This window comes from Arthrobacter sp. Bi26 (assembly GCF_918697925.1).
GTDB lineage: Bacteria > Actinomycetota > Actinomycetes > Actinomycetales > Micrococcaceae > Arthrobacter.
On record NZ_CAKKMF010000027.1, the window covers coordinates 1 to 53,706 of the forward strand.

Here is a 53,706-nt window from a genome sequence, read left to right on the forward strand (position 1 = left end):
CGAGGATCAACAGGCTCAACTCCACTCATCCACCAATCAGATCGGCAGAAGTGTCACCACCAAGAACCTCGGAACTGTCACCATTGACCTGACAAAGAACTGTCACCTATGTCCTGCGACATAACACTTCGGATCGGGTCGTACTGGGGCCGGACCGGATCGGATCCCTTATGTTTCCGGGACTTCCCAGTGTTGGCAAGGGTTGGAATGCAGTTCGAGTCCCACCTCGGGCACGGCATTCCCCCTCGTCAGAGGGGGTTTTTGCTTTAACGGGTGTACATTGACCCTTGTTGGGTCCCTCTGACGCTTGTCGCGGCCTGTGGCCTGGCCGCCGCGGTGGCCTGTGAAGTTGTGTGGGGTGACGGGTTCAAGTCCCTGGCTGGTGGGCCTTCCGCGCGCTGTGACTGGGGTTATGCGGTTCCTCGTTCCGGTTTTGTCGGTGTGGGCAGTGGTGGCCTACACCTATTCATGGACCGGGGGAGCGGGGACTACATGACTGTGACGATTGCGCTGTAGGAAGCACCGGGAGGCTGATCATAGGAACACCCGCGTACGCCGTGCGGCGCTGTTGTCCTAGCAAAGGGGGTGTGTACAGTCTCCACACTGTCGTCTGCTTTATTCGAGGACGTGACGAATTGAGTCCGATGTCAGGTTGGGCCATAAACCCTTCGATCGTGGTGCCCGTGAAGTGGTTCTTGGAGCGCAACGAGACTGGGATGCGGTGTGATCTGCGGCGATAAACGGAGGCGTTTCAGCGCTGCTGCATGTCGCTCTCGGTGCCCCGCCGCGGGTATGAGGCAGTCAGGCCGGCTCTCGGCTGCTGCCCGGTTGTCTCGTATCCCTAGGGATACGAGACGGGGGACGAGATCATGCCCTCGCTCCGTGGCTGGTGCATTCTTGCCCTGCGACCTTAATCGACGGTCAGTCGCCTTCGTTCACCTCGTCCGACGCGTCTGGCTATGCGCGGGCACTTCCCGTCTTCGCGGTGCGGGCGGCAATGGCGAGGGTGAAGGCTGTTGCGAGCCCGAGTATCGTCCAGGCGTAAATTTCCCAGCCGGGGAGGTTAGTTGTGGCAAGCCAGCGGATGGCGTAGTTGGTGGTCGCGCCCACGGGGAACGTAAACACCCAGAACGCTGGTGAGAAAGGCAGCTTGCGATATTGGGGGAGGAGCATGACCTGCATTAGCGCCATGATTGCCAGCACGCCGGTGAGCCCGAGTTGCACGGTCCCTACGGGTCCCGGGTGTGACACCATCCAGGCGATGTTGGCCGTTGCAGGTGCAGCCAGGTATGCGGACAGTCCAGTCTTGGCTGCTGGTGCCAGCGCGCCTCCGGTCATGAGCCGGACGGTGACGACGGTGCCCACGACAAGCCAAAAGAATACGCCGACGCCAAACGCAGCCATGGCCGCATCATGGACGTGGAGGCTTGCAAATCCGATGCTCGCAACGAAGGACCCGGCAACGACAGGCAGCAGGTAGCCGGGATGGATGGACTGCATCGATACCCCGCCTGTCACCCAGTGGGCGAGAAGTTGTGCGGCGACGATGGCCAGGGCGGCGATGGACGCCACACACAGCCAGGCACCCCAGGGCGGCAAATACTGGCTGTAGTGGGAGGAAAGCAGGATCCCGACGAGTGGAATAAAGGATGCGAAAGGCCCTGCCACCTCGTGCTTGAGGTCAGAACGGAATGTTCCTTTCCGCCGAAGGCCCCGGAACACGTACAGGACGGTCAGGACCAGCCACAGGGCGGTGGCTGCTCCGTAGAGAGTTTCCTCCGGCCATACCGGGGATCCGAGGGTGCCCCTTGCGGCGGACCAGGCGCCGCCCAGGCCGGCAAGCCCCAACGGTACGCCGAACCGGCTCAACTTATGCATCCCTGGCTCGGCGTGCGGAAGCAGAACAGGTTTCTGCGCCACAGGCGCCTGGGCAACAGTGGTGGCACTATGTGTCATGGTGCCAGCGCCTCCGGTTGGTGGGGAAAGACGAGGAGTGTGCTTGTGGCGGTGGCGAGGAGTTCACCTTCGGTGGTGCTGAGGCGGCCTTCTGTGAAGATGAGCCGCGAACCAGCTTTCACCACTGACCCCTCTGCTCGAAGGGCGCCCTTCCGGAGCGTGACGGGCCGCAGGTACTTCACCGCCAGGTCGATGGAGGTGTAGCCGAGACCTGCTGCCAAGGTGGTGTGTGCTGCGCAGCCGAGGGCCGTGTCAAGGAGTGTGCATGTTAGGCCGCCGTGCACCATTCCAAGGGGGTTGTAGTGGGCTTCTCCCGGCCGACACTCGAATTCGACGTGGCCATGTGTAGCTTCGACGAGATCGAATTTCATCAGGGATGCGATCGGCGGCGGCGCTATGCTGCCGTTACGGAGGCCGGAAAAGTAGTCCATACCCGACAGTAGTGGCAGCTGTTGGAGAGCTACTGCCGGGTCCATCCAGGTGAAGGTCTCCGAGCGCTCTGCGGAGGTGTTGCTTGTCATGAATGTATCTCTCTGAGTTCTTAGGAGGTCTTCAGGCTTTGCCGCGGTCATGCCGGCCGTTGGCTGCCAGCGCCGGGTAAAGATCGGAGATCGCACCAGAGAGGCCAAGCTTCACGCCGGCAGTGATGTCATCCACGATGACCTTGTAATCTCCCTTAGGTGGCGGGCTGTCGCATACACCTTGGCCGTGCCCCTGGCGAGGGCCTGTTCCGCGAGTTCGGGGCCGAGCCCTCCATTCGCACCCGTGACAAGGGCGACGGCACCAGACAGCAGTGGCATGAATTCTCCTGATCTCGGCAGGGCGCCCACGCGGTTGCTGCAGCCTTCGAAAATCAGGTTAGCTCAGTCGGTTTGAATTTCCAACTAACTTGTATGCTTATAGAACGCACTGAAAGCAGGTAAGTCATGACACCAACCGATACGGCCAGGGATGCGCCCAGGGCATGCTTCATCGCAGCAGGGCTCGAGGTGCTGGGAGAGCGGTGGGCGCTGCTGGCCCTTCGGGAGATGTCCCTGGGCGTTCATCGATTCGACCAGATAGCCCGTAACACAGGCGCCTCCCGCGACATACTGACAAGCCGGCTGCGGACGCTCGAAAGCCATGGCGTTATTGAGCGCGTCCAATATTCCGAACACCCCCCGCGCCATGAGTACCACCTCACAATTTCCGGGGCCGAGATTGCTCCCATTCTCATCTCACTCGCAGCGTGGAGCAGTACCTGGATGCGCGACGAGACCCCCCGCGCCTCTTACCGGCACAGTTGCGGGGCCGACCTGAAACCGGTGCTGACCTGCGCGGAATGCGGCGAGGAATTCAGACTGGGCAGTCTGATGCTGGGACCGCTTGTGTCTACGGCCGACGCGATACCGGTGGACAAGCAACGACAAATTTGAAGGGCGACGACGGAACACCCCGCGGTCGTCTCCTGTAGCGGCAAACCATGGAATATCGATAAGACGTACATCAGGAGCAGATAGATGTCCGGGAATCCGGCAGAGACACTGCAAATAGTTGACTTTGAAGACCCCAGAGCAACCCGTCTGCGGGATCTGCTAACAGACGAGCTCCTCGCCCGGTACGCTACCGAAGAAGAACCTCATCTTTCCGAAGCAGCGCAGACAGCGCTCTCCGTACCACCGCAAGATTTCATCGCCAGCGTCCTGGTACTTAATACCGTAGGTGAAGCCATAGGGCACGGCGCTCTCCGCCGGTTAGATGGGGAGTGGGAGGTCAAACGGGTCATTACAGACCCTGCAGCCCGAGGTATGGGCGCTGCGACCGTACTCATGGCTGAACTCGAGAGGATTGCCGCCGGTGCCGGCGCCCGTCGCGTTATCCTGCAAACCGGGGGCAAGCAGCCGGAAGCTGAAGCCTTTTACCGGAAACTTGGATACCGGCAGATACCAACTTATCCTCCCTACGAGGACGCCATCCCGACGTCGATCTGCTTTGCAAAACAGCTTCAGCCTATGAAGGACCGGCTCCCGTCCGTTCTCGGCCAGGAATAGAGGTCCGGCCGTCGGCAGAAAAGGTCCAACTCTGACATGAGCTTTTCGTCTCGCTCGAACCACGATAGTGGACCTTTCGTAAGCTACGGCGGCGGGGCAACGGCGCAACTACGGCGCCGGCAGGAGAGTGCTTCACCCCAACTTGGCGTGACGCATGTACTGGTAGACGGTTTCCCTGGGCAATAAGACGAATCCACTCAGCCCGGAGCGCCTTGGCTCAGGCAGCTTCGGGCATCCCAATGCACTGACAGGGTACCTCCGACCTTGAAGGCCAATTTGGAGATACAGGACGCGATTACGCTCTGATGCCGGTATGGAATGCCGAAAATAGCTAGACCGTCGCCTTGAGGGGGACGGGCACCAGTGTCTGGAGTTCCTCGAGCGTGCAGCCGAAGGTCTCCCGCACCTGGACGCCGTCGGGTCCGGTGAGGAAGACGGCCTTGTCCGTGTAGACGCGGGTCACGCAGCCGATCCCGGTGAGCGGGTAAGTGCAGGTCTCCACGAGTTTGGACGCGCCGTCGCGGGTCAGGAGCGTCATCATGACGAAGACGTCCTTGGCGCCGGTGGCGAGGTCCATGGCGCCGCCGACGGCGGGGATCGCGTCCGGGGCGCCGGTGTGCCAGTTGGCGAGGTCGCCGGTGGCGGAAACCTGGAAGGCGCCCAGGACGCAGATGTCCAGGTGTCCGCCGCGCATGATGGCGAAGGAGTCCGCGTGGTGGAAGTAGGACGCCCCCGGCAATTCGGTGACGGGGATCTTGCCGGCGTTGATGAGGTCGCCGTCGATCTGGTCTCCGGTGGCCTCCGGGCCCATGCCGAGCATGCCGTTTTCGGTGTGGAGCGTGATGTTCTGCTCCGGCTCGAGGTAGTTCGAGACCAGGGTGGGCTGGCCGATTCCGAGGTTCACGAACGATCCGGGGGCGATGTCGCGGGCCACGAGGCGGGCGAGATCGTCACGGCCCAGCGGCTTGCCGGACGTCTGGAGATCAGCCTGGTTGCCGGGCCGGACACTCGCGTGGTCATTGGTTGGGATGCTCATCTCAGGCCACCTTCACGATGCTGTTGACGTAGATGCCGGGGGTCACGATGTTTTCCGGGTCCAGGCCGCCGGTGGGGACGATCCCGGACACCTGGGCGATGGTGTGTTTCGCGGCGGCGGCCATGATGGGGCCGAAGTTCCGCGCGGTTTTACGGTAGACCAGATTGCCCCGGCCGTCCGCCGTGAGGGCCTTGATCAGGGCGACGTCGGCGTGGATGGGGGTCTCGAACACCTGCCACTTGCCGTCCAGGAAGCGGGTTTCCTTGCCTTCGGCGAGCATGGTGCCGTAACCGGTGGGTGTGAAGAAACCGCCGATCCCGGCGCCGGCGGCCCGGATCCGCTCGGCGAGATTTCCCTGCGGGACCAGTTCGAGCTCAACCTCGCCGGCGCGGTACTTCGCGTCGAAATGCCAGGAATCGGACTGCCGCGGGAAGGAGCAGATCATCTTCTTCACCCGGCCTTCCTTGATCAGCAGGGCCAGGCCCTGGTCGCCCTGGCCGGCGTTGTTGTTCACCACGGTCAGGCCGGTGGCGCCGCACTCCAGCAGCGCGTCGATCAGCTCGAACGGCTGCCCGGCGTTGCCGAACCCGCCGATCATCACGGTGGAGCCGTCCTTGATGCCGGCGACTGCCTCGCCGACGGTGTCGATGAAATTCAGCATCTCTCTTAGCCCTGTCCTCTATGCCGCATCGCGGGAAGTTACGTTTTCGAGCACGACGGCGAGGCCCTGGCCGACGCCGATGCAGATCGCGGCGACGCCCCAGCGCTGCCCGGAGGCCTGCAGGGACCGGGCCAGGGTGCCGAGGATCCGCCCGCCGGAGGCGCCGAGCGGGTGGCCCATGGCGATCGCGCCGCCGTGCCGGTTCACGATTTCCGGGTCGATGCCCCAGGCGGTGATGCAGGCCAGGGACTGCGCAGCGAACGCCTCGTTCAGTTCGACGGCGCCGACCTGGTCCCAGCCGATGCCGGCCTTGGCGAGGGCCTTGTTCGCGGCCTCGACCGGGGCGTAGCCGAAGTACTGCGGGTCGTTGCCGTGCGCGCCGCGCCCGGCGATCCGGGCCAGCGGCTCCATCCCGAGCAGCCGGCGGCGTTCTCAGAGCCGATCCAGGCGGCAGAGGCGCCGTCGTTTAGCGGGGAAGAGTTACCGGCTGTGACGGTGCCGTTCCCGGTGCGGAACACGGTCTTGAGCCCGGCGAGCTTCTCCGCCGAGGACCCGGGACGGATCCCCTTGTCGCGGACCAGGTCCGTGCCCGGGACCGGGACGACGAGGTTGTCGTAGAAGCCCTCGTCCCACGCCGCGGCGGACAGGTTATGAGAATCCGCGGCGAACTCGTCCTGCTGCTCACGGGTCACGCCATACTTCTCCCGGAGCCGTTCGGTGGCCTCGCCCAGGGAGATGGTCCAGTCCTTCGGCATGGCCCGGTTCACCAGCCGCCAGCCCAGCGTGGTGGAGGCCAGGGTCAGGTCCCCAGCCGGGTACGGCTTTTCGGTCTTGGGCAGCACCCACGGGGCGCGGGACATGGACTCGGCGCCCCCGACCAGCACCAGGTCGGCGTCGCCCGCGTTGATTTGGCGCGAGGCAATGATCGCCGCGTCCAGGGAGGACCCGCAAAGCCGGTTGACCGTGGTACCGGGAATGGACACCGGAAGGCCCGCGAGCAGGGTTCCCATCCGGGCGACGTTGCGGTTTTCCTCGCCGGCGCCGTTGGCGTTGCCGAACACCACCTCATCGATCCGCTCGGGGTCCAGCGCGGGGGCGCGTTTCACGGATTCGCGGATCACGTGCGCTGCAAGGTCATCCGGGCGGACGGCGGCGAGGCCTGAGCCCAACTTGCCGAAGGGGGTACGCACGGCGTCGTAAACAAAAGCCTGGTTCATGGTTCTTCCTTCGTTGGCGCGAGCAGGGGTTGCGGGGTCTAGGCTGCCGCGGGCTTGCGGGGAGTCGGCTGGTACGCAAGGAACTTCCAGCTCTCGCCCTCTTTTATCCATACCGAGAGTGCACTGTTGGCAAGCGTTTTGTGGGTTCCGTTGACAGTGAGGTCCGCGTTCATCTGTCCCAGTACGAGTGCGGTGTCCCCAATCAGGACGATGTCTTCGATGGGATGGTCGATCCGGTGGTACCTGTAGAAGCCCTTGCGAAGCTTTTCCAGGTAGCTGCTCAGCGTGTCACGGTCACCCAGCGAATGGGTGTACACCAGGCGCTGGTGGCATAGGCCCTCGAAGGCGTCGTAATCACCGTCGACTACGGCTTGGTAGCGCTTTGCTTCCAAGGTTTCGATCTTGTATTTCTCGGCTGCAGTGGCGTTATCCACGGAGCACTCTCCTTGCTTAAAGTGTTGGGGGCTATCGGCCGCCACGAGTCTGATTTCGCCCAGATGTCCCTGCCCAACGCTGCGTCTTCACGACGTTGAGCCGGGCCTTCGTTAGGGAATGCCAAACCTGAGCTGATGATTCTTGGCCCAGCCTCATTCCAAGGTAATTGACAGCAGGGTGGCCGTCAACTGATAGTTGACACAATCCGCGCGGTCTGATTGCGCGACAGAGCCTGCGCCCAGCCTTCTCTTACCGCATATTCAACAGAGGGACGGCCTTAATTCGCAAGAGAACGCGCTTTCTAAGGACCCCTCCATGGTGCGTTGACCGGCGACTTGAGGTTTACAGGAATGGTGCACATGTAATCTTTTACTTGACACCTGTGTGTTGAATCACTTAACGTCGTCCTCGAACCAATCAAACGGAATGAGGTCAACGTGGTCCTTAGTACCGAGGTCCTGCTTTCTGTGAGCAGGATCAGCAAAAGCTTCGGCGGGGCGAAGGCGCTGAACGACGTTTCGGTGGACTTCCGGGCGGGTGAAGTGCACGCGCTGCTGGGAGAAAACGGCGCCGGAAAGAGCACCCTGGTCAAAGTGATAGCCGGTGTAGTTACAGCTGATACCGGCGAGGTGACATTCCCGGGAGGCGCCGGATCATCCGATGTAGCCATGGTGTTCCAGGAACTCTCAGTGATCCCCGAGCTGTCCGTCCGGGACAATATGGCTCTCAGCATGCGCCGGACCTCAGGTCTTCTGGTGCGCAGGGAAAAACTGCAGGAGCGGATGCAGTCCGCGCTGGCTTCTGCGGGTCTTGAAGACCTGGATCTGGACATGCCCGTGGAGGCATTGCCGCTGGCAAAACGCCAACTGCTTGAGATTGCCCGCGGGCTCGTCGCCGATGCCCGCACCCTGATCCTGGATGAGCCCACCGCCACTCTGTCGGACATTGAAATCTCACGGGTCCATGAGGTCGTGAGGTCGCTTGTGGCAGGCGGACGGTCAATCGTCTACATCACGCACCGGATGGGCGAAGTCTTCCGGCTGGCTGACCGGATCACCATCATGCGTTCCGGCAGCGTGGTGGCCAGCGGCCCGACGGCCGATTTCACCATGGATTCGGTTGTTACGCACATGCTGGGCGAAGATCACACAGCGGGGGAGGCGATCCACGTCAAGGAAGACTTTGCTCCGGAAAGCCGCCGGAAGCTGGACATCCGAGGACTGGCCTCCGGACACCGCTTCTCGGACGTCTCTTTCACCGCGCAGGCCGGGGAGGTCACCGCGCTCTTTGGCCAGATAGGCTCCGGAGCTGATGACGTTGTTCGAGCCCTGGTCGGCCTCATCCCCGTGACCGCGGGGGACATTCAACTGAACGAGATTCAGCTGTCAGCCCTGACCCGACCCAAATCCCAGAAACACGGCATTGCCTACGTTTCCGCGGACCGCGTCCTGGAGGGTGTCTTCCTCAGCGGCAGTGTCGCCCAGAACGTCAGCTCGGGCGCACTGGCCGGCGTGAGCCGACTGGGCACCATCAGGGCAGAGCTGGAAACGGACCTCGCCCGTTCCATTGCCTCAAATGTGGCCTTCGACCCGTCACGCATCCGGGTTCCCGTCGGATCCCTCAGCGGCGGCAACCAGCAGAAGATCGCAATCGGCAGGGCCCTTGCCACTCAACCCGATGTTCTGGTCCTGAACGAGCCGACCCGTGGCGTAGATATCGGTGCCCGCGCGGAAATCTATCGTGCACTCCGGCAGCTCTCCGCGAACAACGTCATCGTCATCGTTTATTCGAGCGACATCGTCGAGCTTCGCGAACTGGCCGACCGGGTCATCACCATGTTCCGCGGCCGCCCGGTCAGCAGCAACCGGACAACCGATGTCACGGACTCCCAGATCCTCACCGAAATCCTTCACGGAGCCAAAGCATGAACACCAAAATCGCGGCACGGTCGACGTTACAAAAACCGTCATTACCAGCCACACCCGTTGCTGAAACCATCAAACGGATCACGACGGACAGTTCAGCCATCATCGCCGTGACCACCGTCCTGCTGTTCATCCTGGCTTGCATCTTCGTCAACGAGTTCGCCACGGTCACCAACCTGCGTGCGCTGTTCCTCTCAGTTGCCCTGGTGGGAATTGCCGCCGTCGGCCTGAGCATTATCACCATCGTCGGCAGGCTATTTGCTCTGTCCGTCAGTGCGATGGTCGCGGTGTCCACCATCGTCTTCGCCTCCCTCCTCCACACCGGTCCATGGACCGCCATGGCGGCCGCCGTCCTGTTCGGGGCTCTCGCCGGTGCAGTGCAGGGGTTCTTCGTCGGGCGCCTGGGCACTGACCCCATCGTCACTACCATCGCAGCCGCAGCGATCCTCATTGGCTTTGCGCAGATCGTGACCGGTGGGCGCAATGTGCAGGGCGCAGGCGACGCCAGCGTCTTCGGGCTAACCATCTTCGGCGTCGTACCCGTCCAGGTGCTTGCCTTCTTCGTGCTTACAGTGCTCGCCTGGTGGACGCACCGCTACACCGTGCTGGGCCGGCGGGTAACCCTCGTGGGCCTGAACGAAAAAGCAGCCCTTGTCTCAGGAATGCGCGCCTGGCCGGTAATCCTGTTTGCCTTTATCGGCTCGGGCGCCATGGCAGGTCTTGCCGGCGGGCTGCTGTCCTCTGAATCGGGACAAGGAAACCTCCAGCTGGGCGGCACCTTCGGCTTCGATGCCATCACGGCTGTCGTTGTAGGCGGCGTCAGCGTCAAAGGCGGAACAGGGAATCCCGTCGGCGCTGCAACCGGGGCCGTCCTCGTCGGCCTGCTCGGCAACGCACTGGTCCTGCTCGGGCTCAGCTACGAAGTCCAGCTCATCTTCAAGGGCGTCCTCGTCCTGCTGGCCGTGGTAGCAACCGGCATCGCATCCAACCGTCAATCAGGAAGAAGGCGCTGATCCCGTGGTTAGAATCTATTGGCACTTCCGGACACTTCTGGCATGGTCGCTGGCCGTCCTCGCATTCATCGCCTTCGCACTGACCAACCCGGCCTTCCTCCACGCCGGCAACCTCTACTCGCTTCTGCAGTCCTTCGCCGTCCTGGCTCTGGTCGCAACCGGTCTCTCGATCGTCATGATCGCCGGCGAATTCGACCTCTCCATCGCCGGGACCATCCCTTTGGCCGGGCTCATCGCGGTCAAGGTAGGTGAAACCGCCGGGATACACCTCGGTGTGGCTGCCGCCGTCGCCGTCGCCGCCGCCGTGGGGGTCCTCAACGGCTGGCTCACCGCCCACTACGCCGTACCGTCTCTGGCTGTCACCGTCGGGACCTTGGTGCTGACTATTGGACTGGGTTTCGCCGTTGCGGGCGGCAAGATCGTCACCCTCACCGACTTTGAACCGGGGCTCTGGCTGGACCAGGCCATCGCCGAGATCGTCTCACCCCGTGCACTGCTGTACGTGGTTCTCGTCGTGGCCGCGGGATGGCTCATGGCCAAGACGTGGTCGGGTGTGAAAATCCGCGCCGTCGGAAGTGACCGCCAGCGCTCCGCAGCGTCCGGCCTTCCGGTGACCCGTGTCCTGATCCTGGCGTTCGTTATCTCCGGTCTGTTCGCCGGCGTGGCAGGCGCCCTTCAGGGACTGACCCTGGCTTCAGGGGCGCCTGGATCAGATGAAGCGACCCTCCTGCAGGCCGTCACCGCAGCAATTATCGGCGGAGTTGCGCTGACCGGCGGCAAGGGCAGCATCCCGGGCGTCGCCGCCGGAGCCATGCTGCTGGCCGTGGTCGGCAACGGCCTCAGCCTGCAAGGCACCTCAACCGCCATCATCCAGCTCATCAACGGCGGAATTCTCCTCCTCATCGTTGTCATTGACCGCCCGCTGAACCGCATCGTGAACAAGTCGGTCGAGAAGAGCATGTCCACCTCCCAACACCGCGTACCAACCAACCGCTAAGGATCACCATGAAAACCACCTCAATGAAGAGACTGGCTGTCGCCCTTTCCCTCACCTCTGCACTATTCCTGGCAGCTTGTGGATCAACGCCAGCAGCAGCCCCGAACGCCGGTGGCGGTTCAACCGACGTCAAAGGCAAGAAGGTGACCTTGTTGACCGTCGCCCAGAGCTGTGACTACTGCGCCAAGCACACCGAAGAATTCAAGAAGGTCGCCGAAGCCGCAGGCGTCCAGGTGACGGTCGTCGTCAACGATTTCAACGCCGCTGAACAGGCTCAGCAGGTCACCCAGGCCATCAGCACGCGCCCTGACGCCGTTGTATTGTGGCCCGCCGATGCGACCGCCATCATGCCGTCCCTGCAGCGGCTCAAGCAGTCCAAAATCCCGGTGGTCGTGACCAACTCGCACCCGCAGTCCGACGATGACAGCCTCTGGAACACCTTCACCGGGCCCGATGACTATGCCAACGGCCAGGAGGCGGCCAAGGCCATGATCGCGGGCTTTAAAGAGAAAGGCTTCGGCGACTCGGGCTCGGTCGTTATCGTCGAAGGTGTACCCGGAACCCCGCCGGCCATCAACCGCACCAAAGGCTTCAAGGACGAACTGGCAAAGTTGGCCCCTGGAATCACCATCGCCGGTTCACAGCCGGGCAACTGGGACCAGACCCAGGCCACATCCGCAGCTGCCAGCCTCATTACCCAGTTCGGGAACAAGAATCTGCGCGGCATCTACGCCCAAGCAGACAACATGCTCGCCGGCGCCATCGTCGCCGCTGACCGGGCCGGCCTGAAATCCACGGACTTGGCCATGGTCGGTTCAAACTGCTCCACCGAGGGTTACACCGGCATTGAAAAGGGAGTCCAGTACGCCTCGGTTCTGCAAAGCCCCATCGAGGATGGCGAGTTCGCAGCCGAGGCTGTCATTGATGTCCTCGAAGGCAAGAGTGTGGAGAAGAACAACTATCTGACTCCCAAGACGATCACCAAAGCCAACCTTGCTGACTGTGCTGCAGCAGTAGGCAAGTAACGGAGGAATTTATGACTGACTGGACACTCACTCTTCCCGACCATGTCATCGTTACGGGCACAGCCAGTGGGTTGGGTCTGGAATGCGCGAAGGCACTGCTGTCAGCGGGAAGCCACGTCTTCGGTGTGGACCTCGGAGGCAGCCCCGCAGAGCTGACGGACCAACCCCGGTACCAGCACATCGTCGGCAACGTCGCAGAAGAGGCGACCTGGCAGGAAGTAGCCAAAACGGCCACTGCAGGCGCCAACGGATCACTGGGGCTGATCGCCGCAGCAGCGATCCTTGGTGTCGGCACGCTCGAGGAAGAAACGCTGGAGTCGTGGAAGCGGACCTGGGAGGTGAACGTCCTCGGCAACGTCATCGCCCTCAAAACGCTGATGCCGCACCTGCAGAAAGCGGAGCACGCTTCCGTGGTCGTGGTGACCAGCGTCGATGCCCACTTCGCGGAGCAGCAGCTGGCGTCCTATGCGTCGTCCAAGGCCGCCCTCACCGGAGCCGTCCGAACCATTGCTTTGGACTACGCCCGTACGGGCATCCAATTCAACCTGCTGGCACCGGGGCCCATGCGGGCGGGACTTTTCGAACGCCACCTGGCCTCGGCCAGCGACCCGGAGAAATTCCTGGCCACCCGTGAGGCGCGGCAGCCCCTCGGGCGCATCACCGGCGCGGACGAAGTCGCCAATTCGGCACTTTTCCTGCTCTCCAAGGAGTCCTCGGCCGTCTTCGGCACCACCGTTGTAGCTGACGGGGGCCTGACCACCGGTTTTGATTTCCGGACGGGCTCCGAAGGCTCTTCCGCCCATCAGAACTAAAGCACCACAGGAACACCGAACCACCGAAAGGTACAACTCATGGAACTGGAACTGACCGGCAAGAAAGCCGTCATCACCGGCGCGGCCTTGGGCATCGGCCGTGCCACCGCCCTTCTGCTGACCGCCGAAGGAGCGACGGTCGCAGCCCTGGACATCGACAAGTCGGCCCTGACCGAACTTGAGGAACTGGCCGCTGACCACCCTGGCCGGATCGTCCCCGCCGTCGTTGACTTCACCCAGGGCGAAGCTACGAACAACGCTGTTGCCGAGGCCATCGACCAGCTCGGCGGCCTGGACCTTCTCATCAACAACGTCGGCTCTGGCGCAGTCCGGACCTTCGAGCAGATCACCGACGAGGACTGGGCGCGGACGATGGAGCTGAACTTCATGAGCTACGTGCGCGCCATCCGCGCCGCATTGCCCGCCCTGCGCGAGTCAGCGGCTCCATGCATCGTCAACAACGCATCCGACCTCGCCCGGCAACCTGAAGCCCAGCCTGCCGACTACTCCGCCAGCAAGGCAGCTGTCCTGGCCCTGACGAAGTCCATCGCCCGCGCAGAGGGCCCGAAGATCCGGGTCAACGCCGTGGCACCGGGACCCATCTGGACACCGTTTTGGACCAAGCCGGGCGGTTTTGCTGATACGTTCGCAACCCTGCACGGGATGGAACGCCAGGCAGCCGTCGAACATGAAATGAAGCTCCGCCAGCTGCCCCTGGAACGGCTCGGCACTCCGGAGGAAGTAGCGCGCGTCATCGCGTTGCTCTGCAGCCCGGTGACCAGCTTCGTCACCGGTTCCGTCTGGGGCGTGGATGGCGGCAGCATCCGTGGACTCATCTAACTTTCAGCCCGCCCTGGATCGGAAGGAGCCCCACGTGCCCGACCCCCATTCTTCAGACGAACAGGAGATCCTGTCCCTCGAAGACCGCCGCTACGAGGCGGTACTCAGGTCTGACTTCGACGCCTTCGCCGAACTTTGCCATCAGGACCTGGTATATGCGCATTCAAACGGGGAACGCGATGACCTGAGCGGCTACATCGACAAGTGCCGGCAGGGTGTTTACGTCTATCACCGGATCGATCATCCGGTGGAGCAGGTCAAAATAGTAGGCGATGTAGCCTTGGTCATGGGAGAAATGCTCGCCGATCTGACCATCCGGGGCACGCGTACCGCATTGGACAACACCGCCTTGGCCGTGTGGATCCGCGTGGGTTCATCCTGGAAGCTGCTGGCCTACCAGCCCACCCCCAAGCCTGGGCAGGCTGCCCTCGGTCAGGAAGGCTCAACCGCCTCCGCGGGCTCAGCTGTCTAAAGTAACCAGGCCCGCAAAGCCAAAAGAGTGCCGGCGACAACCCGTCGCCGGCACTCTTTTGGCGTCTACCGCGTCCACGTCTTGGCAGGCGGCCCAATGCTGCGAGGAGCGTGTCCGCTTGTATTCCCCCGGTTGACACCTGCAAACCAACGCTTCCGCACTGAAGGCACGACACGTCCATCCCATGAAGGGGAGGAATGCTAAGAGTGGGAGTGTTCCATCGTCGCGGAGTCCTCACCGCTTGATCCCTGACCGGCCCTGGCCAGGTCGAGGGGATGGGCGAAGCCTTGACGGCCGACCACGGCCCAGATGGCGACACAGTCTTCACCGGAGGTGTTGCTGAGACGGTGCGGCACATTTGAATCGAAATTCATGCTGTCTCCAGGCCCGAGAACATCGCTATCAAAAGCGACCTGGACGTTAAGTTGGCCGGAAAGGATATGGATGTACTCCCATCCGGGGTGGCGCATCAGTGCGTCCGCGGCGCAGGACTCGCTCCCGGGCCCGTACGTGACCCGCAGGAACTCAACCAAAGGGTCGGCCCGTTCCGTGAGCCGCTCCCAGCGGACGCCTCCCATGTTGATCTCTGGACGGTCCCCTGCCCTCTGGATTCCCGGGATTGCCGTGCCTGCAGACGGGGCGAAGACGGGAAGGCCGCTGACAGTTGAATCAACGGTCGCGCCGTTTTCTTCCGGGGCGGGAGCCGAGTGCTCACCACTCATGAGCGTGTCCAAGGAGAGCCCAAGCTCCGAAACGATGGTGTACAGGGTTCCGATGGAAGGGACGGCACGGCCCAGCTCGACCTGTGACATAAAGCTCGCGGAGATACCGACCCTCCGGGCGAGCTCCCTGAGGGAGATCTTCGCCTTCATCCTGGCAGCCCTGAGCTGACTGCCCAGCTGGGCACGATCCTCCTGGGTAACCGGTGCAGTGGCTTGAATGCTCATCGTCGGCCTTTCCGGCGATCCAATCCGGCAAAAGAGAGGACCGCTGTTATGTATGTCCACCAACGGACCGGGGAACCAGCCATAAGTGTACAGTTCGCGTACACACCACTTTAGCTCCTCTACCGCAAAATTGCCCAGACTTCACAGTTATTACGCCTAACTACGGCGGAAAATCTCGGAACCGTCCGAATCAACCGAATGTAAAGTGCCATGTGCTGTATTACTTGACAGTGTGCGGTGTATCACTTTACATTGGAAGGGTGATGCAGCCGCGAGAGCTGACAAGGGCGGGGGATCTCCCGGCCCGTCGGCGCACCGGCCACAGCTTCCGGAGCTCCGGACTCGAAGTCGAGGACCGGGCGGCGCCGAAGCAAGAATTCCACTTGTGTATGTCTACCTTCTAATTAGGAGCAATTGATGGTGCAGGATCGCAAAGGCGCCTCCGCATTCAAACTGAGCCGCCGTCACGTTGGTGTCGCCGTGCTCGCCGGCGCCACGATGGCGCTCTCCGCCTGCGGCGGGAGTGCGTCATCGGGAAGTGGCGACGCACCCACCGTCGGCTTCTCCGCCGGTGTCCTCGACAACCCCTTTACGGCAGGCCTGGTGGACTCCGTCGTTAGCGAGGCCAATTCGAACGGCCTGAAGATGCTACCCGCCTCCAACGCCGAGGGTGACCCGGCCAAGCAGGTGACCGATATCAACACCCTGATCTCCCAGGATGTAAAAGGCCTGGTGACCATACCCCGGGACAGCGATGCCATCATCCCGGCCATCCAGGCTGCGAACGCCGCAAACATCCCCGTCGTTACCGTGGACACCGCAGCCAATGGCGGCAAGATCTACATGAACATCAGGGCGGACAATGTTGCCATGGGCACCAGCGTCTGTGAACAGATCGGCAAGCTGACCGGCGGCAAGGGCACGGTCCTGGAACTGCACGGCGCGCTGTCAACCACCTCCGGGTTTGACCGGAACAAGGGCTTCGATGAGTGCATGTCCTCCAAGTTCCCGGATGTAAATATCATCCGCAAGGACACCAACTGGGAATCTGCCAAGGCGGTGGAAAACGCCCAGACAGTTCTCAGCACATCGAAGATCGACGCCGTCTTCCTGGCCAGCGACTCCGTGATGCTCTCCGGCGTGCAGACCGTGATGGAGGGTCAGGGCAAGTGGGCCCCCACCGGTCAGCCCGGACACGTCCCCTTGGTGACCATCGACGGTTCCAAGGGATCCTTGGATGCTGTCCGGTCCGGACACGTTGACGCCGTCGTTTCCCAGCCGGTAGATCTCTACGGAAAGTACGCCGTCCAGTACCTCAAGGACGCCATCGCCGGAAAGGAATACAAGGTCGGTCCGTCCGAGCACGGCAGCGAAATCGTCGACTACAAGGGCAATCTCGCGGACATGCTTCCCTCTCCGGTCATCACGAAAGACAACGTTGATGACCAGAACCTCTGGGGAAACAAAAAATAACTCGCTCCCGGCCGAGCAGGGCCAAGGTGAAGACTGAATTTCAGAAAGGGTGACATCGTGGTCACAGCTAACACCCAGAATGCCATCGAGATCCGCGGACTACAGAAATCTTTCGGATCGACCCAGGCGTTGACAGATGCCAACCTGACCGTTCGTTCAGGCGAATCCCGGGCCCTTCTCGGCCGGAACGGTGCCGGAAAGTCCACTTTGATTGCGATGCTTACCGGGCTGGTGACTCCGGACGCCGGAAGCATCCACATTCAGGGCGCGGACGGTGAAATTACTGAAGGTCCCGGATCCGATTCCATCGCTTGCGTGTATCAGAAAAGCACCCTCGTGCCGGAACTGACCGTGGCGGAAAACATCAGCCTTGGCGCTTACCCACGCAAGCGGTGGGGGAGCGTGGACTGGCCGGCGATGCGCAAGGCGGCAACCGACCAGCTCAAGGACTGGGGTTACGAGCGCATCGTCGACAAAAACGTCGAGGACCTTGAACCGCTGGAAAAGAAAATCGTCGAAGTATGCCGGGCACTGTCCCGGGGACCGCGGATCCTCCTTCTGGACGAACCGACGGCCGGCCTCGACGAGGGGGCTTCCCATGAACTATTCGCCCAGATCAACAGCCTCCGCCAGCGCGGGGTGACCGTCATCTACGTCTCCCACCACCTGGAAGAAATCTTCAAGGTCTGCGACTCTGTCACCATCCTGCGCGACGGACGCGACGTCCTGACCGCCCAGACAGCCGACCTCACCGTCAACCGGATCGTCAACGTCATGGCCGGTGTGACGGAGCAAGAAGCTGCAGCTGCTAGGAAAGATACTGCCGCCACCAGTAACCGCCAGGACCAGCTTGGCGAAACGCGACTCACCGTGACCGGCGTCGGCGTCGGCTCCCGCGTCCTGGAAGCCAACCTGACGGTCCGCGCTGGCGAATGCGTCGGCCTCACAGGTCTCGATGGCGCAGGCCACGTCCAGCTCGCCCAGGCAATCGCAGGTCAGCTGGCACTCGATGCGGGAACCGTTGAACACAACGGCCACACCCTCGGGCACGGAAACGTCATCAAAACGATCAACGCCGGAATTGGCTTCGTTCCCGAAGACCGCCACGTCAACGGCTACGTCCCGGAACTGTCCGTCGAAGAAAACGCCACCCTGACCATCGTCGACCGGCTCCGCGGCCGTGGCGGCCTCATCAGTTCGGGACGGCGCCGCGAACGCTTCACGGAACTCTCCGGCGCGTGGTCCATCAAATGCGACGGACCCACCCAGGCCGTCGAAGAGCTCTCCGGAGGCAACCAGCAAAAGGTCGTGCTCGCACGGGCCCTCGCTTCAAACCCGGACACACTCGTCCTCGTCCACCCCACCGCCGGTGTCGACGTGACAGCGAAGGAATCCATCTACGAATCACTTCGGGCGCTGCGTGACAGCGGACGAGCGCTGCTGATCGTCTCCACCGACGACACCGACCTGGAAATCTGCGACAGGGTCATCGTCATGTACAAGGGCGAAATTCACGCCGAACTCAACGCCGGCTACGAAGAGTGGGAACTCGTAGGCGCCATCCAAGGGGCGGAGGCCGCGGCATGACAATGTCAGCCCCGCCCCTGCAGCCCACGACCAATGAGCCAAAGAACCAAGGAGAAACTCCAATGTCCACGCATACCCCGACCGTTGCGGGTACGCCGACCAGCCGCCGGCCCCTCAACATCATCGACCAGGCCCGCTCCTCCGGCTGGGCCCGGGAGCTTGCGCTGCTGCCCGCCATCATCGTGGCCATGGTCATCGGCGCCTTCCTGTCGCCCCAGTTCCTCACAGCGAACAACCTACTCAACAACGTCCTTGTGACCTCCGCCGTACTTGGCATCGTGGTCATCGCCGAAAGCATCATCCTGATCTCGGGCTACTTCGATCTTTCGCTCGAGTCCGTGGTGGGCCTGGCTCCGATGCTTGCCGTGTGGCTGGTCCTGCCCGCCGCGGTCGGCGGCTCCGGCTGGGGATGGTCACCTTGGGCCGCGTTCGGGGCGATGCTCGTGCTTTCCATCGTGGTGGGATTGATCAACGGGTTCCTTGTCGGCAAGCTGAAACTCAACGCCTTCATCGTCACCCTCGCCATGCTCACCTTGCTCCGCGGCCTGACCATGGGCCTGTCCGGCGGCAAGACCCTCTCGGGGCTCCCCGCTGAATTCCTCGCCCTCGGCAACACCAAGTGGCTGGGCATCTCCATCCAGATCTGGCTCTTCGTGATCTTCCTGGTCGCCGCCGCAGTATTCATGCGCAGCCACCCGGTCGGGCGCAAGCTCTACGCCATGGGCGGCAACAACGCCGCCGCAGCAGCAGCAGGCATCAAAACACTGCGCCTTACCATCGGCGTCTTCGTCGCCGGCGCGGTCATCGCCGCGTTCGCCGGCCTCATGCTCACCGGCCGTATCGCTTCCGTGACGGCCAACCAGGGCGACGGCCTCATCTTCACCGTCTTCGCAGCGGCTGTCATCGGTGGCATCAGCCTCAATGGTGGCAAGGGCTCCATGATCGGCGCACTCAGTGGCGTGCTGCTACTGGGCATCATCCAGAACATCCTCGTCCTGTCCCAGGTGCCCTCGTTCTGGATCCAGGCCATCTACGGTCTGATCATCCTCAGCGCCCTGATCTTCAACTACCTGGCCGGTTCCCGGCGCACCCGCCGCGTCGTCTAACCAATCCCGCCACTTCTGAAAGCAAGGAGCACACACCGTGAGTTCACCATCCTTTGACGGAAAGGTCGCCATCGTCACCGGCGCGGCCAGCGGCATCGGCCACGCCACAGCACTGGCACTTGCCGCACAGGGTGCAACCGTCTACGGAGCCGACATAGCCGCCGGCGACGCAGCTGACGGGGCCATCCAATGGCGGCGCCTCGACGTCGCCGAAGAAGACGACTGGAAGGCACTCACGGAAGAAGTGCTCCAGGCCCACGGCCGCATCGACGTCCTGATCAACAACGCAGGCCTGGTCGGATCGTACGAATCGATCACGGATATCGACATCCAGGACTGGCACCGGATCATCTCCGTCAACCAGACCGGTGTCTTCCTGGGAATGCGCTCCGTCGCACCGGCCATGCTGGCGCAGGAATCCGGATCCATCGTGAATGTCTCGTCCATCTGGGGACTTGTCGGAGCAGCCGGCGTCGCCGCCTACCAGGCATCCAAGGGTGCCGTGACCATGATGACAAAGAACGCCTCCGCCACGTGGGCAGCGCAGGGGATCCGCGTGAACTCGGTCCACCCCGGGTTGATCACTAGCCCGTTGACGGAAAACCAGGACCAGGCCATCTCCGATGAGCTGATCGCCAAGACCCCCATGCACAGGGCCGGGCGCGCCAGCGAAGTCGCCGATGCGATCGTCTATCTCGCCTCCGACAAGGCCTCCTACATCACCGGCGCGCAACTCGTTGTCGACGGCGGATTCACCAGCATCTGAGCACGACTTACCAGCCGCCCCAGCTCCAAGGAAGGAACCACCATGAGCACGGACCTCGGCCCCGGCACACTGACTGCCGCTGTCATCGACAGTTTCCGCAATACCCCTGATGACCGGCTTCGGACCATCCTGACCAGCCTCACCACCCACCTTCACAACTTCGTCAGGGAGATTGAACCCACGATCGACGAATGGGAAACCGCCATCAACTTCCTGACCGCCACAGGCCAGAAGTGCGACTCTGTCCGGCAGGAGTTCATCCTCCTCTCCGACGTGCTGGGCGTGTCCATGATGGTGGAAACCCTCAATGACGCCGAAACTCCGGACGCCACCGACTCCACTGTCCTGGGTCCTTTCCACATGGTCGAATCCCCAAAGCGTGAACTTGGCGAGAACGCCTCCCCGGAAAGCGAAGGAGACATCTGCCTGGTCAGGGGGCGCATCCTCTCCGTCACCGGTGAGCCCGTCCCCAATGCCGCCATCGACATCTGGCAGGCAAACACCAAGGGCTTCTACGACGTTCAGCAACCCGGCATCCAAAGCATCGGCAACGGCCGCGGCCTGTTCACGTCCAACGCCGCCGGAGAGTTCTACTTCCGCAGCGTCATCCCCAGCTATTACCCGATCCCGACCGACGGCCCTGTCGGGGACCTGCTGCACGCGACTGCCCGGCACCCGAACAGGCCGGCGCACATCCACTTCATCGTGGGCGCGCCGGGTTTCCGGGAACTGACGACGCACATTTTTGTTAGCGGGAGCGACTACATCGATTCCGACGCCGTTTTCGCCGTGAAGCAGAGCCTGATCGCCGAATTCGTGCCCAACACCTCAGAGGCCGACGCAGCCCGCTACGGTCTCACCCCACCGTTTATGGAGGCAGTGATCGACATTGTCATCCACCCCGAGCTCGTCGACCCGGACATGATCCACACCGCCGTGATGTCCCCGTCCACTGCACGGATTATCGAAGCACAGGAGAACACCCGATGAAGGATTTTCAGTACCAGGCACTTCCGATGCGCGTCCGTTTCGGAGCCGGCTCACTTGCCTCACTTAACGACGAAGTCGTCAACCTTGGCCTCAAGCGTGTCCTGGTCCTGGCTACACCCTTCCAAGCGGATATGGCCGAAAGGATTTCTCAACAGCTGGGCGAGCTCAGCGCCGGTGTGCACGCCGAAGCTGAAATGCATGTGCCCATCGAATCCGCCCACAAAGCGCGTGAAGTAGCTGCCGCTGCCCAGGCCGACGGTTACGTTGCGGTCGGCGGCGGGTCCACAACTGGCCTGGGCAAGGCCATCGCGCTTGAGTTCGGCCAGCCCATCATTGCCGTACCCACAACCTACGCCGGCTCCGAAATGACGCCCGTATGGGGCCTGACCGCCGACGGGGAGAAAAGGACCGGACGCGACTCCAAGGTCCTGCCCACCAGTGTCATCTACGACCCCGAACTCACTGTTTCCCTCCCGGTGAGCATGTCGGTCACCAGCGGATTCAACGCCATCGCCCACGCTGTGGAAGCGCTGTACGCACCGGACGGTTCGCCCATCATCTCCCTGATGGCCGAGGAGGGCACCCGTGCCCTCCTCGAAGCGATGCCAAAGATCGTGGAAGACCCATCCAACATCGACGCCCGCTCCGATGCGCTGTACGGCGCGTGGCTCTGCGGGGCCACCCTCGGCGCGACTACGATGTCGCTGCACCACAAGCTGTGCCACACACTCGGCGGGACCTTCAACCTTCCCCACGCCGAAACCCACACTGTCGTACTGCCCTACGCCCTGGCCTACAACGCCCAGCACGCCCCCCAAGCGATCGCGGCCCTGCAGCGCGCCACCGGGGCAGACAACCCGGCGGCCCACTTCAAGAAGCTGAGCGTGGCCCTCGGCGCACCCTCGTCCCTGGCTGAACTGGGCCTGAAGGAATCCGACGTCGAAAAGATCGTCGAAATCGCCACAAAGAACCCTTACGCCAACCCGCGGGAAGTGACCCCCGAGGGCATCCGGGAACTCGTCACGGCCGCCCTTCACGGCAGCGACGTCTAAGCAACGTCCTCATTCCTCCCTGTTGCCTGAACCCACAGAAAGAACACAACATGTCTGAGACCGTCAACGAAGTGCGTACGGCGCCCGCGGCACCTCCGCCGGGGACCGTCCCGGCCGTCCTGGTCCGCCAAGACGCCGGCGGCACCATCACAGTCGAACCCGGCACTGCAGCCATCACTGCGACCAAACCCGCTGAGCTCCTTGTACGGCCCGCTTACGTGGGGGTGTGCGGCACTGATATCGAAATCCTGCACGGCAGCATGCCGGAGACCTTCAAGATCAATTACCCGCACGTCTTGGGCCATGAATGGTCAGGAATTGTCGTGGAGGTTGGCGCCGGCGTTGAAGGGTTTCATCGGGGGGACCGGGTCCTTGGGCACGGACACCTGGGCGGCAACGACTGGTTCGGGGTCACCCACGATGGAGCCGCAGCTGAACTGTTCACCGTCCCGGCCGATATGTGCTTCCACATCCCTGACGAGGTGGACATGCTCACGGCTGCAGTTATTGAACCTTTCGCCTGCGTGTTGAATGGGCTGACCAAGATTGGCGGCATCAGTGCCGCCGATACCGTCCATGTGCACGGGCTCGGAGCCATCGGCCTGAATGCAGTGATCCAGGCTGTTACCGCCGGCGCCCAGGTAGTCGCGTTCGATCCCAGCCCGCTGCGGCGTGAGATGGCGATCAGACTGGGAGCCAAGGCCGCAGTGAACCCGTTGGAGGAGACTGTCGCTACCGCAGCCGCGGAACAGGCAGTCGGCCGACCGTTTGCTGACGTGGTCATCGAAGCCTCCGGAAATTCCGCTGCGCAGGCGGCTGCCCTTGAGAGCGCCGACCTCAATGGTCGGGTTCTGCTGATGGGTGTTTCCACTCCAAAATTCGCGCCTGCTCGCCTGGGCCTGGTGCAGGAACGAAACCTCTTGATTACCAGCTCCACCGGGGCGCCGGTAGCAGTATGGCCCGCAGCAATCCGGTACGTGGCAAACACCCGCCTCAATCTCGGTGAGATCGTCTCCACCGTCGTCCCGTTCTCCCGCGGAGACGAAGCCCTCCAAAGGGCACAGGACTCAAGCCGGGAAACGAAGGTCATGCTTGCCCCGGATGCCACCAACGCCGACGGCGTGGCCGCCTCCTCAACCCACAAAGCCAACTAACAAAGGACGAACGTGAACGACACGAACATCATTCAGAACCGGGACCTCCTGGCCTCCTGCTGGACCTGGGCAGGCAACGCCGCCCCGCTTCGGGGCGATGAGACGAGCCCTATCGACGTGCGCACCCGGGTTGAGGCTGCCGCCAAGGCAGGCTGGAAGGGACTGGGCTTTATCCACGCCGACCTTCCGGAGATTGAAAAGACCATTGGTCTCAAGGGGCTCCGCCAGCTGCTGGACGACAACGGCATCGTCCACGTCGAGATGGAATTCCTCGCGGACTGGTGGAAGACCGGCCCCGAACGCGAAGAATCCGATCGCTGGCGTAAGGTCCTGTTCAACGCTGCAGAGATACTCGGCGTCAAGACCATCAAGATCGGCGCCGAACTGGCCCTCGAAGGTGAGCCGGCGCCTGTCGATGAAACCGCGTTCCACCAGGAATTCGACCGGCTCGCCACTCAGGCCGGGGAAGTGGGCACGCGCGTCGCTTTGGAGCCCATGCCGATGAACAACCTCAAGACGATCGAAATCGGCGCGAAGTTCATCAGCGAGGTCAACAACCCGCACGGCGGGCTCACCGTCGATACCTGGCACACCAGCCGCGGCGGCACCCGCTACGAAGACCTGGCCGCGATCCTGCCCATGGACAAAGTCTTCATCGTCGAAATCGATGATGCCCGCAAAGACGTCGTCGGTTCGCTGTGGGAAGACACCATCAATGAGCGGCTTTACCCTGGCGAGGGCGATCTGGACACCGTCAGCTTCGTCAAGGCCATCTACGAAGCCGGCTGGCGGGGTCACTGGGGCGTGGAAATACTCGCGGAATCACACCGCCTGTTGCCGTTGGATCAGGCATTGGCACGCGCCCACGATTCAGCCGCGGCGACACTCGAGGCAGCGTCCCAACTGATCGCCGCGGAACAGTCCGAAAAGGTCTAACCCGAGCTAATCCGCGTAAGCCTGGCCCACCTGCCACCCTGCAGGGTGGCGCGTGGGCCAGGTTTGCCACGGAGCCTTACAAGAGAAGCGGAACACCATGAGCGCACCAGCCCCGGAGGCACGATCGGACGCCGCCATCCAGCTTGGCATGCGTCTTCGTGACGCCCGGCAGAGCGCCAAGCTCTCCGTACGCGAGCTTGCGCGCCGTGTGGACGTCTCCGCCAGCCTCGTTTCACAGGTCGAGCTGGGCCGCACAACACCGTCTGTCGGAACCCTTTACGCCCTCGTATCAGCACTGGGCTTGTCCCTTGATGCGGTACTGCAGGATGCGGGGCAATTTCCGTCGGCAGGTACCAGTCTTCGGGTTGTTGAAACTCCAGCCGTCTTTGAAGACGGGCGGCCCTGGTCATCCGAAGGTGCGGTGACACCTCTGGTGCCATCTACAGGGAGTAACGAACTTCCTGGACTTCTGGAAGCGAAGAACCGTCCAAAACTCCGTGTCGATGGTGTCCTCTGGGAGCGACTCACTGCGGAGAACGACCCCAATGTGGAACTGCTTCGCGTCACGTACGGAAGCGGCACTGAATCCTGCCCGCCGGATAACCTCATGCGGCACGGGGGACATGAATACTTCCACATTCTTGAAGGAAGACTCAACGTGGAGGCCGGGTCCTCCATGGGAACACTTAGCGCCGGAGACAGCATCAACTTCGTCTCTTCCGCCCCTCACCGGCTCAGCAACCCTTTCAACGAAGATTGCATCGCAATTTGGGTGGTGGTCGGCCGGCGAAACCATCAGCAGGACAACCCGGTCTCGCCGGTCGCATAAGTAAGACGAGCAACAGAAAAAAACCATCACATGCACTCACGGAGCCTTGAAACGGAGTCCCAGTTGAATTCGTCATCCACACAGAATTGGGGCAAGGAGCCCGCTGGCGAGGCTCATGCAAACAATTCGGCCACCCCTGCTCACTGGGGCGAGCTCTGCCCGGGTGATCACGTCTGGGTGGTTTGCGCCAAATCTTCCCACTCCGGGATTGTTGACGCTGCATCTGCTGACGGTGAGTATCTGTGGGTGCTTCTCAACGGCGGGCACGGTCGCAGGTTGTTCACCAGGGCCGAGGTAACCAGGACTTATGTCGATCCGATGGACCTCGCCAAGCGGTCACGACCAACGCTTTGACCTCTCTTACCTCAGTGCGGCCTGAAAGAGCGGGACTTTGTAAACCTTCAGGCCGAGGTCACGAACAACCAGACCCGCAACCTTTGGTCTGCTCAAACGCCGATAAACCTGGTTACTCAGTCTGGGAGAAAACGATGAGATTGCTGCTCCACCGAATTTCCGTTCTGGTCGACGGCGCTGGTTACGGCGGCGACCTGATCGCGCAGGACAGCCCAATGGAGACGGGGTTCCCCCAGGGAGTCCTGGCGTCATTCCCCTGGGAAGGCTGGTGGCACGATGAGCCGGATGAGAGCGCAGCCCATAGGTGACCGCTGAGGCCTAGGGGCACAAACAACAGAACCTGGCCTGCAAGGTAGCCGCCAGATCCAACACCATGACCAAAGCCCCGGTAGTAAAAATCGACAGGAGACAGCACTTTGAAACCGATCGCCGTAGGACTTCTGGGAATCACCCACCCGCACGCTTCCGCGCGGGTCCGCGCCCTCCGCGAAATAGCAGGCGTCGAGGTGGTGGCTGCCGCAGACGACGATCCGCGACTGAAGTACTTCACCAACAAGTACGACATGGAGGCCCGCGACATCGACGGGGTGCTCCAGGACGACCGCATCACCGCGATCATGGTGCATTCCAAGAGCAAGGACATGGTCCCCCATGCTCTGCGGGCCCTCGCCGCGGGAAAATCTGTCGTCGTAGAGAAGCCGGGCGGCGGAACAGTCGATGACCTGCTGAAGCTGGCCGAGGCGGAGACCCTGGCCGCTCCGGGATTGGTAGTCCAGGTCGGCTACAACGTCCGCCTGGCACAGTCGGTCACTCGGGCAAAGGAGCTCATAGGCGCCGGGACCATCGGGAACGTGGTCAGCGTGTCGGCCAGAGGTGCCTCCCTGGCCGGGGAGCATCTCACAGCACATCTCAACCAACCGGGGGACATGGGCGGGGCGCTGTGGATCATCGGGTGCCACATGCTCGATTCCCTGGTCAGCATGTTTGGGGTGCCGGAGTCCGTCAATGCGCGAGTGCACAAGTCCCCGATGCTCTCCGACGAGTCGAGCCGCGAGGACTCCGCGGCTGTGCTGCTGAATTACCCCGACATGTCCGCTACGTTCAGCTTCGACAGCCATGACCGACTCGAATGGTTCGAAAGCTCAGGTATATCCGTCTACGGCACCGCTGGAATGATCGGGATCGGCGTCCTTCCCCAAAAGCTAAGGGTCTACGTCGAGAAGGACCGGGCCGGTTGGTCCGCCGGCTGGACCGAATGGACGCAGAGCTATTTCACTCCGCCGTTCGCCCGTACTGATGCGAACAAGTTCTCTGAGCTGCCCGAGTTGGAGAACATCAGCAATTTCCGCACGGAAATGCGCGGATGGATCGACAGCATCCGCACTGGTGAATCTGTGGTGGCACCGGTCACGGATGCCCTTGCCGTAGCGCGGATTATCGACGCCTGCTACCGGTCCGAGAAAGAGCTGGGGGCATCAGTTCAGGTGGCTCAAGGCGTGATCCTGGACGCGCAGCGCACAACATGACAGCCGTTCGCTGGGGGAGTGCTCGCCACTGCTCGCATCGCCCAACGAGCACGCTACGCGACGAGCATGCTAGGCGGCAGCAGGCCCCCTCGGGCACGCATAACCCTTCGTCAGAGGGGTTTTGCTTTAATGTGTGGACATTGACCCTCCGCGGGTTCCTCCGACGTTGTCCGCGGTTTGTGGCTGGCGCCGCGGTGGCCTGTTCGCTTGTGTGGGTGGCGGGATCTGGGCCCTGGCCGGTGGGCCCTCTGCTTGCTGGAATATCTAGGGTTATGTGTCGTCCTTTTGCTGTTTCCGGTGGCCAGTTGTTGGCCGTCACTCATTCACCGCCTGGCGTTCCCGCTGATCCGCCCGGCAATCGCCACAATCGCCGTGTACAACGCGCTCAACGTCTGGAACAGCTTCCTCTTCCCGCTGATCCTGACCCAGAGTGCGGCAAACCGAGTGCTGCCACTATCACTATGGGCGTTCCAGGGAGAGTTCACCATCAACACCCCGGCCATCCTCGCCGCGGTCGTCCTCTCCGCCCTGCCACTCGTCTTTGTCTATATCGTTGGCCGCCGCCAGCTCGTCGCCGGCGTGACAGCAGGCTTCAGCAAATGAACCCACAAAGGAAGAGCGGCGGAGGGCATGCAAACGCGTGTCCCGCCGCTCTTCCCGTACCCGTTTGCGACCTCGACTCAGCATCGGTTGCTGCGGGGATTGTGTCTCTTCTCAGTCTTTGTCGGATTCCGACAACTCACTAGTGAACGCAGCGACTGCATCTATCGCAAACGACCATCCACAAGATACTTGGCCTGGATCTGGCCAACATCGGCAAGTCGCGTCAGTGAACGGTGTCAGCGATCTCCGTAAACGAAGCATCGTTTGCGATACGTGGTCCGATCAGGCTGCTCTCCACTGCAGATTGAGTCGTTTGGTAGGCGCCGCATGCCTTTCTCGCAAACGTACCGATCTCAATATATGCCTGGAAAAGAATCGCTAGATAGCTAACAAACTCCAATGGACAACAAGCCACAGGTGGAGTGCGCGAACAAGACCGTGCTCGAAATATGTGGCAAGTGGGCGAGTACAACTTCTAATGAGCCGCGTCTTACCCGCCTGATAACAGCTGGTCAAGCGGATGGTGCAGGAAAAAAATACCAATGCGGGCGCGCCGCGCTTCAGTTCGAGCTGGCGCGGTTCGAAAAAATAGGCTAGACTTCTAGCTAAATTCAGCCACCATCGCTTGGTTACTCATGGAGAAAATGTGATTGCTGCAGCCGCAGAGGAATTCGCCACTGTCGAGGAGTGCTTCCGATGCCGGTACCCGTTCGACGAGTCCTACAAGAACTTGGCTGTCGTAGTCGAGGGCGAAGAGGGACAGGTCACCATGGGCTGGGACGTTCAGGGCAGCGTGCTGAACGTACTCCCAGTGACATCCTATTGGGCCACAACAACATCGTTGACATCAGCATCGGCGAGCAAGAAACAGCATCTGGCGCAGATACGCGTGTTCGGCGTCACCGTCGCGAAAAAGACTCTGGAGACGGAATGACCACTAATACCCAGAAGATACAGCGCATCGGGTCCTCCGAATACGAATCATTGGCCCGTACCGCTGCCATCGAGCTGTACCCGGACGTCGATTCTCCCGCCATGGCGTTGTGCTTTAATCTCATCCGCGCCGCAAACCGGATGACCACAGACATGGAAGTCTCGGTGCACCGTCCCATGGGCATCAGCTTCGCCGGCTACCGCCTGCTGTTCACCATCAGGTCGGTAGGACAGGTGAACCCAAACGAGCTCGCCCGGCTGTCCAGCGTTTCCACGGCCTCCATGTCCAGCCTGCTCAACACATTGCAGAAGTCCGGGCTCGTTACCCGAGCGCCGGATCCAGAAGACAAGCGCAAGACCATAGTGGAGCTTTCGGACGAAGGCGAGCAAATGGTGGCCGATCTCTGCCAGATCAACAACCAGCGCGAGCAGGCCTGGGCCGCGGGACTCACCGAAACCGAAGCCTCGATCCTGGCCGAACTGCTGCGCAAGCTGTTGCTGCACCACCCGACTCCCCGGACCAGCTAGAACGATAGGAGATACTAATGAGGGCTCAAGACGTCCGGTTGGACGACGACGTGATCGCCGAACTAAGGCAGCGCGCCAAAGACTTGGAGGCGTACGCCACTTTGTGGGCCGGAGGACCAAGCATTGACTCATCAGGCTCAGCCGCCCTGTCTTCCCTGGTTGAACGACTGGCCAACATGTATCCGTACGGGGATGCGAAATATATCGGACAACTCCTGAAACCGCCGCACCCCGTGGCTTGGGTTGCACAGGCCCTCACAGCATTGATCAATCCGAATAATCATGCTCTGGACGGGGGCCCGGCCACCGCGGTTCTTGAAAAGGAAGTCGTGGCCAAACTCGCAGTGATGTTCGGTTTTGAGGAACATCTGGGCCATCTGACATCGTCCGGCACCATCGCTAACCTTGAGGCGCTCTGGGTTGCCAGGGAATTGCATCCAGGTAAGGTCATACTGTCCGGAACCAACGCCCACTACACCCACGAGCGCATGTGCCGGTTGCTCGGAACCCCGCATGAGACCATTCCGGAAGACGACCGGGGCCGTCTTTCGATGGCGGATCTAAGGATTAGGCTGGCGCGAGGCGGGGTCGGCACCGTTGTCGTGACTCTGGGCACGACCGGTCTTGGTGCACTGGACCAAGTCCATGAGGCCGCCGACCTGGCAGCCGAATTCGGCGCCCGGCTACATATCGATGCAGCTTACGGAGGATTTCACACCCTCCTGGCAACTGGTCCGGAACCGCTGGTTGATCCTGCCCCCTTCCTAGCCGTTCGCCGGGCGGATTCAATCGTCGTAGATCCGCACAAGCACGGACTTCAACCGTACGGATGCGGATCTGTTCTCTTCGCTGACCCATCTGTCGGCAAGCTCTATTCGCACAGTTCCCCCTACACCTACTTCACATCTTCTGACCTCCATCTTGGGGAGATCAGTCTGGAGTGCTCGAGAGCGGGGGCGTCGGCGGCGGCTTTTTGGGCCACGGTTGAAGCTCTCGGGTTGTCACGCGACGGAATGGGATCGAATATCGCCGACGGCCGAAGGGCCGCACTGCAAGTAGCTGAAATCATCAGAGCCGCCGACGGCGCCGAGCTAGTGGTCGAACCTGAACTTGACATCGTTTGTGCCTTCCCTCGACGTCCTACGAGCAGCCAGATATCTGCGGCAACAGAGGATGCGTTTGCGGACATGGCCCGGGACGGCTGGCACTTGGCACTGTATCGGGTCGACAGCAAGTGGCTTGCGCGGAACCATCCTTCGATCGTAGTTGATAGTGACTACACCACTGTCCTGAGATCCTGCACCATGAAACCCGAGCATCTCCAAGTGGCCCAAGAATTCAGCTACCGCCTCATTGCATCGATGGAGCAACAGCCCTCACGGACAGACTAAAGGGGCGGCCAATATTGTTTCGCAGGGGGCCTTGAATCCGGATAGCCCCTGATTTCCCCACGCACACCCCGAACTTTCAGCTGGTTCATCGGCAACTGGACGGGTACCGCGATCGACCACAGGCGTTGAACCCGGGGCATCCCCAGGAGGTTCGTTCCGAGGTTCGCGGGCTCCATGCCCGCCGCCCGACGTTTTTCTGTTCGGGCCTGTCCCGGTGAAGCCACGCAACAGTAGCAGTAACTTGGGATGGATCCCTGGAGTCCGTACCGCCTTGGCAAGTGCGGATAGTCAAAATTTCAGATACCAAGCGTCTAGTTCTGAGGAACTTCGACGCTAACCGCTTACAACGAAGTGAGGAATCGGTGCAGTTTCACCATCACGGTTACGTATCCGGGAACCCGCGGGTCCAGCCGGCAGCAGGAGTCGGCATTAACAGGCCGGCTGAGCTCCCGGAGGAGGTCGATGTGTTGGTTGTCGGCACCGGGCCTGCCGGCATGCTCGCGGCCGCGCAATTGTCCCAGTTCCCCGGTGTCGCCACGCGCATCGTGGAGCGTCGCCCCGGGAGGCTCGCCATTGGTCAGGCCGACGGAATCCAGACCCGCACAGTCGAGACCTTTCAAGCCTTCGGCTTTGCCGAGAGGATCATCGCCGAGGCGTACCGGATCACCGAGACGGCGTTCTGGAAGCCGGACCCCGCGGACCCCTCCCGCATCATCCGCACTGCCCGCACCCCGGATGACCCCGCCGAAATCAGCGAGTTCCCGCACCTTGTCGTTAACCAAGCCCGTGTACTGGACTACTTTGCCGAGTTCATGGCCGACTCGCCCACACGCATGTCACCCGACTATGGCTTTGAGTTCCGTTCCCTGAGCGTCGCGGACGAGGGGGAGTACCCCGTCACCGTGACCCTTCTCCACACCTCCGGCCCCAATGAGGGGCAGGAGCGCGTTGTCCGGGCCAAATACGTTGTCGGTGCGGACGGCGCGCGCAGCAAGGTGCGCGAGTCGATCGGCTGCACCCTCGCCGGGGATCAGGCCAACCATGCCTGGGGCGTTATGGACGTGCTCGCCAATACCGATTTCCCGGACATCCGCCTCAAGTGCGCAATCCAGTCCGGCTCCGGCGGCAGCATCCTGCTGATCCCTCGCGAAGGCGGCCACCTCTTCAGGATGTACGTTGACCTCGGTGAGGTGGACCCCAACAACAAGGGCGCCGTGCGCAACACCACCATCGAGGAAATCATCCACAAGGCGAACGAGATCCTCCACCCCTACACCCTCGACGTCCGCAACATCGCGTGGCACAGCGTGTACGAGGTGGGCCACCGGCTCACGGACCGGTTCGACGACGTCCTGCCGGAGCAGCGCGGCACCCGCACACCGCGTGTGTTCATCACCGGCGACGCATGCCACACGCACAGCGCCAAGGCCGGCCAGGGCATGAACGTCTCCATGCAGGACGGCTTCAACCTGGCCTGGAAGCTCGGACACGTCCTCGAGGGCCGCAGCCCGGAAAGCCTGCTGTCCACCTACTCCGCAGAGCGGCAGGTGGTGGCAAAGAACCTCATCGACTTCGACAAAGAGTGGTCCACCCTCATGGCCAAGAGGCCGGAGGAGTTCGAAGACCCCTCCGAGCTGGAGGACTTCTACGTCCGCACCGCCGAGTTCCCGGCCGGGTTCATGACCGAGTACGCGCCGTCCATGGTGGTGGCCGCCCCTGAACACCAGCACCTGGCAACCGGCTTCACCGTCGGCAAACGCTTCAAGTCCGCGCCCGTTGTACGGGTCTGCGACGCCAACCCGGTGCAGCTCGGCCACCAAGCGAAAGCGGATGGCCGGTGGCGGATCTACGTCTTCGCCGACCCGGCCACGCCCCAAACCCCGCAAGCCGGAACCGCGTCGCCTACAGAACAATTCGCCGACTGGATCGCAAACTCACCGGAATCACCGCTCGCCGCCACCCCGGAGGGCGCCGACCCCGATGCCTGGTTCGACGTGAACGTGATCTACCAGCAGGACCATACCGCCATCGACTTCGGCGCCGTACCCGCGGCGTTCAAACCCCGAGTCGGCCCCTTGCAGCTCACGGATTACGAAAAGGTCTACGCTACAGACCCGACGGCGGACATCTTCGACCTGCGCGGTCTCGACCGCGGCGGCGTCGTGGTAGTCGTTCGTCCTGACCAGTACGTGGCCAACGTCTTGCCGCTCACGGCAACGGCCGAGCTCGCCGCGTTCTTTGCACCCCTCTTGCAGCCACGGCGGCCGGAGGAGCTTCCATCCTCCGCGCTGTCTGGCGGGCCCACCGCTCACTCAACCACCACACCCTCAGCCATGATGAACAACTAAAACAATGGAGCCTTGATGTCACCGTCTCAGACCACGCATCCGCACACACGACGCCAGGGCATGAGCGAGGCGGACCGCTGTCTGGTTGCCGGAACCACGACCGGCACAACCGCCAGCACTCCGGGAATCCCGGTCTCCGCCTGACAAAGCTTTCAGGCCTTATCCGCAAATCTGCACCACAGTTCAATCCCCCGCTTCCACCGCTCTGGCGACCTCTCACCGGATAGCGCAAATGCCAATGGTGTACCGCCCGTCTATACAGTCAGTCGCCCCGCCGCCTCAAGCAACTTATGCGAGCGGGCATCGGTGACCGCTGCCGGCGAGCCGGCACTCCGTGCCGGCTTAGTGCGGCCAACGGGCTACGTCGTCGTTGAGCTCAAGACCGGCAAGTTCCAGCCCGAGTATGCCGGCAAGCTCAACTTCTACGTCGCGCTCGTGGACGACGTGCTCCGGCGCCAGCACCATAACGAAACCATCGGGATCCTCATCTGCGGCACCAAGAACGACCGCAGCGTCCGGTACAGCCTGGGACGCTCCACCTCACCCATGGCTGTCGCCGCCTACACCTACGACAACCTCCCCCCGGCCGAACAACAGGCACTGCCCAACGAAGGACACATCGTCGCAGCGCTGGAATGGGCCGAACCCGAGACCCCGGAGGCGCAAGACCAATAAGGACTCCCGGGACAGCGCTGGGGCGCGTTTCCCCACGTTGCCGGCCAAGACCGGGACCGGGACCGGGACCAGTTGTCGGGCCCCGGCGAGGCCTGCCAGTCCCCGCCGCACAGAAACACCGGGCCCCCGGCATACCTTGCATTCCCGTCAGACAAGAAACGCCAGAAAGAGAATGACGACAGTGGCGAGGACGAGTTCACCTGCTACTCCTGTTTCCTGGGCCGGCACCGGTCCCAGCTCGCGCGCGAAATGAACGGCCCCTCATACTGCATCGACCGCGAAGGCTAGGACGACCCCGCTCCAGATGCCGGACCCGAATCCGTCTCTATCCGTGAGTCGCGGGCTCTTCGCGCCGTTCGTGTGTCTGCCCGTAGGGGACATCGCGGCTTACGACGACGGTGTAGCTGGTGTAACCGTGCTGGGTAACGAGGATGCCGTGTCGGCATTCCTTCATGGCGTGTTCACGTGCGATCTCCACGGCGGCGTTCAGGTCGTTCTCGACGGTGTCCGGGTCGTGGGCAGTGACTTCCAGGACGACATCCGAGTGGCGCTTGATCATCATGGTCTCTTTCGCTGCGGGAAGTGCCGGGGCTCTCAGCGGGCACGGGCTTCCGGGACCGGGCACAGCCGGAGAGCGGGAAGCGGTGGTTCCAGAGGGGTTGCCCGGCATTCTCTGATGGGGCGGGGCCGGCCGGAGTACTTGGCGGGCTGGATCGGCCGAAGCAATCTCCTGCGGATCTGTAGCCAGTCTGGATGATCAGCGGGCCAGCCGCAATACAAAGCCCGAAAAGTCGGCTGTAGCAGTGCCGTGCCCGGCTGGAGCTGCCCCGCGGCAGTTTAAGCGGCGCCTAGGGTTCGATGACGATCCTCACCGGGGAATTTGTTCTGTCCCCAAACATGCGAATTCCGTCGTTTACAGCTTCCAACGGCAGCCGCGCGCTCACCGAAGCGCCGAGATCAAGATCACCAGGCTCGCACAGGAAGCGGTCGGACTCAGGCGGAACTAAGCGGATAAACCGGGGCCGGGCCGGCGATCAAAATTAAGGTGTGTACAAAGTACACACTTTGGGTCTCGGACTGGGTCGTACTGGTGCCGGTCCGGCCCGGATTCCGCATGTTTCCGCGGGAGCCCTGTGGTTGCGGGGGCTGGAATGCAGTTCGAGTCCCACCTCGGGCACGTTTTTTCCCTGTTCAGGGGCTTGCGGTCCTCTGAATGTGAACAAATCTCCTCTTATGGGCCCCTGAAGGGGCCCATTTTAGTTGGTGGCGGCTGGTCTGGCGGCTCCTTCTCTTGGCTTGGACAGCGGTGTAGCTGCGTACTCCTTCATGGCCGGGGGCGCTTGGAAGTGCATGACTTGCTGTGACTTGCGATCAATTCCTCATGTTCATCCCGGTCGGCACCCGGCACTCCTGGGAAACTCTCGTCATGTCCTCTCAGCCCCGAAATAAACAGATCGCCGGCCGCTGCCCTGCCGATGGCCAGGTCAACGCCGACCAGGACTGGCGAACCCAAGGCAACCGCGGAAAAGACTACGGCCAGGACCAACAGAACCCCCGGGACAGCACCGCGCGGCCCGGCCGCGCAGCAGGCCCGTTAGCCCTGGACGGATCAACCTCGCTCATGCCCCCAGCGTAGGACCAAAGACCAGAACGGGCGTCCGCTGACCTCTGTCACCACGGAAACGCCCGGCCTAGACTGGCCTCCCACGGGTGACGTGTGGACCGGTTGCATAGCCCTGTCGGTTCTCATCGGGGCGGCCGTGCACTCAAGGAAGGGATGACCGTGGAGCCTGCTTCGATCTACCACCAAGGGAAGACTCCGAGATCCTCCGCTGTGAATCACCGCACGCACAACCACGAAGAGCAAGCCGAGCAACGGTCTTGCGGATAAGGAGAACGCCATGAGCACATCGTCGTCAGAGGTCTCGTTCAAACAGTACGGAGGCAACGCTGCTGAGAACTATGAACGGTACTTCGTCCCCGCGATCGGGGCGCCATTCGCGACCGTGCTGCTCGGCGCGGCCGCGCTGCAAGTTGGTGAGCGCGTCCTCGACATCGCATGCGGCACAGGTGTCGTAACGCGACTGGCAGCCGAGCAAGTAGGTCCAAAGGGCGCCGTCGCCGGGCTTGACGTCAATCCCGCAATGCTGGCGGTCGCGCGGTCGGTACCCTCGTCGGGCGCTGCGATCGAGTGGCACGAGGCCAATGCCGAGTCCTTGCCGCTCGCCGACGGGTCCTTTGATGTCGTGGTCAGTTCGCTCGGCCTGCAGTTCGTGGCCGACAAGGCGTCGGCGCTGCGCGAAATGCGGCGCGTTCTAGCTCCTGAAGGGCGCCTGGCCATTGCAACGGTCGGACCGACTCCACCGCTGTTCGCGATTCTCGAGCAGGCGCTTGCGCGTCATGTGAAGCCCGAGGTAGCCGCCTTCATGCAAGCGGTGTTCTCGCTGTACAAGCCGCAGGAACTCGAGACGCTGACGAGCAGCGCCGGATTCCGGAACGCCGGGGTTCGGTCGGAGACGCTGTCACTGACTCTGCCCGAGCCAAGGGAGTTTCTCTGGCAATACGTCCACAGCACCCCGTTGGCGGCAGCCGTCGCACAGATCGACGACGAGGCTCGCGCCGCATTGGAGCGCGATGTCGTGGCCGGATGTCGATCGTTCGTGAAAGACGGGATCCTCACGGAGGACATAAGCGTCGTCCTGACGACTGCGCAGAAGTAATTAGCCGTTGGACTTGCAGCGTGACGATGAATATAGGGCGATGCCAAGCGAGCAACCGCCGCATGATAGCAAAGACTCTTGATTCCCTCCTAGTAGGAGGACTGCACCATCGGACATCGAGGTTCCCGGCCTGTGCTCTCACTTGTGAAGATCTGCACTTGCAAAGTGCAGAGAAGCGACCAAGGCCGCCGTGAATTCGTGAAGACCCTGCTGTCCCGCAAGGCCGCACCGAAGGGCTGGCAGCACTTCACCGTCCACGCCATCACCCACGACCCGGAAACCGCCAGCGGCTATGACGGCAAGGTCGCCGCAGAGATGATCGGCGCCAAGACCCCGGCAGAGGAGAAGTGGGGCTGGAATTCCCTGCGGGACCACACCGCCGCCACCACGGCACGGCCCGAGTTCTCCCTGACCGCCCTGATCTGCGCAGGGTATGAAAAGACCATCCAGAAAGACTCCTGGCGGAGCGCCGAAAAGCGGCACTTCCACTACCTGAACCAGCTCATCTCCTGGGGCTACCCCGCCAGCGCCGTCGAACAGATCATCCTCGACAAGCACACCGCCGCAACCGAGTAATGTAAGTGAGTCCGGGCGGCTGCGGCCGGTTCTCACCCGGGGCTGCGCGGGACGAACATGATGACCGCGACGCCGAGCAGGCAGATGCCCGATCCCAGGACGTCCCAGCGGTCTGGCCTGAAGCCGTCGAAGACCATGCCCCAGGCCAGGGATCCGGCGACGAACACCCCTCCGTAGGCGGCCAGGATCCGGCCGAAATGGGCGTCGGGCTGGAGAGTGGCGACGAACCCATAGATCCCCAGGGCGATCAAGCCCAGACCGGCCCACCACCAGGCCCGGTCCTCGCGGACGGACTGCCAGACCAGCCATGCCCCGCCGATTTCGGCCACCGCGGCCAGAACAAACAGCAGTATGGACCTGGTAATAGTCATGGCACCATCCTTCCATCGGGCAACTGCCGGTCCTGCCCATCCCGGCGCAATCCAAGAGTCACCTTTCAGGGCCGCCGGGATGCGCAGCGCCGGGATCATGTGCGTGGTTTGTGGTCGGTGCTGCGCATCCGCACGGCCACAACCATGCCGGAAGCGCCGGTGAGGGCAGCGACAGCGGCGATGGCGGCGGGAATGCCGTAGGCATCGGCGATGATTCCGGAGACCACTGCCCCGACGGCGAATCCGCCGTCGCGCCAAAGCCGGTAGATCCCCACGGACCGGGCACGCCATTGGGGATGGGCGACGTCGCCGACGGTGGCGAGCAACGTGGGGTAGACCATGGCCGTGCCGGCGCCGAGCAGGACCGCCCCGGCCAGCCAGATCCCGAAGCCCTGCCCGAGAGCGATCATGGCGAGGGCCGCGGCCTGGACCAGCATGCCGGCGGTGATCAGCGGCTTGCGGCCGATCCGGTCCGAGAGCGCGCCGGTGACGAGCTGCCCGGCACCCCAGACGGCCGGGTAGACGGCGGCGAGGATGCCGATGGTATCGACCGTCAGCCCGGCAGCGGCGAAGAGGACGGGGAACAGGCCCCAGGCCAGGCCGTCGTTGAGGTTGTTGACCATGCCGGCCTGGCAGACGGAGGACAGGGACCTGTCACGGAAACTGGTGAGGGTGAACACTTCCCGGCTGGTCAGCTGCGCGTGGTTTCCGGCACGGGCGGGAACATGGGTGGCGGCCTCGAGCCTGGCGAAGTCATGTGTTTCCCGTACGGCCAGCACCGACAGGCCGAGGCCGACGGCGATGAACACGGCGCCGAGCAGGAACGGGGCGGGTCGGAGCCCGTAGTGTGCGGCGATGTAGCCGGTGGCCAGGGCGGTCCCGGCGACGCCGAGGTAGCCGGCGGCTTCGTTCAGACCCATGGCCAGGCCGCGGCGTTCGGGGCCGACGAGGTCCATCTTCATCATCACGGTGGTGGACCAGGTCAGGCCCTGGCTGATGCCCAGCACCAAGTTGGCTGCGACAATCCATCCCCAGGACGGGCCGAAGATCAGCATGAGCGGCAGCGGGAGGGCGATGAGCCAGCCGGCCACGAGGACCGGTTTGCGGCCGTACCAGTCCGCGAGGGCGCCGGCGACGTAGTTCGTGCCGGCCTTCGCCACGCCGAACGCCAGGATGTAGGTCAGGGCCGCGGTGTGAAGGTCGAGGTGGAAGACCTGCCCGGCCAACAGCGGCAGCACCGTGCGTTCCTGGCCCAGGGTCCCGCCGACCAGGGCGTTGACCGCGACGAGGAGCATGAACTGGGCCAGGTTTTGCCGCAGGCCCAGGCGCAGCGCGGGGCTGCCGGCGCGGTTGCCCGGTGGCTTCATGGGACCTCTCGGCGTCGTCCCTGCCGGGAGGGATCGTGCCCTCATCGGGTCTGCCCCCTTTCAGGTCCGGGGCGCGGGTGTCTTCTCGTCACTGCCGTTGAGGGCTGGTGCCACGGTGGCGGCGCGGAGCTGGATGAGCGCGAGGTCCAGGACCGGGGTGGCGATGTCCAGGTGGCGGGCGCGGGCGGCAAAGTTGCCGATCAGGTGTTCTGTTTCCCCGGCTTTCCCGGCGGTCACGTCCCGGTAGAGGGAGGAGGTGTAGACGGAGCCGGGCTCGGTGAGCATGTTCAGGGTGGCCTGGTGTTCGGCGTCGGTGATGGGATAGCCGGCAGCGGCGACGACGGCTTCGCATTCGGCGATGATCCGGCGGATGGCGTCCTCGCCGCCGGGGACGGCGAGGATGTTGCCGATCGTGTTGCGGAACAGGCAGGTCGCGACACCGGAGGCGACGATGAAGGCCCATTTGTGCCACATCGACGCGGTGATGTCCTGTGCCAGGGTGGTGTCGATGCCGGGCACCGTGAGGGTGTTCAGCGCCGCCTGAACGCGCGGGGTGCGTTCGGTGGACAGCTCACCGAGCGTGAGGGTGGAGATCGGTTTGAACTGCACGATGCGGCCCGCGCCATCGACGGTGGTCACGACGCGGACGATTCCGCCCAGGACATGGCCCGGGAAACGGGCGATGAGTTCATCCATGTGGGCCATGCCATTAAGGAAGGGCACGATGACTGTGTTCTCACCTACTGCTGCTTCAATGTCGTCCAGGACTGGGGCGAGGGCGTCGGCTTTGACCGCGACGATGATCAGATCGAAGGCTGTCTCGAGCTGGTCGGCGGTCAGCACCGGCGGGTGCAGGGTGTCGATGCGGTGCACGCCGACCACGGTCAGTCCCTCGTTGCGCAGCTGGGTGGCGCGGGGCTCCCGGGCGAGGAAGGTGACGTCGCGGCCGGCCTGGGCGAGGCGGGCGCCGAAGTAGCCGCCGGTCGCGCCGGCTCCGATGACGAGGATGCGCATGGGGTGCCTTTCAAGAACTGTCAGCGGCCCTCACGGAAAATGACGGCCTGTTTTCGGTGCCGGGATTAGGCGGTGAGGCTGGCGGGCCGGGTGCGGGCCCAGAAGATGACGGGGATCAGCAGCAGGGCCAGGACCCCGCCGGCGATCGAGAGCACGGCGTAGCTGGTTTGGGCCACGATGAGCCCGGACATTGCGCCGCCGCCGGCGCCGGCGATGGCGATGAGGACGTCGACGGTTCCCTGGGTGCGGGCCCGGTTGGAGGGGACGGTGGCGTCCACGACCAGCGCGGTTCCGGAGATCAGTCCCAGGTTCCAGCCCAGGCCCAGCAGCGCCAGGGCCAGGGTCAGCAGGCCGAGCGAGTCCGCGGGTGCCATGGCTGCGGTGAGGCCGGCCGCGAGCAGGGTCAGGCCGGAGGCGATGGCCATCGGGGTGCGGCCGATGCGGTCAACGAGGATGCCGGTGAACAGGGAGGGCAGGTACATCGAGCCGATGTGGATGCCGATGACTAGGCCGACTTCGGAGAGGTGGTGGCCGTGGGCTCGCATGTGGACCGGTGTCATGGTCATGATCGCGACCATCGCGATCTGGGTGAGGACCATGACAGCGGCCCCCACATATACCCCGGTGCCCGCCCGCGCGGGGGCGGGGGGTGTGCCGGTGGCTCCGGCTGCCGGTGTTCCGGCCTCGAGTTCCCTGGCGAGCAGGAACGGGTCCGGCCGCAGCAGGGCGAACAGCGCCGCGCCGGCGGAGGCGTAGGCGGCCGCTGCGAGCAGGAACGGGCCGGCGAGGGCGGGGATGCCGAGGCGTTCGGCGAACCGGCCCAGTACGTCGACCAGGTTCGGCCCGAGGACGGCGCCGAGGGTTGTGAAGACCATGGCGATGCTGACTGCGGTGCCCCGGCGGGACGCGGGCGCCAGATCGGTGCCGGCGTAGCGTGCCTGCAGGTTCGTCGCGGTACCCGCCCCGTAGATGAAAAGGGACAGAAACAGCAAGGGGATGCTGCCCAGGACGGCCGCGGCGACGACGCCGAGCGCGCCGAGGGCTCCGGCGGCGAAGCCGAGGCCGAGCCCGGTCCGGCGGCCGAGGCGCTGGGTGATGGCTCCGACGAGAAAGGCTGCCAGCGCGGAGCCGAGTGTGAACAGGACAGCGGGAAGACCGGCCGCGGCGTTCCCGCCGAGCATGTCCTGGGCCAGCAGCGCCCCGACGGTGACGCCGGCGGCCACGCCCGCCCCGCCCAGGACCTGGCTGGCGGCGACCACCCTCAGGGTCCGGCGGTGCACGGCCTCCTGAAAGGCTGCGTCGGTGCGGATCCGCTCCCCGAGCAGCATCATCGGCTCACGCGGTTGCATCGAGATCCACCAGGCGGGTGGCCCGCCACTCGATGACGCCTTCGTCCATAGCCATCGCGGGGATGCTGCGCGCCGACAGCCACGCCGCGGCGTCCCGGGCGAGTTTGCAGAACTCGCCACGGCAATACACCACGACGGGTTTTCCCGCTGGGATCTCGCCGTAGCGTTCCTCCAGCTCCGCCAGCGGAATGGAGACAGCACCGGGGAAATGGGCGCTCTCGTACTCGGACCGGGGCCGGACATCGATGACGGTCATGTCGGAGGTGACTGCGGCCGGATCGATCGTCCGGGCCGGGGGCTCCGAGCCGCCGGGGGACAGGTAGGCCGCCAGGGCCTCCCGCAGCGCGGGGGAGCGCAGCATGCCCACGCGCTTGATCGCCAGATACATCTGCGCGACGTCGTCGCCGGCGAGCTGGTACAGAATGGTGGTCCGCACCCGGCGGGTGCCCACCAGCCCGGCCTGCTTCAGCTGCTGCAGGTGGGCCGACACGGTCGTTATGCCCATCCCCAGCAGTGCCGAGAGTTCTTCCACCGGATGCTCCCCTTGGGCGAGCAGTTCGATCAGTTCCAGCCGCTTGCCGTTGGACATCGCCTTCGCCACCCGGGCGAGCTGATCGAAGACTTCCAGCTTCTCCCCGCCTTCCGGGGCGTTATTCCATAACTCCATGGAATAAGAGAATACAGCGCAGCCAAGGGTTCCGGGAGGCCCCGGGGAGTCATAACCCGCGGCGGGGCGGCCGGGCACTGCCGGTCGCCTTTGGGTTCACAATTGCGTGAATACATCCGGCGCTGTACTTTGGGGTTATGGAAACCCTCACGCACGCCCCGGTGCTGGCGCGGTTCGGCTACGCCGTGTCTGATCCGACCCGGGCCCGGATCCTTCTGGCGCTGGCCACCGAATCTGCCTACCCCTCTGATCTGGCCGATTCCCTCGGGGTGTCGCGGCAGAGCATGTCCAATCACCTGACCTGCCTGCGCGGCTGCGGTTTGGTGGTGGCGGTTCCCGACGGCCGGCGGAGCCGGTACGAGCTCGCCGACGCGCGGCTGGGGCACGCGATCATGGACCTGATCGGTGTGGTCCTGGCCGTGGATCCGGCCTGCTGCGCACCGGACGGGACGTGCCTGGTATGACGGCCCTCCTGCACGCGCCGGCGCCGGAGCGCCGGGCCGTCCTGACCCGGCGGATCCGGCTGTTCGCCGCCGCGACGATTAGCTACAACGTCATCGAGGCCGCCGTGGCCCTGTGGGCGGGAGGTGTCGCGGACTCTTCGGCGCTGATCGGCTTCGGACTGGATTCCGTGATCGAGGTGGCGTCTGCTCTGGCCCTGTCCTGGCAGTTCTCCGCGAAGGACCCGGAACGCCGGGAGCACATGACTCTGCGGATCATCGCCATTTCCTTCTTTGCCCTGGCAGCGTTCGTCACCGCAGATTCCGTCCGGTCCCTCACCGGCGGGGGCGAAGCCCAGCACTCCACCCCGGGCATCGTGATCGCCGCCCTGAGCCTGGCCATCATGCCTGTCCTGTCCTGGCTGCAGCGCCGGGCGGGCAGGGAACTGGGTTCCAGGACCGCGGTCGCCGATTCCAAACAGACTCTCTTGTGCACGTACCTCTCCGCGGTGCTGCTCGTCGGCCTGGTCCTGAACAGCACCTTGGGCTGGTGGTGGGCCGACGCCGGCGCTGCCCTGGTCATCGCAGCCATCGCTGTCCGGGAAGGCATCAACGCCTGGAAGGGCGACGTCTGCTGCACCGTCCCGCACACCCACGATGCGCCCGACGCCGAAACGGACGATTGCTGCTCCGCCCCTGAAATTGGTGCGGACGGTAGCTACGATGGTGGCCGGGCTGCTTCGGACGCGCGCTTAACACCGAAGAGGGACGCTGAGGAGAGCGAGGCTTCCGGATGCTGCGAAGGCTGTGGTTCCAGTCCGGAACCGAAGACTGTCAGCCTGTCCCTGGGCCCCAGGAGCGGCTAAGCCATGGGCTACGAACTGCGCACCATCCGGGGATGCCCGAACAGCGGTCCGGCCCTGGAACTGTTCCGTCAAGCCCTGGCAGCCGAAGGAAAAGACACCGGACGCCTAACGGTCCGTGAGGTAACTTCCGAGGACGAGGCTGAGACACTGCGTTTCCACGGTTCACCGTCGTTCATCGCGGACGGATGGGACTTGTTTCCTGCCGAGTCGGCACCTGCCCTGAGCTGCCGGCTTTATCGCTCGGGGACGGGATAGCGGGGCTTCCCTCCGCCGAGTTGTTGCGCACCGCCGTGCGTGGTGACGGCTCGGAAGCATAAGCGATCGGCAGTCCAGCCTGGACTGCCCAGCCGGCCGGCAGGCGTTGCCCCGACACTCACACACTGGAGGTACCCCATGGGCGGACACGACCACGGACGGTTAACGTGCTGATGGAAAACGCACCGGCTGGCCTGGATCTGGCCGCGGTCCGTGACCACATCCTCGCCCTGCCGTACGTCATCGACGTCCACGACCTGCATGCGTCCCTCGTGGCCTTCGGGACACCGGTACTCTCCGCCCACGTCACCGTCGAAGTCATCTGCATGACCGACGGGCACGCTGCCACCATCCTGGCGGACCTGCAGCGCTGCGTGGCCGAACACTTCGACGTCAGCGTCGAACATTCAACCTTCCAGATCGAACAAGCCGCCCACCACGACCAGGAAAGTTTGCCGCACCGATGACACAGACGCCGTCAAAGACAGCTCCCGCCCCGAAACCCACAGACACTGGAAGGAAAGTCCGCACTGTCGTCTGGACACTGCTGGGGGTCATCGTCGCGACCGGCGTGATCTGGTACGCGATGTACACCTCAAGCAAGCCCGCCCCTCCGGCGGTGCAGCAGGCAGAGGATGCGCAGCTGGTCCGTGACGACAGCCGCCGGGTCACGTCCCCGACCATCGAGAAGGCGCAGCTGGTGGAATTCCTGGACTTCGAATGTGAGTCCTGCCGCGCCGCTGAACCCCTCGTGCAGGAGCTGAAGAAGGAATACGGCGACCGGATCACTTTCGTCCACCGTTACTTCCCGCTCCCCGGCCACCGGAACTCGGGCACTGCCGCGCTGGCTGTCGAGGCCGCCGCGCAACAGGGCAAGTACGGGCAGATGTACGCCAGAATGTTCGAAACCCAGCCGCAGTGGGGCGAAAAGCAGGACTCCCAGGCAGCCCTGTTCAGGGCGTTCGCCCAGGACCTGGGATTGGATATGACCGCCTACGACGCCGGCGTGGCCGATGAAAAGACCAAGGACCGGATCCGCAAAGACGTCGCCGATGGCATCGCCCTGGGCGTGACCGGAACCCCGACATTCTTCCTCAACGGTGAGAAGCTCGTCCTCAACAGCGAGCAGGAGTTCCGGCAGAAGCTGACTGACGCCGCCAGGTAGAGGCACTACAGGTAAATTTCGGCCCGAGCATGTCAGGTTCATTAGCCGACGGTTCGAAGAGTAGGCAGTGGGGAAGGCCGGAACCGATTCGCAGGGCCAGCTACACCGCCTGGGCCGGGCTGAAGCCCCTGGTCCTGGCCGGGTCGGTCACGGCAGGCTGTGCCCTGATGAATACCACGGAGGTGGAAAACCTTCCCCGGCGGGATCCAGGGACCGGTGCACATGGATGCATTGCGGCAGCAGGTGGAGTGGTTCGGCGCTCGGGTGGTGTGCAGAAGGTACCGTTTGGGTGGCCGTCTCGGTGGCTCCTAGCCGGCGTTGCGGGGGGCGAACATGATGACAGCGACTCCGAGCAGGCAGATCGCCGATCCGATGATGTCCCAGCGGTCCGGCCGGAACCCGTCGAAAGCCATGCCCCAGGCCAGGGAGCCGGCCACGAAAACGCCGCCGTAGGCGGCGAGAATGCGCCCGAAATGCGCGTCAGGCTGCAGTGTGGCGGCACAGCCGTAGATCCCCAGAGCGATGATTCCCAAGCCGGCCCACCACCATGCCCGGCCCTCGCGGACCGCCTGCCACACCAGCCAGGCGCCGCCGATTTCGGCAGCCGCCGCCAGGACGAACAACAATACGGACTTGGCAATGGTCATGGGCCCATCCTGTCACCGTTTGCGGGCTTGTTGCCGTGGCGGTCCCGGGGTGAGCCCCCTGCATCGAAGGTCCAAGGGGCTGGCAGTTCGCGCGAGGCGAGAAGCTGATCAAGAACGAAGGAGCGCCCGCCGGCGTGCGCGTCCTGCAGTTCTACCCGGCTCGGGACGGCACCGGCGCGACGTGTCTCTGGGAGGCTCCGTCGGTGGAGGCGATCCAACGGTACGTGGACACGACGCTCGGAGACTCCAGCGTCAACACGTGCTACGAGGTTGACGCGGCGCAGGCATTCGCGCAGCAACCGTCGGGAATCCGCGAGTTCGCTGCGATCAGCCCGTAGGAGCTTGCGTCAATCCACCAGCAGGGAGGACTCTCTCCAGTCGCCAATGCGCAGTTCTCAGTCTTGGATGGAAGCCGCTCAGGTGGCCGACTGTTCTATCGGGAGCCCTGCCGCCTTCCACTCGGGGAAGCCCTCTTCAAGCCTTGTGGCGAGGCGCCCTTCGTCCGTGAGCAGCCGCACGGCCTCGTCCGCATATAGGCAGTATGGTCCGCGGCAGTAGGCGACGATTTCGCTCCCCTGGGGAACCTCGCGCAGTCGAGACTTAACGTCCGAGAAGGGCACGGAAAGCGCACCCGGGATATGTCCGGCTTCGTACTCTGGCTGCGGCCGCACGTCCAGCACAACGACGTCGCCCTGCCGCAGCCTCAGCAGCAGTTCGTCGCGCGTGATCATGCTCAGGTCGGCGCGATCGCCGACGTAGGCACGGACGAGATCGCCCAGCTCCCCCGCGTGCGCTTCGGCTGTCTCCCGAAGTGCTCGCCATAGCCGCTCCACTGCCGGGCTGGCAAGGGAGTAGTAGATCCGCGTCCCCGAGCGTCGGGAGCAGGCGAGGCCGGCTCGCAGCAAGCGCTGCAGGTGCTGGGATGTGTTGGCCATACTCTGGTGGATCTCTGCGGCCAGCTCGTCAACCGACCGCTCGCCCTGCCCAAGGATATCGATCAGCTGCGCCCTCCTGCCGTTCCCCAACGCCTTGGCAGCTTCTGCGAGGGCGTCGAAGAGCGCATCCTTTTCCTGCTGGTCGCCCACTCGCGCCTCCTATTCAAGAGTTCTCTTGACAAGCATACTGTCAGGGGATTCTTATTCAAGTACCTACTTGAATAAGAAAGGGGGTGGTGGCCGTGTCCACCATCCAAACTCCCCAAGGGGAACAGTCCCGCCTCCAGACAGGAGCCGCTCTCATGACGCTGGCCGGGCTGGCCTTCGTGGGGTACGCCGTAATCTTCTTGGTACTCAACTTCACGGACGCCTTCCTCGAGCTGGGCATCGGCCCCGATCAAGTGGACAAAGGGAAGGCGGAGATCGAGGCGTTCAGCCCGCAGCTGTATCACTACATCAGCCATCTGCACATCGCGGTCAGCGGCTTCATTGCTGCGACCGGGCTGGCCGTCGCAGGCCTGTCCTGGTATGGGGTGCGCCGCGGAGAACGGTGGGCCTTCGCCACAGCCGTTATTGTCCCGGTCGTCGGACTCGCCGTGGCCCTCCCCGCGCACTACGCATGGGGTCTGGCCACGCTTGGGCACCTCGGCCTGATCTACCTCGCCGTCCTCATTTTCCTGGTAGGGGTCGTGGCAGCCTACAGCGGAATGCGACGCCCGCGATGACACACCACTGACACTCACACGACGGACTGAATCCCTTAATCCAGCCAGGCGCTCAGTCATGCACCGCGCGAAACAGGTCATGTTGCCCAGGCCCTGCGCGACTCATGAAGCAGTAAATCACGGACGTCCAGAGCTCTAGGAAGGAGCCACCCCGCTACAGCACGGCAGCCAACAAAACAGGCCCCCGAAGGGACCAATTCGTCAACACTCGTGCACACTTAGAGACCAAAGGGCCCCTTGACCTGCGGAAACACTGTGTCCGAGATGGGACTCGAACCGTATTCCAGGCCCTGCAAACTCTGGGAACTCCCGAAAACATAGGCAATTCGAGCCAATCCGACCGATCTACGAGCCAGTCCGACGCCGAAAGTGTTGACAGTGTCAACACACCCTGCCTGACCAATTTTGAAAAACCTAGAGCAGTGGCCGCGCTCCTGCATCTGGCAGCGCGGCCGCCGTTTTCCTTATGGGTTTTGCCAGCCCACGTGCAAGATCATCCACTTGCGCGGCCACAGCCGCTTCACGGAGTTGAGAGAGACGACGGCGGCCGCATCGTTTGCTATACCGGAGCAGCCCAAGGTTATTTGGCCACAGCTTTATCCGTGCGCTCGAAAACACGCCTGCGAATAGCACTAACGCCTTTGCAGATATTTCACCACTTCACCAGAAATTAGGAGGGGATTACGATTCCTGATCCGAGCGGGCCCACTACATAGGCACCTCCACTGAGCAGGCCTACAACAACTTGGGGATTGTCGAAAAATGGCAGTTCATAACGCCTGTCTTCATAGGACTTCAGCCTGTGAGATTCGCTGCTTACTATCGGGACCATAGCTCGGGGAACACCTACTGGGACAACAACTTCGGCAACGACTATGTGCTGAGCCCCCAACCGAATTCGAGAATTCGATGACGACGCGAGTCCTCCTGCGCTGCGCCGTATGCGGTGTTCCGTTAGCCAGCACACGCATTCAGCCAGGTTGAGGACGATTTCAACAGCCACGCTGCAACGTCAAAAACAGCCATATTGCGACGTTGGTTAGAAACCACCCAGCCTCGCACTGCGTCAGGGCTCCGCCTGCCCCAGCTGCCACAACCTTCCCAGTCACCGCCGGGGACGGCGGCCCCGGGTCCTCCCGGCCTGCCATCCGGGAACTGCATCGTCCAGGAGCTTGACCTTCACGGGGTCGAGTTCGCCGCGGCGGCGTGTGTACCGCTGCATGTGGATCCACACGCCGAGGGTGTGTTCACGCTCCGATTCAGTGTTCCCGTGGCGGGGCCAGTCGTTGCCCTCCGTGCGGTAGGCCGCGAGCTGGGCGAGGCGGTGGTGCCAGCGGGCTTCGTCCTCGGATTCCCTGCGCTTGTCGGCCCACCCCGGCACCCGGGCGAGACCGGAGCCGTAGGCCGGGTCCAGGGTGCCGTCGGCTGCTTCGCGCCGGCGCTCGGACAGCCACAGCGCCATGGACCGTTCGCCCCGGTCGCCGGAACGGCCTTTCAGGCAGCCGGCCTTCGGCCGTGACCCAGGCGATGACCCCTTCCATGCGTACAAGGTCCGTGGGGGAGGGGTACGGAATGGGTGCGGCGGCGGAAGGCGGCCTGGTGCTCGGCCTCGAGCCCGGGTCCTGGCGGCGGGCGATGGCCAGATGGTATCCGACGGCGGCGGGCTCGGCACGGACGAGGGCAGCGATGCGGTGCCGGCTCAGTCCGAGCCGGTACATCAGCACCCATTCGGCGTCAGGGGCACGCCGCAACCGCCTGTCCAAGGGGCCCATCCTGCCACGGCCCTCCCCACAAGACGGGCGTGCACCCGGCCCATAGGCAACTGCTTATGGCCGTCCGCTGCCGCGGCCGGCGGCCCGGTCCGGTGTGGCCGGCCGTCGCAGGGCTTGCCGTGCCCAAACTGTTGCTTCTGCCACCGTCGGAGCCTCCCTTGCCGGGTGGCTCCGGTGCCGGGTCAGGTCAGGTCGGGGGATGTCAGTCCGTGCCGTGAAGGTCGAAGTCCAGGTCGAGGTCCAGCGGCGAGTTCAGCCGTCTCCAGGTGGAGGTGACCGGCGCGGTGGTCAGCGCGCAGGCGATGGGCATCCGGTCTGCGGCCACGACCTGGTCCAGGTTCAGGCCTGTCAGGGCGGCAACGTCTCGGACGGGAACCTGGAAGGTGCGGAACGGGCCAAGCGGGGGAGCCTCATCGATGGCGCCGGGCCGCGGGACGTCCGGCAGGTTCGCGAGCTCGGGCGTCTGGTCCACGATGTAGCCGGTTGCGGCGAGGTCCCCGTGATGGAGGAAGACGGCGACCTTGAAGAACCGCAGCGGGATGTTGACGCCCCGGTAGGCGGGGTCGGTGTCACTGAAGATCGGGCCCGTGAAAACGACGAGCCGCCGGCCGTTGTCGGCCGCGTTGTCCTACAGGGGATTCCAGGCCGAGCCAGAGGCCCAGGCCCTGATTGAACTTTGCCGCCTGGGGCGCGGCGTTCGTGTAGTGGAAGGTGTCCTCGTTGGCCCGGGCGGCCTCTTCCCGGGTCTCGCCCCAGACGGCTGAGGCCCGGCGGACCAGGTGGCCGCCGTCGATATCGTTGCGGGCGTAGACCCGCTCGCCGGTCTGCTGGTCTTCGCCCAGCCGGGGGATCGAGCCGCCACCGGATGCCGGACCGGTCCAGGTCCATCAGCTTCGCCCCGTCAATCCCCAGGGCCGTCACCGCGGCCAGGCGCTTGTCCGGCCGCATGAGTACGGAGAAGTGCGTGTAGGGCAGAAGGACCGTCTCGACGCCTGCCAGGGTCGGAACGGGCACCGGCACACCGAGGAACGCGGTGTCGAAACGGGTCCGGTCCTACAGATCGCGTGCAGCAGCAGGGCCCGGTCCCAACAACAGTTCATCCATGCCCGGACACTAACAGCCGCCGATGACAACGAAGTGAATGTCTGTTGTCAGGGCCCGCGAGTGCAGACCGGCTTGTTTTGCAGTTAGCCCTGGGTCGGGGATGGGACGCCGGCGAGGTAGTCGAGGCAGGCGTCGTAGTCGGTCATGACTTCTTCGAAGCTCCGCAATCGGGGCTGGGTGCCGGTGCTGGGATCGGCGGTGTCCGATCGGGTTAGTTGTGGTTGGCAGCTGCGCCCGCTGGAGGTCAGGGTTGCGATGCCCCAGTCGGTGCTGGCTGGGGTGGTGGTGATGCCGACGCCCTCGAAAGGATCGGCGAGGATGTTCCGGGCGACGGATGCCCACGCGATGAGGTGGAACCTCCGGGCCGTTTCGAGTTGTTGCTCGTCCCCGCTGGCCCAGGCCTGCTGAACTTTCTCGGAGAGCTTGTTCCATTCTTCGGCCGGGCGAACCAGTAGGTGGGTGGCGCGGACCTTGTCCTGAAGTTCTTTCAGCAGTGGCATGGGTGTTTCCCTTGTCTTTGACGGGGTGTGAGGTCATGGTTGTCGCCTGTTCGGGCACGGCCGATCGGCCGTGCCCGAGGCGCCAGGTGCTTCAGGTTCCGGACACGGTGCCGGTGGCCGGGGTGCGGACTACCTGCCCGGCGTAGGAGAATCCGCCGCCGAAACCGAACAGCAGAACGGGGCTGTCGGGCGGAAGCTGTCCGCTACGCACCAGCCTGGCAAAGGCGATCGGGATACTGGCCGAGGACGTGTTCCCCGAGGTGACGACGTCACGTGCGGTGATCTCGCGGGAGATTCCGAGTTGATCGGCGAGGGGCTCGATGATGCGCAGGTTGGCCTGGTGCGGGACGAACCCTGCGAGCTCGTCCGGCCGGATGCCGGCGATCTCGCAGGTTTTCCGGGCCAGCGTGGCGGCCTCGCTGATGGCCCAGCGGAACACTGACATGCCTTCCTGCTGGAAACGGAGTTTGGGTTCTTCGATCCTGACCGCGTGGGACAGCTCGGGGACTGATCCCCAGTGGACTGGTCCGATCCCCGGAGTTGGTGAGGCGGTGAGCACGAGGGCGCCGGCACCGTCACCGACGAGTACGCAGGTGGTCCTGTCGGCCCAGTCCGTGAAGTCACTGAGCTTCTCGGCCCCGATGACCAGGGCGGTGTTGGCGGCCCCGGAACGGATGGCCTGGTCAGCGACGGCAAGGGCGTGCGTGAACCCCGAGCAGGCGGCGTTAAGGTCGAACACGGCAGGGTTCCGGGCACCCAGCGCGGCCGAGACCCGCCCGGCGGTGCTCGGGGAGCGGTCCAGTGCGGTCACGGTAGCAACGACGACCAGGTCCAGATCCGCGGCTTCGATCCCGGCATGTTGAAGGGCGTCCCGCCCGGCCTGGGTAGCCATGTCCGCGACGGACTCGGTATCGGCGATGCGGCGTTCCTGGATCCCGACCCTGCTGCGGATCCATTCATCGGTGGTATCCACGATCTGGCTCAGTTCCTCGTTATCCAGGATCCTTGCGGGCTGGTACGAGCCGACCCCTGCGATCCGGGAGCCCCGGCCTGTTGAGGGTTCTGGTGCGGGCACGGTCGGTGCTGTCATGTTTTGCTCCTGAATATCGGGACCGGTCGGGCGGGACTTATGAGGCGGGGCAATGCAGAATGCGGGCAGTACAGAGATGGGTGGTGCAGGTTAGGGAGCGGGCTGTCCGTCAGGGGTGTTGCCTCAGTGTGTTGAAAAGTTCAGAAAGGCTCATGCCCGCCGCCGCCGCCGCATCGGCGGGCGGCACTTGGGCGGCCATGGCCCGGCACAAGGCCAAAACCAGGCCGGATGCCTCCGTTCCGGAACCGTAGTGTTCGGACAAAGCCGGTTTGGTGCAGTCGGGTGCGGGGACGGCATGACCGTGCGCTGGCAGGTAGCCGCCCCGGGCCGCGGCTGCCTCGATACTTTTCAGGTGGTAGTCCATTGCTTCCTTGTCCCCAGTGTTTTCTTGCTCTCCTGGTGGTGGGTGCGGGTTGGGCGTTTACGATGCCGTAGGCGGGGACTGTGCCGGCGCGGCCGGGCTGCGGGCCAGGACCACGCAGTCCAACGCGGGCCGGCGGGCCCCGGGAACGGGACGGGACCGGGTCTCGGCCGTTTCGACCTGCAGTCCGGCCCGTCTGGCCCAGCCGGCAACCCGCGCGCTGTGGTGCAGCGCGGCTGCGCTCCGTGGCCCGGAGGCATTTTCGCGGGGGTCGGCCGGGTCGTGGCCGATGTACAGGAACAGCCCGCCGGGGGCCAGGCCCAGGGCTGTGCGGGCTATGGTGCCCTCCCGATCCGGTCCGGGCAGGTGAAGGAAGGCGGCCAGAACAAGGTCCAGGCTTCCGCGTACCGGTGCGCAAGTGGTGACGTCGGCGACGGACCAGGTGATCAGGTCCGTGACGCCTTCGGCGAAGGCGCGCCCGCGCCCGATATCCAGGGCTGCGGCGGAAAAGTCCATGGCTGTCACGTGCCAGCCCCGTCCGGCGAGCCATACGGCGTTGCGGCCGTCGCCGGCCCCCAGATCCAGGGCCCGTCCGGGGGCAAGCCCGTTCAGCATGGCGCGGACCGAGGAGCTTGCCGGCGCCCAGCCGCGGTCGTTCTCGGTGTACCAGACGTTCCAGGCTTCCGCGTCCGTGGGGTACCCGGTCCCTCCGGGCCTGGAGTGCTTCCACTCCGGAAGTGCCATGTCGCCCATGCTCATGGCGAGCTCCTGTCCGGGCGCAGCGCTGTTGCCCCTGCGGGCCGGCCCTGTGAGTTGTTGCGCCGTCGGAGCGCGTCGATCCCGGCGGGGATGCCGACGGTCGGGGCGGTCAGTACCGTCGCGGCCAGCCAGGCCGGGTTCGTGGGCCCCGCGAAAAGTGCCGGGAGGTCGAACCGCAGAAGGGCCCCCAGTCCGAAACCCAGGAGGTATTGCGGCAGACGGTCCGGTTCGGTCCGGGATTCCAGGGGTGCTGTTGGCGGCAAAGGATGCTCCTGATCATTCAGCGGACCGTGGTGCGGCCGGGAGTGGCTGCCGCGACCGGGCCACGGTCGGGGTCCTGGCCGGCGTCGGGTGCTTTGTCGTGTGCGGGAAGTTCTGCGGTGCGGGCGGCCCTGGCGCGAGCGACGTGGCTGCGGGCGTGTTCCACGGCCGGGGGCAATTCCGCGAAGAGGTGTTTGTGGTGGCGCAGGGATTCCAGCACACCCACCCGGGTGACTAGGGCCAGGTGGCGTTCCTGGATGCCTTTGATCAGCACGGTGATCCCGCGGCGTTCGAGGGCATTGACGATGTCGGTGATGACCCTGGCCCCTGTTGCGTCCAGGACCTGGAGCTGGGACATGCGGATGATGACGACATCGACATTGCGGATCGCGCTGACCCGGTCCAGGACGCGTTCGGCCGCGGCGAAAAACAGGGCCCCGTCGAGCCGGAACACGGCGATGTGCTCGTCCCCGTCCTGGACCGGGCCCGGGATCTCTTCGCGGTGGACGCCGCTGGACTTGACCAGGGCGCGCAGGGCGAAGAAGGACGCGACGGCGATGCCGATTGCGACTGCCTCGATGAGGTCGAAGGACACGGTGATCAGCGCGGTGACGAAGAACACGACGGTGTCGGCACGGGTCGAGCCGATGACGCTGCGCAGCGTGGTGGGGGAGACCATGCGGGTGGCGGTGACCATCAGGACCCCGGCCAGGGCGGCGAGCGGGATACGCGCGACCGGGCCGGTGGCGAGGTAGACCACGGCCAGCAGGACCACGGCATGGGTGATGGCCGCGAGCCGGGTCCTGCCGCCGGAGCGGATGTTCACCGCGGTGCGGGCAATGGCCCCGGTGGCGGGCATGCCGCCGAAGAACCCGGATGCGACGGAGGCCAGACCCTGCCCCAGGAGTTCACGGTCGGCGTCGTAGGGTCCGGTGTCGGAGATTGACGCGGCAACCCGGGCCGAGAGCAGCGACTCGATCGCCGCGAGGGCCGCGATGGTCGCGGCCGGCCCGGCAAGGGCAGCCACGGTGCCCCAGTCCAGGGCGGGGATAACCGGGGCCGGCAGGGTGTCGGGCAGGGTGCCGATCCGGGCCACCGGAAGGTCCAGGACCTGGGCGGCGATGCTGGCGATGATGATGGCGATG

54 protein-coding genes and 6 pseudogenes are annotated in these 53,706 nt (G+C 63.8%); 37 read left to right on the plus strand and 23 right to left on the minus strand.

The features are described from left to right. Positions 1 to 957: 957 nt before the first annotated feature. Positions 958 to 1,878: a TDT family transporter gene (locus tag LQV16_RS09250; RefSeq protein WP_229993649.1), complete on the minus strand. Its 921-nt coding sequence runs from the start codon at positions 1,876 to 1,878 to the stop codon at positions 958 to 960. Between the two features lie 74 nt (positions 1,879 to 1,952). Continuing rightward, a complete protein-coding gene (locus LQV16_RS09255) occupies positions 1,953 to 2,477 on the minus strand; it encodes a PaaI family thioesterase (RefSeq protein WP_229993596.1) in 525 nt (174 codons plus the stop codon). A gap of 405 nt (positions 2,478 to 2,882) precedes the next feature. Here LQV16_RS09255 and LQV16_RS09265 point away from each other — a divergent pair, with 405 nt between their 5' ends. Together LQV16_RS09265 and LQV16_RS09270 are read left to right on the plus strand one after the other, a co-directional pair. Continuing rightward, a complete protein-coding gene (locus tag LQV16_RS09265) occupies positions 2,883 to 3,371 on the plus strand; it encodes a helix-turn-helix domain-containing protein (protein WP_229993597.1) in 489 nt (162 codons plus the stop codon). Between the two features lie 84 nt (positions 3,372 to 3,455). Continuing rightward, positions 3,456 to 3,986: a GNAT family N-acetyltransferase gene (locus tag LQV16_RS09270; RefSeq protein ID WP_229993598.1), complete on the plus strand. Its 531-nt coding sequence runs from the start codon at positions 3,456 to 3,458 to the stop codon at positions 3,984 to 3,986. A gap of 331 nt (positions 3,987 to 4,317) precedes the next feature. On the opposite strand, the gene LQV16_RS09275 is transcribed toward LQV16_RS09270, so the two are convergent. From LQV16_RS09275 to LQV16_RS09290, 4 genes and pseudogenes are all read right to left on the minus strand, one after another. Continuing rightward, a complete protein-coding gene (locus tag LQV16_RS09275; RefSeq protein ID WP_229993599.1) occupies positions 4,318 to 5,022 on the minus strand; it encodes a 3-oxoacid CoA-transferase subunit B in 705 nt (234 codons plus the stop codon). A 1-nt stretch (position 5,023) separates the two neighbouring features. Further along, positions 5,024 to 5,683, minus strand: coding sequence for a 3-oxoacid CoA-transferase subunit A (locus LQV16_RS09280; RefSeq protein WP_229993600.1), 660 nt, complete (start codon positions 5,681 to 5,683; stop codon positions 5,024 to 5,026). A gap of 18 nt (positions 5,684 to 5,701) precedes the next feature. Beyond that, a pseudogene (locus LQV16_RS09285) lies at positions 5,702 to 6,900 on the minus strand (thiolase family protein). Between the two features lie 38 nt (positions 6,901 to 6,938). After that, positions 6,939 to 7,334 carry a nuclear transport factor 2 family protein gene (locus LQV16_RS09290; RefSeq protein ID WP_229993601.1) on the minus strand — a complete coding sequence of 132 codons (396 nt, stop codon included), beginning with the start codon at positions 7,332 to 7,334 and terminating at the stop codon, positions 6,939 to 6,941. A gap of 438 nt (positions 7,335 to 7,772) precedes the next feature. Between LQV16_RS09290 and LQV16_RS09295 the strand changes: the two genes are divergently transcribed. Genes LQV16_RS09295 through LQV16_RS09325 form a run of 7 tightly spaced genes read left to right on the plus strand, consistent with a single transcriptional unit; the run spans position 7,773 to position 14,419 of the window. Further along, positions 7,773 to 9,263 (plus strand): sugar ABC transporter ATP-binding protein, encoded by a 1,491-nt coding sequence (locus LQV16_RS09295; protein WP_229993602.1) that lies wholly within the window; start codon positions 7,773 to 7,775, stop codon positions 9,261 to 9,263. After that, positions 9,260 to 10,273: an ABC transporter permease gene (locus tag LQV16_RS09300; protein WP_229993603.1), complete on the plus strand. Its 1,014-nt coding sequence runs from the start codon at positions 9,260 to 9,262 to the stop codon at positions 10,271 to 10,273. Before LQV16_RS09295 ends, LQV16_RS09300 begins: the two co-directional genes overlap by 4 nt. A 4-nt stretch (positions 10,274 to 10,277) precedes the next feature. Further along, a complete protein-coding gene (locus LQV16_RS09305; RefSeq protein ID WP_229993604.1) occupies positions 10,278 to 11,270 on the plus strand; it encodes an ABC transporter permease in 993 nt (330 codons plus the stop codon). Positions 11,271 to 11,278: 8 nt separating this feature from the next. Further along, the gene (locus LQV16_RS09310; RefSeq protein WP_229993605.1) at positions 11,279 to 12,295 is read left to right on the plus strand and encodes a sugar ABC transporter substrate-binding protein; all 1,017 of its coding nucleotides are present in this window, start codon (positions 11,279 to 11,281) and stop codon (positions 12,293 to 12,295) included. An 11-nt stretch (positions 12,296 to 12,306) separates the two neighbouring features. Then, positions 12,307 to 13,107 (plus strand): SDR family oxidoreductase, encoded by an 801-nt coding sequence (locus LQV16_RS09315; RefSeq protein ID WP_229993606.1) that lies wholly within the window; start codon positions 12,307 to 12,309, stop codon positions 13,105 to 13,107. A gap of 39 nt (positions 13,108 to 13,146) precedes the next feature. After that, the gene (locus LQV16_RS09320; protein WP_229993607.1) at positions 13,147 to 13,947 is read left to right on the plus strand and encodes an SDR family oxidoreductase; all 801 of its coding nucleotides are present in this window, start codon (positions 13,147 to 13,149) and stop codon (positions 13,945 to 13,947) included. A 34-nt stretch (positions 13,948 to 13,981) separates the two neighbouring features. Then, positions 13,982 to 14,419 carry a nuclear transport factor 2 family protein gene (locus LQV16_RS09325; RefSeq protein ID WP_229993608.1) on the plus strand — a complete coding sequence of 146 codons (438 nt, stop codon included), beginning with the start codon at positions 13,982 to 13,984 and terminating at the stop codon, positions 14,417 to 14,419. A gap of 200 nt (positions 14,420 to 14,619) precedes the next feature. On the opposite strand, the gene LQV16_RS09330 is transcribed toward LQV16_RS09325, so the two are convergent. Next, positions 14,620 to 15,366: a cupin domain-containing protein gene (locus LQV16_RS09330; protein ID WP_229993609.1), complete on the minus strand. Its 747-nt coding sequence runs from the start codon at positions 15,364 to 15,366 to the stop codon at positions 14,620 to 14,622. A 417-nt stretch (positions 15,367 to 15,783) separates the two neighbouring features. Here LQV16_RS09330 and LQV16_RS09335 point away from each other — a divergent pair, with 417 nt between their 5' ends. From LQV16_RS09335 to LQV16_RS09420, 18 genes and pseudogenes are all read left to right on the plus strand, one after another. Further along, positions 15,784 to 16,839, plus strand: a complete 1,056-nt coding sequence (locus LQV16_RS09335; protein ID WP_229993610.1) for a sugar ABC transporter substrate-binding protein — start codon at positions 15,784 to 15,786, stop codon at positions 16,837 to 16,839. A gap of 57 nt (positions 16,840 to 16,896) precedes the next feature. Continuing rightward, positions 16,897 to 18,426, plus strand: a complete 1,530-nt coding sequence (locus LQV16_RS09340) for a sugar ABC transporter ATP-binding protein (protein WP_229993611.1) — start codon at positions 16,897 to 16,899, stop codon at positions 18,424 to 18,426. A 62-nt stretch (positions 18,427 to 18,488) separates the two neighbouring features. Next, the gene (locus LQV16_RS09345; protein ID WP_229993612.1) at positions 18,489 to 19,532 is read left to right on the plus strand and encodes an ABC transporter permease; all 1,044 of its coding nucleotides are present in this window, start codon (positions 18,489 to 18,491) and stop codon (positions 19,530 to 19,532) included. A 37-nt stretch (positions 19,533 to 19,569) separates the two neighbouring features. Then, positions 19,570 to 20,298: an SDR family NAD(P)-dependent oxidoreductase gene (locus LQV16_RS09350; RefSeq protein WP_229993613.1), complete on the plus strand. Its 729-nt coding sequence runs from the start codon at positions 19,570 to 19,572 to the stop codon at positions 20,296 to 20,298. Positions 20,299 to 20,340: 42 nt separating this feature from the next. Continuing rightward, entirely contained in the window at positions 20,341 to 21,288 is a 948-nt protein-coding gene (locus tag LQV16_RS09355) for a dioxygenase (RefSeq protein ID WP_229993614.1), read from the plus strand. Next, positions 21,285 to 22,340: a maleylacetate reductase gene (locus LQV16_RS09360; protein WP_229993615.1), complete on the plus strand. Its 1,056-nt coding sequence runs from the start codon at positions 21,285 to 21,287 to the stop codon at positions 22,338 to 22,340. Before LQV16_RS09355 ends, LQV16_RS09360 begins: the two co-directional genes overlap by 4 nt. A gap of 50 nt (positions 22,341 to 22,390) precedes the next feature. After that, entirely contained in the window at positions 22,391 to 23,494 is a 1,104-nt protein-coding gene (locus LQV16_RS09365) for a medium chain dehydrogenase/reductase family protein (RefSeq protein WP_229993616.1), read from the plus strand. Between the two features lie 12 nt (positions 23,495 to 23,506). Beyond that, entirely contained in the window at positions 23,507 to 24,430 is a 924-nt protein-coding gene (locus LQV16_RS09370; RefSeq protein ID WP_229993617.1) for a sugar phosphate isomerase/epimerase family protein, read from the plus strand. A 97-nt stretch (positions 24,431 to 24,527) separates the two neighbouring features. Beyond that, entirely contained in the window at positions 24,528 to 25,259 is a 732-nt protein-coding gene (locus LQV16_RS09375) for an XRE family transcriptional regulator (RefSeq protein WP_229993618.1), read from the plus strand. Between the two features lie 770 nt (positions 25,260 to 26,029). Beyond that, positions 26,030 to 27,139, plus strand: coding sequence for a Gfo/Idh/MocA family oxidoreductase (locus LQV16_RS09380; RefSeq protein WP_229993619.1), 1,110 nt, complete (start codon positions 26,030 to 26,032; stop codon positions 27,137 to 27,139). Between the two features lie 327 nt (positions 27,140 to 27,466). Then, positions 27,467 to 27,742, plus strand: a pseudogene (locus LQV16_RS09385) (carbohydrate ABC transporter permease); the annotation flags it as partial. 399 nt (positions 27,743 to 28,141) lie between these two features. After that, complete coding sequence (locus LQV16_RS09390; RefSeq protein WP_229993620.1) at positions 28,142 to 28,339, plus strand: hypothetical protein; 198 nt, start codon at positions 28,142 to 28,144, stop codon at positions 28,337 to 28,339. Between the two features lie 49 nt (positions 28,340 to 28,388). Then, entirely contained in the window at positions 28,389 to 28,676 is a 288-nt protein-coding gene (locus LQV16_RS09395) for a hypothetical protein (protein ID WP_229993621.1), read from the plus strand. Further along, positions 28,673 to 29,203 (plus strand): MarR family transcriptional regulator, encoded by a 531-nt coding sequence (locus LQV16_RS09400; RefSeq protein WP_229993622.1) that lies wholly within the window; start codon positions 28,673 to 28,675, stop codon positions 29,201 to 29,203. Before LQV16_RS09395 ends, LQV16_RS09400 begins: the two co-directional genes overlap by 4 nt. A gap of 17 nt (positions 29,204 to 29,220) precedes the next feature. Next, positions 29,221 to 30,594 (plus strand): aminotransferase class I/II-fold pyridoxal phosphate-dependent enzyme, encoded by a 1,374-nt coding sequence (locus LQV16_RS09405; RefSeq protein WP_229993623.1) that lies wholly within the window; start codon positions 29,221 to 29,223, stop codon positions 30,592 to 30,594. Between the two features lie 362 nt (positions 30,595 to 30,956). Further along, on the plus strand, positions 30,957 to 32,942 hold the full coding sequence (locus LQV16_RS09410) for an FAD-binding monooxygenase (RefSeq protein ID WP_229993624.1): 1,986 nt from the start codon (positions 30,957 to 30,959) through the stop codon (positions 32,940 to 32,942). Between the two features lie 306 nt (positions 32,943 to 33,248). Next, on the plus strand, positions 33,249 to 33,617 hold the full coding sequence (locus LQV16_RS09415; RefSeq protein ID WP_229993625.1) for a PDDEXK nuclease domain-containing protein: 369 nt from the start codon (positions 33,249 to 33,251) through the stop codon (positions 33,615 to 33,617). Between the two features lie 186 nt (positions 33,618 to 33,803). Then, positions 33,804 to 33,905: pseudogene (locus LQV16_RS09420) on the plus strand (DUF4193 family protein); the annotation flags it as partial. A 37-nt stretch (positions 33,906 to 33,942) separates the two neighbouring features. Here the strand turns inward: LQV16_RS09420 and LQV16_RS09425 are convergent. Further along, positions 33,943 to 34,179 (minus strand): hypothetical protein, encoded by a 237-nt coding sequence (locus LQV16_RS09425; protein WP_229993626.1) that lies wholly within the window; start codon positions 34,177 to 34,179, stop codon positions 33,943 to 33,945. An 864-nt stretch (positions 34,180 to 35,043) separates the two neighbouring features. Here LQV16_RS09425 and LQV16_RS09430 point away from each other — a divergent pair. From LQV16_RS09430 to LQV16_RS09440, 3 genes and pseudogenes are all read left to right on the plus strand, one after another. After that, positions 35,044 to 35,253 (plus strand): hypothetical protein, encoded by a 210-nt coding sequence (locus tag LQV16_RS09430; RefSeq protein ID WP_229993627.1) that lies wholly within the window; start codon positions 35,044 to 35,046, stop codon positions 35,251 to 35,253. A 265-nt stretch (positions 35,254 to 35,518) separates the two neighbouring features. After that, positions 35,519 to 36,337, plus strand: coding sequence for a methyltransferase domain-containing protein (locus LQV16_RS09435; RefSeq protein ID WP_229993628.1), 819 nt, complete (start codon positions 35,519 to 35,521; stop codon positions 36,335 to 36,337). Positions 36,338 to 36,523: 186 nt separating this feature from the next. Continuing rightward, positions 36,524 to 36,913: pseudogene (locus LQV16_RS09440) on the plus strand (chromosome partitioning protein ParB); the annotation flags it as partial. A gap of 32 nt (positions 36,914 to 36,945) precedes the next feature. On the opposite strand, the gene LQV16_RS09445 reads toward LQV16_RS09440, so the two are convergent. From LQV16_RS09445 to LQV16_RS09465, 5 genes are all read right to left on the minus strand, one after another. After that, positions 36,946 to 37,284: a YnfA family protein gene (locus tag LQV16_RS09445; protein ID WP_229993629.1), complete on the minus strand. Its 339-nt coding sequence runs from the start codon at positions 37,282 to 37,284 to the stop codon at positions 36,946 to 36,948. A gap of 95 nt (positions 37,285 to 37,379) precedes the next feature. Next, entirely contained in the window at positions 37,380 to 38,651 is a 1,272-nt protein-coding gene (locus tag LQV16_RS09450; protein ID WP_229993631.1) for an MFS transporter, read from the minus strand. Positions 38,652 to 38,711: 60 nt separating this feature from the next. Beyond that, positions 38,712 to 39,665, minus strand: coding sequence for a ketopantoate reductase family protein (locus LQV16_RS09455; RefSeq protein WP_229993632.1), 954 nt, complete (start codon positions 39,663 to 39,665; stop codon positions 38,712 to 38,714). Between the two features lie 65 nt (positions 39,666 to 39,730). Then, complete coding sequence (locus LQV16_RS09460) at positions 39,731 to 41,014, minus strand: MFS transporter (protein WP_229993633.1); 1,284 nt, start codon at positions 41,012 to 41,014, stop codon at positions 39,731 to 39,733. After that, a complete protein-coding gene (locus tag LQV16_RS09465; protein WP_229993634.1) occupies positions 41,001 to 41,681 on the minus strand; it encodes a metalloregulator ArsR/SmtB family transcription factor in 681 nt (226 codons plus the stop codon). The genes LQV16_RS09460 and LQV16_RS09465 overlap by 14 nt, the downstream gene beginning before the upstream one ends. 137 nt (positions 41,682 to 41,818) lie before the next feature. Here LQV16_RS09465 and LQV16_RS09470 point away from each other — a divergent pair, with 137 nt between their 5' ends. The 5 genes and pseudogenes from LQV16_RS09470 to LQV16_RS09490 form a co-directional block, all read left to right on the plus strand. Further along, positions 41,819 to 42,145 carry a metalloregulator ArsR/SmtB family transcription factor gene (locus LQV16_RS09470; RefSeq protein WP_229993635.1) on the plus strand — a complete coding sequence of 109 codons (327 nt, stop codon included), beginning with the start codon at positions 41,819 to 41,821 and terminating at the stop codon, positions 42,143 to 42,145. Continuing rightward, on the plus strand, positions 42,142 to 42,987 hold the full coding sequence (locus LQV16_RS09475; RefSeq protein WP_229993636.1) for a cation transporter: 846 nt from the start codon (positions 42,142 to 42,144) through the stop codon (positions 42,985 to 42,987). The genes LQV16_RS09470 and LQV16_RS09475 overlap by 4 nt, the downstream gene beginning before the upstream one ends. A 413-nt stretch (positions 42,988 to 43,400) precedes the next feature. After that, a pseudogene (locus tag LQV16_RS09480) lies at positions 43,401 to 43,709 on the plus strand (cation transporter); the annotation flags it as partial. Then, entirely contained in the window at positions 43,706 to 44,407 is a 702-nt protein-coding gene (locus tag LQV16_RS09485) for a thioredoxin domain-containing protein (protein ID WP_229993637.1), read from the plus strand. The pseudogene LQV16_RS09480 and the gene LQV16_RS09485, both read left to right, overlap by 4 nt. Positions 44,408 to 44,493: 86 nt before the next feature. Then, positions 44,494 to 44,677 (plus strand): annotated as a pseudogene (locus LQV16_RS09490) (thioredoxin-disulfide reductase); the annotation flags it as partial. 38 nt (positions 44,678 to 44,715) lie between these two features. On the opposite strand, the gene LQV16_RS09495 reads toward LQV16_RS09490, so the two are convergent. Continuing rightward, on the minus strand, positions 44,716 to 45,054 hold the full coding sequence (locus LQV16_RS09495; RefSeq protein ID WP_229993638.1) for a YnfA family protein: 339 nt from the start codon (positions 45,052 to 45,054) through the stop codon (positions 44,716 to 44,718). Positions 45,055 to 45,188: 134 nt separating this feature from the next. Between LQV16_RS09495 and LQV16_RS09500 the strand changes: the two genes are divergently transcribed. Further along, complete coding sequence (locus LQV16_RS09500; protein ID WP_229993640.1) at positions 45,189 to 45,392, plus strand: hypothetical protein; 204 nt, start codon at positions 45,189 to 45,191, stop codon at positions 45,390 to 45,392. A gap of 78 nt (positions 45,393 to 45,470) precedes the next feature. Here the strand turns inward: LQV16_RS09500 and LQV16_RS09505 are convergent, their stop codons facing one another. Beyond that, the gene (locus LQV16_RS09505) at positions 45,471 to 46,139 is read right to left on the minus strand and encodes a metalloregulator ArsR/SmtB family transcription factor (protein ID WP_229993641.1); all 669 of its coding nucleotides are present in this window, start codon (positions 46,137 to 46,139) and stop codon (positions 45,471 to 45,473) included. Between the two features lie 92 nt (positions 46,140 to 46,231). On the opposite strand from LQV16_RS09505, the gene LQV16_RS09510 reads away from it, so the two are divergent. Then, a complete protein-coding gene (locus tag LQV16_RS09510; RefSeq protein ID WP_229993642.1) occupies positions 46,232 to 46,714 on the plus strand; it encodes a hypothetical protein in 483 nt (160 codons plus the stop codon). Positions 46,715 to 47,819: 1,105 nt separating this feature from the next. Here the strand turns inward: LQV16_RS09510 and LQV16_RS09515 are convergent. The 8 genes from LQV16_RS09515 to LQV16_RS09545 form a co-directional block, all read right to left on the minus strand. Continuing rightward, the gene (locus LQV16_RS09515; protein WP_229993643.1) at positions 47,820 to 48,176 is read right to left on the minus strand and encodes a helicase associated domain-containing protein; all 357 of its coding nucleotides are present in this window, start codon (positions 48,174 to 48,176) and stop codon (positions 47,820 to 47,822) included. 512 nt (positions 48,177 to 48,688) lie between these two features. Continuing rightward, positions 48,689 to 49,066, minus strand: a complete 378-nt coding sequence (locus tag LQV16_RS23530; RefSeq protein ID WP_253073984.1) for a DNA/RNA non-specific endonuclease — start codon at positions 49,064 to 49,066, stop codon at positions 48,689 to 48,691. Next, positions 49,056 to 49,337, minus strand: coding sequence for a DNA/RNA non-specific endonuclease (locus LQV16_RS23710; RefSeq protein WP_356815733.1), 282 nt, complete (start codon positions 49,335 to 49,337; stop codon positions 49,056 to 49,058). Before LQV16_RS23710 ends, LQV16_RS23530 begins: the two co-directional genes overlap by 11 nt. Before the next feature lie 336 nt (positions 49,338 to 49,673). Next, positions 49,674 to 50,090 carry a hypothetical protein gene (locus LQV16_RS09525; RefSeq protein WP_229993644.1) on the minus strand — a complete coding sequence of 139 codons (417 nt, stop codon included), beginning with the start codon at positions 50,088 to 50,090 and terminating at the stop codon, positions 49,674 to 49,676. A gap of 91 nt (positions 50,091 to 50,181) precedes the next feature. Continuing rightward, positions 50,182 to 51,180, minus strand: a complete 999-nt coding sequence (locus tag LQV16_RS09530; RefSeq protein ID WP_229993645.1) for a beta-ketoacyl-ACP synthase III — start codon at positions 51,178 to 51,180, stop codon at positions 50,182 to 50,184. Between the two features lie 421 nt (positions 51,181 to 51,601). After that, positions 51,602 to 52,300 carry a class I SAM-dependent methyltransferase gene (locus LQV16_RS09535; RefSeq protein WP_229993646.1) on the minus strand — a complete coding sequence of 233 codons (699 nt, stop codon included), beginning with the start codon at positions 52,298 to 52,300 and terminating at the stop codon, positions 51,602 to 51,604. Then, positions 52,297 to 52,563: a hypothetical protein gene (locus LQV16_RS09540; protein WP_229993647.1), complete on the minus strand. Its 267-nt coding sequence runs from the start codon at positions 52,561 to 52,563 to the stop codon at positions 52,297 to 52,299. Before LQV16_RS09540 ends, LQV16_RS09535 begins: the two co-directional genes overlap by 4 nt. 17 nt (positions 52,564 to 52,580) lie before the next feature. Further along, positions 52,581 to 53,706 (minus strand): SulP family inorganic anion transporter (locus LQV16_RS09545; protein WP_229993648.1); only part of this gene is annotated, 1,126 nt, incomplete at its 5' end.

Coding starts and splice junctions, on each gene's coding strand:
- LQV16_RS09250 (WP_229993649.1), bottom strand. CDS start 1,878: ATGCATAAGTTGAGCCGGTTCGGCGTACCGTTGGGGCTTGCCGGCCTG.
- LQV16_RS09255 (WP_229993596.1), bottom strand. CDS start 2,477: ATGACAAGCAACACCTCCGCAGAGCGCTCGGAGACCTTCACCTGGATG.
- LQV16_RS09265 (WP_229993597.1), top strand. CDS start 2,883: ATGACACCAACCGATACGGCCAGGGATGCGCCCAGGGCATGCTTCATC.
- LQV16_RS09270 (WP_229993598.1), top strand. CDS start 3,456: ATGTCCGGGAATCCGGCAGAGACACTGCAAATAGTTGACTTTGAAGAC.
- LQV16_RS09275 (WP_229993599.1), bottom strand. CDS start 5,022: ATGAGCATCCCAACCAATGACCACGCGAGTGTCCGGCCCGGCAACCAG.
- LQV16_RS09280 (WP_229993600.1), bottom strand. CDS start 5,683: ATGCTGAATTTCATCGACACCGTCGGCGAGGCAGTCGCCGGCATCAAG.
- LQV16_RS09300 (WP_229993603.1), top strand. CDS start 9,260: ATGAACACCAAAATCGCGGCACGGTCGACGTTACAAAAACCGTCATTA.
- LQV16_RS09310 (WP_229993605.1), top strand. CDS start 11,279: ATGAAAACCACCTCAATGAAGAGACTGGCTGTCGCCCTTTCCCTCACC.
- LQV16_RS09315 (WP_229993606.1), top strand. CDS start 12,307: ATGACTGACTGGACACTCACTCTTCCCGACCATGTCATCGTTACGGGC.
- LQV16_RS09320 (WP_229993607.1), top strand. CDS start 13,147: ATGGAACTGGAACTGACCGGCAAGAAAGCCGTCATCACCGGCGCGGCC.
- LQV16_RS09330 (WP_229993609.1), bottom strand. CDS start 15,366: ATGAGCATTCAAGCCACTGCACCGGTTACCCAGGAGGATCGTGCCCAG.
- LQV16_RS09335 (WP_229993610.1), top strand. CDS start 15,784: ATGGTGCAGGATCGCAAAGGCGCCTCCGCATTCAAACTGAGCCGCCGT.
- LQV16_RS09345 (WP_229993612.1), top strand. CDS start 18,489: ATGTCCACGCATACCCCGACCGTTGCGGGTACGCCGACCAGCCGCCGG.
- LQV16_RS09355 (WP_229993614.1), top strand. CDS start 20,341: ATGAGCACGGACCTCGGCCCCGGCACACTGACTGCCGCTGTCATCGAC.
- LQV16_RS09360 (WP_229993615.1), top strand. CDS start 21,285: ATGAAGGATTTTCAGTACCAGGCACTTCCGATGCGCGTCCGTTTCGGA.
- LQV16_RS09365 (WP_229993616.1), top strand. CDS start 22,391: ATGTCTGAGACCGTCAACGAAGTGCGTACGGCGCCCGCGGCACCTCCG.
- LQV16_RS09375 (WP_229993618.1), top strand. CDS start 24,528: ATGAGCGCACCAGCCCCGGAGGCACGATCGGACGCCGCCATCCAGCTT.
- LQV16_RS09390 (WP_229993620.1), top strand. CDS start 28,142: ATGGACAACAAGCCACAGGTGGAGTGCGCGAACAAGACCGTGCTCGAA.
- LQV16_RS09400 (WP_229993622.1), top strand. CDS start 28,673: ATGACCACTAATACCCAGAAGATACAGCGCATCGGGTCCTCCGAATAC.
- LQV16_RS09405 (WP_229993623.1), top strand. CDS start 29,221: ATGAGGGCTCAAGACGTCCGGTTGGACGACGACGTGATCGCCGAACTA.
- LQV16_RS09425 (WP_229993626.1), bottom strand. CDS start 34,179: ATGATGATCAAGCGCCACTCGGATGTCGTCCTGGAAGTCACTGCCCAC.
- LQV16_RS09430 (WP_229993627.1), top strand. CDS start 35,044: ATGTCCTCTCAGCCCCGAAATAAACAGATCGCCGGCCGCTGCCCTGCC.
- LQV16_RS09435 (WP_229993628.1), top strand. CDS start 35,519: ATGAGCACATCGTCGTCAGAGGTCTCGTTCAAACAGTACGGAGGCAAC.
- LQV16_RS09445 (WP_229993629.1), bottom strand. CDS start 37,284: ATGACTATTACCAGGTCCATACTGCTGTTTGTTCTGGCCGCGGTGGCC.
- LQV16_RS09450 (WP_229993631.1), bottom strand. CDS start 38,651: ATGAAGCCACCGGGCAACCGCGCCGGCAGCCCCGCGCTGCGCCTGGGC.
- LQV16_RS09455 (WP_229993632.1), bottom strand. CDS start 39,665: ATGCGCATCCTCGTCATCGGAGCCGGCGCGACCGGCGGCTACTTCGGC.
- LQV16_RS09460 (WP_229993633.1), bottom strand. CDS start 41,014: ATGCAACCGCGTGAGCCGATGATGCTGCTCGGGGAGCGGATCCGCACC.
- LQV16_RS09465 (WP_229993634.1), bottom strand. CDS start 41,681: ATGGAGTTATGGAATAACGCCCCGGAAGGCGGGGAGAAGCTGGAAGTC.
- LQV16_RS09470 (WP_229993635.1), top strand. CDS start 41,819: ATGGAAACCCTCACGCACGCCCCGGTGCTGGCGCGGTTCGGCTACGCC.
- LQV16_RS09475 (WP_229993636.1), top strand. CDS start 42,142: ATGACGGCCCTCCTGCACGCGCCGGCGCCGGAGCGCCGGGCCGTCCTG.
- LQV16_RS09485 (WP_229993637.1), top strand. CDS start 43,706: ATGACACAGACGCCGTCAAAGACAGCTCCCGCCCCGAAACCCACAGAC.
- LQV16_RS09495 (WP_229993638.1), bottom strand. CDS start 45,054: ATGACCATTGCCAAGTCCGTATTGTTGTTCGTCCTGGCGGCGGCTGCC.
- LQV16_RS09515 (WP_229993643.1), bottom strand. CDS start 48,176: ATGGCGCTGTGGCTGTCCGAGCGCCGGCGCGAAGCAGCCGACGGCACC.
- LQV16_RS09525 (WP_229993644.1), bottom strand. CDS start 50,090: ATGCCACTGCTGAAAGAACTTCAGGACAAGGTCCGCGCCACCCACCTA.
- LQV16_RS09530 (WP_229993645.1), bottom strand. CDS start 51,180: ATGACAGCACCGACCGTGCCCGCACCAGAACCCTCAACAGGCCGGGGC.
- LQV16_RS09535 (WP_229993646.1), bottom strand. CDS start 52,300: ATGAGCATGGGCGACATGGCACTTCCGGAGTGGAAGCACTCCAGGCCC.